This is a genomic window from Roseibacillus ishigakijimensis (assembly GCF_016595415.1).
Classification (GTDB): Bacteria; Verrucomicrobiota; Verrucomicrobiia; order Verrucomicrobiales; family Akkermansiaceae; genus Roseibacillus; species Roseibacillus ishigakijimensis.
The window spans coordinates 1-57671 of the sequence record NZ_JAENIO010000022.1; the positions used below are offsets into that span (position 1 = coordinate 1).

The following is a 57671-nucleotide window of genomic DNA, read 5'->3' on the forward strand; positions in this document are numbered from 1 at the left end:
GACCCCGGGGAAATGGCGATTGGCCAAGGGATCGTTTACTTGTTCCCGGGGGAAATCGATTTTTACCAGGGGGAATTTCTTTTGGGTCAGGGGGATTTTCATTTTTCCCCCTCGAACAAGAGCCTGGTCGAGGGGGACAAGGGGTTTTCCCCCACGGAATCGGGACGGGATCTGGTCGAACTGTCTTCCCAAGGCCTTGCCCTGGGCTGGTCTATGAAGCCCCTTTGGGGGATCGGGAAGGGAGCGAGGGCATGCCGTTGGAAAAAATCGTCAGGGAAGGCGTGGTGCACCGGCGTATCGTGGGTGGACGATGCTGCGGCTGCTTTCGTGATCATCGAAGGCAGCTGCGAGAATGATTATTGGTGTGGCGAGATCACAGTCTTGCTGGGACGAGGGCCGGGCAACAATCCCAGGGCGTTGCCCTGGGCTGGGCTGGTATGGGATGCCCCCTTGGGGCTGTGGGTGGGGCTTGGGACGCCGGAACTGCGGTGGGACGGGGCCGGTGGGTTCGGTGTTTTGTTGAACGACGTGGGCTCTGGGGCCGACGGGGCGTCGGCGCTCCTTTTTTTCGAGGTTTTTTGAGGGACGTGGGCAGTGGGCCAACAAGAGTGTCGGGGCTCCCTGACGAATCGTTGGGTGGACGAATTGTCCGGCGGTCAAATGACGTAGCGACGGACGGCCGCTGAAAGGTTCAGCTTCAAGGGAAAGCGGTCCTTCAGCGGACGCGCTTGAGGCTCTGACCATCGAAGTCGAGAACCCAGGGCCGACAATACTTCATCCGTGAACCGGTATTCCAGATCACCCGCTCCCCGACCCGAAATCGTCCCGCCCGGTGGAAATGCCCACAGACCAATTCTTGCGCTTCCGGAGCATGGGCACTCAGAAATTCGGCGCTCGCGCGGGGAAAGCTCGCCCACACTTTGACCACCTCCAAAAGCCGCCGGGGGGGCCAGAACGCCAGCTTGAGATAGCCAAAAAAGGAGGGAGCCATCCTGGCATCCGGGCGGAGCAGGCGACCGATGGTGCGGGCGTTTTGCCAGCGCTCCTGAAGGGTCCGGGCGGGATGGCGCGCGAGGAAGCGCTCCACTTCCTCTTCTTTCTTGAAAAGCTCCTTACTCCAGGGAGAGGCCGTTGGGTAGATCATGTCGCCATGGGTCACGAGGATGCGGCCATTGTCCAGCTTGAGCCACCCTTCCTCCGAGACTCCGGGATCGTGGTTGCCTGTCAAGGCGATAAAGGTGACCCCCCTTTCGCGGCAGAGCCGGATCAGTTCCAGCCAGAGGGTGTCCGCATTTCTTTGCCAACCCTGGACCAGCTCTTCGCGACCGTCACCGACCATGACGAGGGTGCCCGCTCCTTCCAAATAAGGTTCCATGGTCGCCCGGGAGGTGACCGCCGAGCCGGGATGGCCAAGATGCCAGTCCGAGACGAGACGCACGGGCAGGGGCAAGGCACACTCCCCGGAGGTCAATTCGGCTGCCGTGGTCATTCCCCTGCTCCCTGCATGCGCTGACGGAGGGCTTCGTAGAGACAGACGCCGGTGGCGACGCTGGCATTGAGGCAGGGCACGCTACCGAGCATGGGCAATTTGACCAAAAAGTCGCAGCCTTCCTCGGTGAGACGTCGCAGGCCATCGCCTTCGGCTCCGATGACGATACCCAGCTTGCCTTGCAGATCGGTCTCGAAGAGGGTCTTGTCGGCTTTATCACTGGTCCCGACGAGCCACATGCCCGCCTCTTGCAGGCTCTTCATGGACCGGGAAAGATTGGTGACCCTTACGAAGGGGACGGAGTCTGCCGCGCCGACCGAGATGCGTCGCACGGTGTCGGTGAGGCCGACGGCCTTGTCCTTGGGCACGACCACGGCCTGCACCCCGGCACCATCGGCAGAGCGCAGGATGGCGCCCAGATTGTGGGGATCCTGCACACAGTCGAGGATGAGAATAAAGTTCACTTCCCCCGCCGCGACCTTGGCCACGAGGTCTTCTTCGCCGAGAAGATTGCCTTTGGCCGGGCCGGAGGGGCGATTCCGCACGTGCCGGTTTTCCCGCGCTTCTCCCTTTCGTTTCCGCATGGCGGAAGAGGGTAAGGAGCCGCTCCGCGCTTGTCCATGCCAAGGCGAGTCCTGCAGAACATCACGCGCTAGGCGAGGGTCATTCCCACCGGGCAATGGTCGGAGCCGAGGACCTGGTGGTAGATGACCGGGTCTTTGGCTTGCGCGGCGAGTTCGCGACTGACGTTAAAGTAATCCAAGCGCCACCCCACATTGCGGCTGCGCGCGCCTCCGCGATAGGACCACCAGGTGTAGGCCCCTTCCACGCCGGGATGGGCCGCGCGGAAGGTATCGACAAAGCCGGCCGCCATCATGGCATCAAAGCCCGCCCTCTCTTCGTCGCTGAAGCCCGCACTCAGGCGATTGGCCTTGGGACGGGCCAGGTCAATTTCGGTATGGGCGACGTTGAGATCCCCGCAGAAGATGACTGGCTTGCGCGTTTCCAGCTCTTGGCAGAATGCGAGGAAGTCCGCATCCCAGCGCTGCCGGTAAGGGAGTCGCCGCAATTCGTTCTGGGAATTGGGCGTGTAGACCGTGACGAGGTAGAAATCGGGATACTCGGCGGTGATCACGCGGCCCTCGCTATCGTGCTCGGCAATGTCCATCCCGTGCCTGATGCTCAGGGGCTCCTTCTTGGAAAAGACGGCCACTCCGGAGTAGCCGGCCTTCTCCGCGCTATTCCAATGGGCTTGGTAGCCGGTGAATTCCAGGGGCAAGTCCACCTGCTCGGCGCGTGCCTTCGTTTCTTGCAGGCAAAAAATGTCGGGTTGTTCGGCGGCCACAAAATCGGCGAGACCCTTCTTGAGGGCCGCGCGAATGCCATTGACGTTCCACGAGATGAGCTTCATGCCGCCCAGCCTTGCCTCCCCGCGACGACGAAACAAGCCTGCAGGCTGTTCAATCGGGAGGAAGACGGAAGATGGGGAGAAAGTGCAGCGTAGCCTACGCCATGTCCCACGATTCGCTTTTTGCCAACCGCCGCCATTTCCTCACCACTTCACTGGCTTCCGGCCTGGGTCTGACCGCTCTCGCCCGGGGAGAGGAAGGAGAAAAGACTGCTCCGCAGACAGCTGCCCCCGGTCCGCTCAAGCGCGCTCCCTCTGTTTACAAATTCCGGATTGGCGAGGCTGAGGCCTGGTCCATTTCGGACGCCTACTTCATCATCGGAGGCGACCTCAATCTGATGTGGCCGCGCGAGGACCATGCCCGCATGGAAAAGGTGCTCGCCACGGAAGGGCGCCGCATGGAAGAAGCCTTGCCGCTCTATGCCAACATCCTCGTGGTGCGCAACGAGAAGGAGACGGTAATCTTCGATGCGGGATTCGGAGGGGAGGAACGGGATCGGATGGGCTGGCTGCTCAGTGGCCTAGCCTTGGCGGGCATCACGCCGGACTCCGTAACGGCAGCCTTTCTCAGCCACAGTCACAGCGACCATCTCAATGGTTTCGTGCGAGAGGGCAAGCCGACTTTCCCCAATGCCGAACTGCATCTCTTGCAATCGGAGATCGACTTTTGGCGTGCTCCCGAGCCGGACTTTTCCGAAACCAAGCGCAATCGCAACAACTTGCCCGGCATGATTCGCACGGTGCGGGCGCACTTTGATTCCTTGGAAGAAGTGATGACCGCCCACAAGCAGGAAAAGACCACCCTCCTCGATGGCTTGGTCACCATTGAGCCTGCGCCGGGGCATACCACCGGACATGCCTGCTTCCGCATTCGTTCAGGGGGCGAGGAATTACTCCACCTCATGGACTTGGCCCATCACGATTTGCTGATGTTTGCCGACCCGAATTGGACCATCGCCTTTGACCACCATCCCCAGCAATCGGTCGCGACGCGGAAGGTCTTTTGGAAAGAAGCGGCCCACAAGACCACGCGCTGCTACGGCTTTCACCTCCCCTTCCCCGGTCTGGGGACCATTGTGGAAAGCGGGCCGGGCTATCGCTGGGCGGCGGAGCCTTGGAAATGGTGATTGCTCTCCACGCCCGAAAAATAAGAAAAGGCGATCCCCGGGGATCGCCTTTGTTTTTAACAAATCGATTGTCGCGCAGAGCTTACTTGGCAGCGGCGAAGTTGGTCGCCACCACGTCCCAGTTGACCACATTCCAGAAAGCGGAGATATAGTCGGGACGACGATTCTGATAGTTCAAGTAGTAAGCGTGCTCCCAGACATCGAGGCCGAGAATGGGCGTGCAGCCACAGGTATCGGCGGCTTCGCCCATCAGGGGGGTGTCCTGGTTGGGAGTGGAAGTGATGGCCAGTGAGCCGTCAGCCTTCACCACCAGCCAAGCCCAGCCGGAGCCGAAGCGAGTGGCGGCAGCGTTGCCGAATTCTTCCTTCATCTTGTCCAAAGAGCCAAAAGCCGCGTCGATGGCTGCGGCCAGATCGCCGGAGGGAGCGGAAGCGCCGCCCGGAGCGATCACCTTCCAGAAGAGGCTGTGGTTGGCGTGTCCGCCGCCATTGTTGCGCACAGCACCGCGAATATCCGCGGGCACGGAAGACAGATCGGAGACGAGTTCTTCGATGCTCTTGGCCTCGAGCTCAGCCTTGCCTGCGATGGCATCGTTGACTTTGCTGACGTAGGCATTGTGGTGCTTGCTGTGGTGGATCTCCATGGTGCGCGCGTCGATGTGCGGCTCCAGGGCGTCGTATGCATATCCGAGTTCGGGGAGTTCGTAAGCCATGATTTTTGTTCTGTGATGGTTTGGTTTTGCCAGCGTCCCAACCTTGTGTCAAAACGCTCTCACGCGAAGAAAAGCACGGCAGCGACTTTGCGCAAGCGACAATCCTCATGATTCCTGTTCTCTCCACCTTTCCGCCTCTCGCTCAAGCTCTCGCCTCCCCCGCCGCCGGGAACATCCTTTATTGGCAAATCGGGTGTGCCGGAGCCGGCCTCCTCCTCGGCCTCCTCCTGATGTGGCTGATCATGCGAGCCAAGTTCACCGCTCTCCACGCCCGCCAAGAGGAGCAAGGCCAGAACGCCCAAAGCGCCATCAGGACCCTCGAAGCAAAAGCCGTGGGGCTGGAGCAAAAGCTGGCCGAACTTCGCCACACCGAGGTTCTTCTTCTCAAGCGACAAGGCGAACTGGAAGGAATGGTCACGACGCAGCAACAGCAGCAGGAAGAGCAGAAAAAGCTGATGGCTGCGGTGGAGAGCCGCCTCGCCGAATCCCTGCGCAATCAATCCAGCGAAGTCCTGCGGGAAACGCGGCGGGAGGTTGCCAGCGTAGCCCAGGAATCCGCTGACAAGCAGTGGCAGGAACTGCGTAAACTACTCACCCAACGCCAGGAATCGCTCAACGACCAGCTGCTACCTCTCAGCGAGGATCTGCAAGCGCTGCGCAAGCGTTTGGAGGAAATCTCCCGCCGCCAGAATACCGGAGAAAGCCGCCTGCAGGACGACATCGAACAACTGCAACAGGCCCGCAGCGAGTGGGAGGCCAGCTCGCGGGAGATCCTTGCGGAGGTGGAAAAGGCGGTGCGGGGCTGGCAACAGCCGACAACCGCCCCGGAAAAAGAGTCCTTGTCCGCTGGCGACATCGCCACCCCTCAGGACCCCTTTGCTCCCCTGCCCCCCTTGGTCGACGGGCCTTCGACCACCTCCCCGGAAGAGCACGACTGGGCCCAGCTCGATGACTCGGGCGAAGAGAGCGAGGAGCACCACTTTGAGGGCTTCACCCTTGATGAGCCCGCCCATCCGAACGAGGGCAAGGCAAACGCTGCGGCAGACGATCTCCGCGCCGCTCTCGAGGATCCCTTCAAGCAGGACTAATCGTCCCCAAACGAATAGCGGCCCTCCTGCACGAGGACATTGGGAGGCCGCCGGTGTTTCTCAAACCATTGGTAACCGGGCTGGAGTTCTTGCCAAAAGGGCAACCAGCGGTGCCCGCGAGCTCGCCCCATGCGCTCCTCACTCATGCGAAAGGGAAAGCAGTGGACCCGAAAAAAGGGTTGTCCCGCTGCGAGAGCGGCATCGCACAAAAGATAAATTTCCTCCACCTTCTCATCAGTCATGGCGAAACAGCCAATCGACAGGCGCCCGCCGTGGACCATGAGAAAAGAGCCCGTGCGGCCCTGGGCCCGATCGTAGGCATTGGGAAATCCGAGATTAAAAGAGAGATGATAACGGCTGCGCGGATTCATCGCCGAGCGGGGCACATAATAAAAACCCTCCGGGGCCTGTCGATCACCCTCGGCGAGCTTGGGCCCCAGTTGACCCGACATCCCGGCAATGGCATAGGTCCGGAAGAGTTCGAAGTGCTCCCCCTTCTCCACCCACAATTCCAACTCGCGCTCTTCCTTGAAGATCCGCAAAAAAACCGCCCCACCCCAGGGGAAATCTCTGCCTGCCAATTCCTTCCGCAGCCGAGGGACCGTCCTTTCCTTGGCCAGAGCCAAGCGGTCCTCATCTTCTCCTCCAAGCCGTTGCATCAGCCCACAAACGATAATAGCACTCGCCAGACCTGCCACCCAACCCAAGCCCTTCATCACCCGGGCACCTTATCACCCCCCGCCCCGCGTGCCAAGGCCACGAAGGCGCCCTCAAAGGCCGCCACCTTGCGCCCCCGGCAATGAAGCGTGGCGGAAATGGATTGCCGGGCCCGGCCCCGCCGCTGATAGAGTCGGCAAAAGCGAGCCCAGGCCCCTTCGTCAGTCAAGGTGGCTTCCGCAACAAATTCTTCCGCAAAGGGCTCCAAATACTCCATCGAGTTCCGCTGAATCACCAGCTCCCCACACAGTCCCGCAGTCCGCAAACGCACGTGCATGAGGCTCCAGGCCGCCAGAATGGCCACCGCCGACGCACTCCCGCCAAAAACCGTGCACTGATGATTCACATTGGGCGCAAAGGGAGCGCGCAAAAGCACCCGCGTGGGAGTTGCCAATTCCACCCGCACCCCAAGCGCTCGACTGAGCGGAATTTGCTGCCCCAGGTAGGCCGTCAATTCTTCCGGAGTCATTGCTGTCGAGTGGCTGGGGATTCAGGAGGAAAACGGCTCCATAACCACGCGAAAAAGATGCCGATGGCCGAACCATGCAAGGCATCGGTGGGCCAGTGGTAATTGCCATACACGCGGGACCAGGCGATGAGGAGGGAGAAGGCAATGGCGGGAATGAGAAGACGGCGGAAATAGAGCCCCAGAACCAGGGCACTCCCCCAGGCCGAAGCGGAATGTCCACTGGGATAGCCCCGCCACCCGCCTTTGAAGTTGGGCCCGCGGAAATCGAATGCGGAGGTCGCCTCCTCCTTCTTCACGACCGTGGAAGGACGGGGACGACCGGGCAATGTCTTCATCGTCTGCACTGAGAGCCCCGCCATGCCACCAGCGAGAAGAAAAGCCAGGCCCGCCCGGCGCCAGTGGGGCTTGCTCCTCCAGAGCCCGACCAGAATCAGGAACAAAGCCCCTAACAGGTTGAACCAATGAAACTGGGTGTAGTCGTGGAGCCACTTGCACAGCTCCAACCACTTTTCCTGATCGGGATCCACCACCCGGGGCAGGTTCAGGTCGGCCCCACTCCGTCCCTGCAGGGCCAAGAGCAGGGATTCATCGAACCAGCCCAAGGTCAGCCAGGTGAGCACCACCCAGAGCAAGAGCCCTCCCAGACCCCGCTTGGCCCCCGTCCGCCAGCTCCAGGCGAAATCCCGCCAAGCCGCTTTCCAGTCGAGTAGAAATTCAGACACCCGACAAGTGAAGGGCAGAGCTCTCCGCCCGACCAGCCTGGAACGCGCCATCCTCGGAAGGCGTCACCCGCGCCGACACACTCTTGCAAAGTTCCCCCCGAATCACCATCCGGATCAAGCTACCGCCCGCACGGGCTTAACGATGCTGGGGAGCGGGTTTGGCGAGAAAGTAGCCCAAGGCAAAGGTGAGCAGAGTGGTCAAGGGCCAAGCCCAGAAGTAACCAAAGCTGGCCTTGATTCCGAGGGCGGTTTCACTGCTTTCATAATAACTAGGCAAGGAAGCCAGCCAAGAAATATCCACCCCTGCCTTGTCCAGCAGGACCCAAAGGTCCAGGCGGATGAAGGCGACGAAGAGGAAGGAAAGGACCGAACCGATGACAAGACCCCGCAAACTTCCACGCCCCGCGAGCGCACAGAAGAACATCCCCAGCAAGGGCCCCATGGTGTAGGCAGTCATGCCGAAGGCCAGGGGCAGGACGGGAATTTTCATCACCGTTTGCGCGATATACATCAGCATGGTGAAGCCGGTGAGAATGACCCCCCAGACCACGACCAGCATACGGGACTGACGCACGAGGCGGCTATCGCCTTCCGCCGTCGTAGGGGGAGCATCACTGAGCTCGGGATTATGGATGAGGGAGAGAGTGGTCTGGCTCAACGCGGCCAGGATGGAGTCGAGGCTGGAAATGGCAGCGGCGAAGACTGCGGCCAGAATGAGGCCACTGAGACCGATGGGCAGCTCGGAGACGATCCAAATGGGGAAGACGACATCGCCGTTTTTAGGAACGCCATTTTCGCCAAAGGCGAGGGCCCCTGCGAGCAGCCCTTGGGGCGGATGGGTTTGGTAAAAGACATACAGGCCAGCCCCCACCAGCAGCATGAGGAGAGTCAGCAGTTGGCCCACCGAGCTCCAGATAATGGCCTTGCGGGCATCGCCGGCCGACTTGCAGCAGAACATGCGCTGGGCATTGAGTTGATCGACCCCGAAGGCGGTCAGGTTTTGGAAGGGCACCGCGAGAAGGGCGACCCAGAAGGTGAAGTCCAGCTCGGGGGCGAAGCCGAAACGCGCGTCCCAGAGCTTGGTCTTGCCGCCTTCGCTCGCCACTTGCCAGAATTCAGCGAAGCCTCCGTCGAGGTGGCTGATCATCCAGAAGAGCGAAGCCAGACCACCCACCGTGAAGAGGACAAATTGCATCACATCGGTCCAGATCACGGTGCGCATGCCGCCCATCAAAGTCCAGCCGATGGCAAAAAGCCCGATGACGGCGATGCACCACTCGAAGGGAAGACCGGTAACCACGCGCAGGGGCAGGGCCGCCACGAGCACGCGCACACTCTGACCCAGGATGGAACCCAGGGAAAAGAAAACGGTGGCGAGGGTCTTGAGCCGGGGATGGACCCGCTTGCCCATGTAGTCATAAGGGCTGTAGATCTCATCCTCGTAAAAGACTTTCACAAAATAAACTCCGACCAAAATTCGGCCAATAATGGAGCCGATGCCCCAGAGCAGGTAGGTGAAGTTGCCGTTGGCAGCCATGACCATGCCCGGCACCCCGATAAAGGTCACGCCGCTGATCTCAGTCGCGATGATGGAGCCACAGACCGCTTGCCAGGGAAGGCTTTTTCCCCCGGCGAAGAAATCTTTGATGGTGGCTTGTTTGCCCCTCATCAGGTGGCCGACCCAAGTCGTCAGAGCCAGATAACCGAACAAGACGAGCCAATCGACCCAGTGGAAAAGAGCGGCAACACCATTCATCGCAGGCACCTAAGCAACGGGACGGGGGGGCCGTCCATTCAATCATGCGAAAAAAGCGTCACCATGGCGGCAATGTCTTGGCTTTGGCCGGAAAAGTTTCCTAGGGTCGTGAAACCCACGCGCTAGACTTGAAGGAATCGCCCGCCACGCCAGAAATCATTGGAATTATCCCGGCCCGATGGGCCTCCAGCCGCTTCCCCGGCAAACCTCTCCACCCCCTCTGCGGCAAGCCTTTGCTGGCCCATGTCTGCGAGCGGGCCCGGGAGTGTAAGGAACTGAACCATGTGGTGGTCGCCACTGATGATGACCGCATCCGCGAAGCTGCCGAGGGCTTCGGCCTGGAAGTGGTGATGACCTCGCCGGAGCATCCCACCGGCACGGATCGCATCGCGGAGGCAGCGGCGCGGTATCCCTCCGCTTCCCATTTCATCAATATCCAGGGAGACGAACCCCTCATCGACCCCACCCTGGTGGACGAACTGGCAACAATTTTGAGAAAAGACGAAAGCGTGGATCTCATCACTGCGGCCTCGCCCTTGACCACGGCGGCCCAGCTGGAGGATGCCAACATCGTCAAAGTGGTGCTCAATGCCCGGAATGATGCGCTCTACTTCTCGCGCGCGGCCATCCCGTATCCCCGCCAGGAGGGAGCAGCGACCGCCCTGCGCCACATCGGACTCTATGGCTACCGGGCCGATTTTTTACAAAAATTTGTCTCTTGGCCGCCTGCTCCATTGGAAATTGCAGAATCTCTTGAACAATTGCGCGCCTTGCATCATGGAGCGTGCATCCGCGTCGTTTTGACCGAACACGAAGCGATCGGACTGGACACCCCGGAGCAGGTGTCCCACCTCGAAACTCTCCTCGCCCGCCTCCACAACCAACCAACCACCAGCCAGTCGTGAAATACATCTTCGTCACCGGAGGAGTCGTCTCCTCCCTCGGGAAAGGTCTCGCTGCCGCCTCCATCGGGGCCCTTCTCGAACATCGTGGCCACAAGGTCATGATCCAGAAATTCGATCCTTATCTCAATGTCGATCCGGGCACAATGTCGCCCTACCAACACGGGGAGGTCTATGTCCTTGATGACGGAGCGGAGACGGATCTCGACCTCGGCCACTACGAGCGCTTCACCTCCAGCAAGCTTTCCAAGCTGAACTCGCTTTCTTCAGGGCAAGTCTTTGAAACAGTGATTCGCAATGAACGCGAGGGCAAATACCTGGGCAAGACGGTGCAATACATTCCCCACGTCACCGACGAGATTCAAAAGCGGCTCTTCGACGTCACGCGGGAGAATCCGGAGGTGGAAATCCTCATGACTGAAATCGGCGGCACGGTGGGCGACATCGAGGGCACCCTCTTCTTGGAAGCGCTGCGGCAATTCGCCCTCGAGGTGGGACGCGAGAATGTCTGCTTCATTCACGTCACCCTGCTCCCTCTCATCCGGGCGGCGGGCGAAATCAAGACCAAGCCCACCCAGCAATCGGTGGCCAAGCTGCGCGAAATCGGCATCCAGCCCGACATCGTCATTTGCCGCACCGAACATGACCTCGATGAGGACAACCGGCGCAAGATTGCCATGTTCTGCAATGTGGAGAAGAAGAACGTGGTGGCCTTCCGGGATGTGGAGAACACCATTTACCAATGTCCCCTCGACTTGCGTCGCGACAAGATTGACCGTCTGGTGGTGGACCGGCTCGGGATGAGTGACTCCCCCACCCCCGTGCTCGACGATTGGGAGGACTTCGTGGACCGCATTGTCAATCCCGAGCACTCGGTGGACATTGCGGTAGTGGGCAAATACATTGAGCTGCAGGATGCCTACAAATCGATTTACGAATCCCTCACCCATGCCGGGGCCGCGCACCGCACGCGGGTAAACGTCATCCGCGTCGATGCCGAGGCGGTGGAAGAGCATGGGGTGGAAAAAGTGATTGGCCACGTGGACGGCATTCTCATTCCCGGAGGCTTTGGCGATCGCGGCGTGGAGGGCAAGATTCTCACCGCCCAGCACGCCCGCCTGAACAAGATTCCCTACTTTGGCATCTGCCTCGGCATGCAAATCGCCACCATCGAGTTCGCCCGCAATGTCTGCGGCATCGCGGGGGCGACCTCCACGGAGTTTGACAAAGAAGCCGCTGAACCCGTGATCTGCCTGCAGGAAGAGCAAAAAGGCATCCGCGACATGGGGGCCTCCATGCGGCTGGGGCTGCAGAAATCCCTCATCTACCCGGGCACCAAAGCGGCCGAAATCTATGGCGGTGCAGAGGAAATCGGCGAACGCCATCGCCACCGTTACGAATTCAATCCCACCTACTTGGATCGGATTCAGGAAGGCGGTCTGGTCATTTCTTCCGTCTCAGCCAATGAAGGGCTGGTGGAAATCGTGGAACTCCCCGACCATCCCTTCTATATAGCGGCGCAGTTCCACCCGGAATTCCTTTCCAAGCCCAACAAGCCCCACCCTCTCTTTGCCGCTTTTGTCGCGGCTTCCTTGGCGGCCAAAGCGGACTGAATCCCGCAGACGGCGGCCCTTTTTCACAAAAAAACAGCGGGCTCACCCTCTCTCCCAAGCTGGAGGGGGGAACCCGCCGAAAACGGAAACTTTACGCTCCCCGCATGAGGGAAATCTCAGCGAGGCTGATGAAGGAGGCAATCAGCTCGGCCCGTTCTCCGTTCTTCAATTGATCGACGGTGATGGCCCGCTCCAGGGTGAATTTACCGGAACGAGTGCGCCGCAGGGCACTGAGGTGGGCTCCGCAGCCCAGCTCTGCTCCGATATCGTGGGCATAGGTGCGCACATAGAACCCCTTGGAGCACTGCACGGTGAAGTCCACCTCAGGGCTCTCAATGCGGGAAATCTCGTAATCGGTGACGTAGACCGCCCGCGGATCCCGCTTCACCTCCTGACCCTTGCGAGCCAATTTATAGAGGGGGACTCCGTCCTTCTTGATGGCAGAGACCATGGGAGGGATCTGTTCGAAATCCCCCGTAAACTGCCCGAAGGTGGCTCGGATTTGCTCTTCGGTGACCTCGCCGAAAGGTTTTTCTTCCAGAATCTCGCCCTTGGCATCTTGGGTGGAGGTGGTCGCGCCCAGGGTGAGGGTGCCCACGTATTCCTTGTCCTCACTCATTAGCAAGTCCTGAATCTTGGTCGCCTTCCCCACCACCAGCATGAGCAATCCAGTCGCCATGGGGTCGAGGGTTCCACAGTGGCCGATTTTCTTGATTCCCAGAGAGCGCCGGGCAATGGCGACTACATCGTGAGAAGTCATATCGGGGGCTTTGTCCACCAGGAGGACACCGCTGGGAGTCTGTTCGTTTTGCTGCATCGGGTCTATGTTAGAGAGTTTTGGCGGCCGCCATCAGGGCCGCGACGAATTGCTGGCGGGCCTCCGGCAAGGGCCCGGGAAGGCGGGCCCCAGCGGCAAGAATATGGCCTCCCCCGCCGAACTGGCCACAGAGCTCGCTGACGTTGAGGGCAGGGCTTTTAGAACGGGAGGAGACGCGGATGGTGCCGTCCGAGATCTCTTCGAAGAAGACGCAAGCCACCACCTCGTCGATGCCCCGCATGACGTCGATGAGGCCCTCGCTATCGCCGGGCTGATAGCCGACCTCATTTTTCATCGCCAGGGAGAGGCTCCACCAGGCCAGCTTGCCATCCTCGCTGCGTTGCAAGGTTTCCAGCAAGAGGCGGAGCAATTCCACCCGCCGGTAGGGAAAGTTTTGATAAGTGAGACGGTTCAGCTCCGCCACCTCCAGGCCGGCCGCAAGGAGGTCCGCCGCCATCTCGTGGGTGCGGGCGGTGGTGTTCGCGTATTGAAAGGATCCGGTATCGGTGGAGGCCCCCACATAGAGAGCGGCCCGGGCAGCGGCAGGAATCGGCCACCCACCGGCTTGGGCCAGTTCCCACACCATCTGGGCGGTCGCAGGGGACTGATCGTCAATCCACACCAAGTCTCCGTAGCGCTCATTGGTTACGTGATGATCGATGGTCACCGCCCGACACCCGCTGGGACATAAAGCCAGCACATCCTCGCCCAGACGCTCGCGGTTGGCAGTATCGAGAGCGACAAAGACCTCGGCCGGAGCAGCCTCCGCAGACCCAGCGAGCTCGATTCTGGGGTGAGCAGGGTCTTCCAGGAAAGCCAGATTAGCCGGCACACCATCCTGGTGCAGATAACGCACTTCCTTGCCCAGGCTTTCCAGAGTCAAACCCAGTCCCAACATGGAGCCGATGGCATCCCCATCAGGCCGCAGATGACTGGTCAGCACAAAGCTCTGGTAGCTCTCGAAAAGAGCGACCAACTCGGGGGGCGTGATTGGCTGGGACATGAGAAGGCGCATCCTCATCACAGCTCTCCCCCGCAAGCAAGAGCGGAAAGGGATTTCTCATCGCTTCCCGGGTCTGACTCTGGCAATCTCGCCCACCCTTCCCCAAACAATAATGCCCTACCTTTCTCTCCAGACCAATGCCACGCCCAGCGCGGAAGAACAAGCTGCCTTCCTCGAGGAAGCTTCTGAAATCGTCTCCCGGGTTCTCGGCAAAAGCCGCATCTACATCATGGCCGGGGCCCAGACGGGCCTGGTGATGAGCTTTGCGGGTCACGACGAACCGTGCGGCTTCATGGAACTCAAAGCCCTCAATTTCTCGCCCGAGCACAGCACGGCCTTGGCCCAAGCGCTCTCCCAAGCGGCTTCCAGCCACCTCGCCATCAGCCCCTCCCGCCTTTTTCTGCGCTTTGTCGACACCGCGCGAGGTCACTGGGCAATGGGCGAAAAGATCTTCTAGCGCGAGGGTTCAAACATTTGTTTGAATATTTCCCCACTTTCGGGCCGTTCCATGGGGTGCCGATGACCGTTCATACCGCCCCCCTCCTCTTACTCCTGGCCTTTCTTGGCCTGGCCCCCCTCGCCGCGCAGCCAACTTGGATGAGAGAGGTGAACTTGACCAAGCCGGGTCCCCACTTGCCCACCCGGCCCATCGAATTGACCTACGATCTGAGCTGGAACGGCCGGGTCTCGGCCGGGCAAGCCACCATCCGCTTTGGCCATCCCGACCCACGCTATCCACGCAGCTACATTGCCCAATCCTACGGCAGCACCACTGGCTTTGCCCGCAAGCTCTTCCAATTCGACTTCAACTACACCTCCTTTCTCCGGCCCGCGTCCTTCCGCCCCCAAGTCTTTGTGGCCGAAGAGAAAACGAGCGACGAGCTCAAGCGCACGGAGACCCGCTTCGAGCGCGGCCGGGTAAAAGCCACCGAGCAAAAAACCGACCGGAAGACAGGAAAAGTGGACACTTCCAACTCCTCTTTCACCTACCCCAATGCACTCGGAGTCCATGCCGCCGTGATTTGGGCGCGCTCCTTGGACCTGAAGGCCGGACAAGAAGCGGTCTTCGTGGTGATGCCCTTCAAGACCCCTTATCTCTGTCGCCTCACCCATCTCGGACACGAGGTCGTGGCCACCCGGCGCACTATCAAATACGACCTCAAACTCCACAAAATCGATAAAAAAACCCTGCAGCTGAAGGATTACGACAAAGTGAAGAGCCTGGTGCTTTGGATCTCCGACGACGCCGAACGCCTACCCCTCGAGTTCCGCTCCGAGGTGTTCATTGGCGATGTCCGGGCCGTTCTCACCTCCCGCCGCTATCCCTAAGGAGGAGTCAGGGACCGTAGCGAACGCGGAAAAACCCCCGTTCACCCGAGACTTCGGGGAGAGTCAGCCCATTCTCGCCCGTCGCTCCCACCCCCAAAGCAACCGGAAGCCAGGTCGCCAAATCCGCACTGCGCTCGATCTGAAGCAAGCTGCCGGGAACCACCGCATCGAGCTGGAGGTGATTGTCCCCAGCGGAAAAAGCCAGCGCCAGCGGCCCGGAAGAAGCGAGAGCAGCGGATGTTCCCAACTGGAATTCTTGCAAATTGCTCAAGCCATCGCCATCGAAGTCACCACCAGGTTGAAAGCGCAATTCAGTGGGATTGGCACGCACGACCGCCCCCCCGAATTGGTCCTCCAGCCAAGCCTCGGGCAAGGGGTTGTCGCGGCCAATGGCATCCTCCAGGCCATTATCATCCTGCCGCAGAGCCACAATGAGGATGTCCCCCTCGGCCTCATGGGTGCCATCGCTGACCACATAACGTAGATTTCCAAAATTGCCGGGTGGGTCCGCTACCGAATCGGAATAATAAGCGGCAGGGGTGAAGGAAAGAAGGCCGGTAGCCGCCTCGAAAGTCCAATCGCCGCTACTCACCGCCAATCCCTCGGGAAAGCTGTAGCTCAGCGGGGCCCCCGAACTCGAAAAAGCCGCCAGAGTTAGGCGGTTGACGGAGGAAACGGGCTGATCTCCCGGCCGAGAAGCAGCCCGGAAATGACGGGTGGGAGCAAAGGGAGGCAGCTGTGCCGGATAGGCAAAAGCGATCCGATCGGCATCATAGCACGCCGTCCGCGCCCCCCGGCCATCATTGTGCACGCGGTAATACATGACCGCCTCGGTCAGAGCGGTCTCAGTCTCACTGGCAGACTCGGAAGAATGCCGCAGGCCCAGGGCATGACCGATCTCGTGGGTGAGAACCTCCGCCACTTGGGCGGCATTGGTCCAAAGACTCGAACTGTGGTTGATCACCACCCAGCGGTCCTCCAAGCGGCCGAACTCGACCCCCGCCACCGAGCCTCCGGCGGAATTACTCAGGAAGCCACCCGCCCGGCCCAAGGTAGTGTCGCTTGCGATGGGACTCTGCAAATCGTGCAATTGCAGGTGAATGATTCTCTCCCCGCCCTCTTGAGTGGAGGCGGCTCCTCCGAAATCGCCAGGCTCGGTGACCACAAAGCGCAAGCCGGAAATCGCCTCCCAGGCATCCAGCGCCTCACGCACCAGAGCGACCGCTTCCCGACGGGTGACCACTGCGGGAAAGGCCTCGCTATCCACAGCCACCACCAGCGGTTGGCCCGAGTCACACAAGCGCAGTCTCCCCGGCTGCCCCTCGAACTCGAAGTAGCCACTGGGAGTGAGGCGGGAAGGAGGCACCTCCCCGCAATCGCCGCTCTTGGCGGACTTCGCGAGGGGTGGCGGCTCATCCCCCTCGCCCAAAAAGCGCGCCTTCTGGTCGTCCCACTCCCCGGCATCCACCTTTTCCGCTGAAGCCTGGTAGAGCTCCCAGCCCACTTCGGCGCGCTGCAAATGGAGGAAATAGCGTTCACCCACTTCCAATGCGACGTAGCCGGTGTCCCAATGAAGGCCCTCTTCGCGGCGTCCCCCCGGAATGGTCACCACCACTTCCTCTGCCCCCCCTTCGCCGGCCAGTTCCTCCTCAATGCGGAGGGTGGCCCGGGTCTTCACTTCGCCCTCGTGAAGGACCTCAAGAGCGACCACCCGGGCCATCACCGTGCGGTCGGCCGCCTCAACGCGATGGATGGGACAGCAAGAGGAATAACAGCCCGCCTGTAAAGCCCCTGCAGAGACCATCCCGAGAAGCACCCCGGCAGCAAGCCCGCGTCGAAACAAACCTTTTGACATGGAGCCAGTTTAGCAGCCTTGATAAAAAATCCAGTGTGAAAATGGCGGGAGATCTGACGCGATTTGCGCAAGAAGCGAGAGGATTTATCGTAAGCAATGGCCGTGCGACGCCTTCAACTTCTAGCCCCCCTGCTCACTCTCCCCCTTTCCCTGGCAGCCCAGCCGCTTCCCGACGAAGTGGAGGACCTTCTGGACTTCTATTGCTACGACTGCCACGGCTACGGGAAAAAGGAAGGGGGCATCAAGCTCGACGACCTCACCCTGGGGGCCGACAAGCACCGCGATCTCTGGGAAAGCATGTGGCGCAACGTCCGCACCGGAATGATGCCCCCGGCGGATGGCGAGCAATTTCTGCCCGAAGAGCGCAAGGAATTGTTGGACTGGTTGGAGCGCAATCCCCTCGGCATCGATCGGGAAAATCCCGACCCCGGCCGGGTGACCGTGCGCCGCCACAACCGGGTAGAATACCAAGCCACCGTCAAGGATCTCCTGGCTCTCGACTTTTCCACCGCCGAGCACTTTCCCCCCGATGACACTGGCTATGGCTTCGACACCATTGGCGACGTGCTCTCCATTTCTCCTCTGCTCGCGGAGCGCTACTTCGAGGCCGCCCAATTATTGATGGACGAAGCCGTGCCGGACAATGCCGCCAAGCTCCCCACCACCGAGATTCACGCCCCGGGCTTCGTGGCTCCCGATGACAAGGCACAGACCGGGCGCTTCATCGAGTTCACCATCCCCCAGACCGTCACCGCCAAGCGCTGGACCGCCGAGGAAGGCGAACACGAGATTGTGCTCGCCTTCGACGTCGCGGGTAGCGCGGAAGCCACCGACAACACCGCCACCCTCGTCCTCGCCGTGAACGGCAAAGAACTGGCCCGCAAAGAACTGGGCTGGGATTTCCAAAAAACTCTGACTTTGCGGGCCAAGACTCATCTCCCCGCCGCCGAGCATGAATACAGCCTGCAGATTCTCGCCGGGGAGCCCCCCAAAGAAGGCCAGGACGAACTGGGCGTGGAAGTGCAACAACTCCGCATCATCGGCCCCCTGGGAGCCGAGAACCGGCAATATCCCGAGAGCTACCGCCGTGTCATCGCTCGTGACCACCAACCCCGGACCCGCGATGAATGGCCCCAAAAAATCCGGGCCGTCCTGGGGGACTTTGCCGCGAAAGCCTGGCGACGACCGGTCGAAAACGAGACCCTCGACCGCTTGACCGAGATCTCTTGGCAAGAAGCCGAACGCCGGAATTCCTTCGAGGCCGGCATCCGCTTGGGCGGCACCGCCATTCTCGCCTCCCCCCGCTTCGTCTTGCGCACTGAACTCGCGGAGGACGAGGTTCCCGCCGACGGCTATCCCCTCATCGACGAATGGTCCTTGGCCTCGCGTCTCTCCTATTTCCTCTGGTCCAGCCTTCCCGATGAGGAGCTGCGCGAGCACGCGGCAGCCGGGACCCTCCGGGCCAATCTCGCGACCCAAGTCGAACGCATGTTGCAAGACCGCAAGGCCAACCGCTTTGTGCGCCATTTCGTCGGCCAATGGCTGCAAGCCCGCGATGTGGAGAGCCTTGGCATGAGGCCGGAGCGCATCCTGCGCATCAGCTTCAACGAAGGACAACGCACCTTCAATCCCACCCTCCGGCGTAACATGCGCGAGGAAACCGAAGCGCTCTTCCGCCACGTCCTGCAGGAGAAACGCCCGGCCGTCGAACTCATCGATGCGAACTACACTTTCCTAAACAAGCGCTTGGCCGATTTTTACGGAATTCGGGGCGTGGATCACGAAGATCTCAAGAAAGTCGACGTGCCCGACAACCGGGGCGGACTCCTGACGCAAGGAACCTTTCTCGTGGTCACCTCCAATCCCACCCGCACCTCCCCGGTGAAGCGTGGCCTCTTCGTCCTCGATAACCTCCTCGGCACTCCCCCTCCCCCCGCGCCCCCCGAAGTGCCCGAACTCGAGGAGCCGCGCCGGGGACACAAAAATCCCACCATGCGCGAGCAGATGGAAATACATCGGGCCAATCCCGACTGCCGCTCCTGCCACCAACGCATGGACCCCATCGGACTGGCCTTCGAAAACTTTACCGCCGTCGGCACCTATCGAGAGCAGGATGGCGGACAAGACATCGTCACCGACGGCGAGCTGGTCACCGGAGAGAAATTCGCAGGCGTCAAGGAGCTGAAACGAATTCTCGCCACCGACAAACGGGGCGACTTCCATCGCTGCCTGGCGGAGAAGCTCCTCACCTACGCCCTCGGCCGTGGCGTGGAATACTACGATGCCCCGGCCGTGGACGAGATTGTCACCCGTATGGAAGAAAAAGGCGGCACCCTTCACGAGGCCGTCCTCGCCGTCATCGACTCGGTGCCTTTTCAGAAAAGGCGGGCGGATTAAGACCTTTTACCACAGCCCCAGCTTGCCCGTACTCACCGCATACCAGCCCATGAGGAAGTTGGCCACGGCGTGCATGACCACACAAGCTCCCAGGCTTTTGGTCCAAATGGCGACGAGATACATGATCGAGCCGAAGGCGATGGCCCCCGCGTAATCGATGGGAGCATGTGCCAGCATAAAGGCCAGCGTGGTGACCGCGTAAGTCAGGCAACTGGGCTTGCCGAATGGAATCCGCCAATAGTCGCCATCCCGATCGAGCAACCAGCGCATGAGAAAGCCGCGCCAGAAAATCTCTTCCACCAACGAGACGATAATGACCGCGCGGAAGAAGCGAAGGGCAAGCGAAGTCCAATCGGCCGCGACATCAAAGGCGAGCGGATTGGGCCCGAACATGCGGGCGTCAAAACCTTCCCGGCGCTCCTGGACCCCGAGTTTTTGCAACCAGCCCGGCACATCGTCATCCGATGTGAAGGCCAGCCATTCGTAGAGCTGGGTGGGCAGGAGCCAGCAGCCGATGCCCACCGCCCCCATCACCACGCCAATGAGGGTGCCCTTGCGCGACCAATTGAAGTCATAGTGCTTCCACCAGAACGCGAGCAAAGCGAGACAGAGCACGCTTTGCAGGGGGTAGATCCACTGGTCGGGCTCGCGGCGCCACCACGGCAAACTGGAATGATTCCGGAAAAATTCCCCGAATCCCTCCACCACAAAACCCATTCCTCCCATGAAGATGAGGAAGGCCATCAGGGGCACGACATGCGCGAGCCCTTTGTCTTCTTTTGCCTTTGCCAAATCCACGGGAAGAAAGGGAGCGGGATTCTCTTACAGCCTTTTTACGAAGGCCTCCATCTTGTCCATCGCCTGCTCCAGTTGGTCAAAAGCAGTGGCGTAACAACAGCGGAGGAAGCCCTCCCCGCCCTCGCCAAAGGCCGTGCCGGGCACCGCCGCCACGCCCTCTTCCTCGAGCAACTTCATGGCAAACTCCTTACTGGTCAGCCCGAAGCGACTGATGTCGGGGAAGACGTAGAAAGCTCCGCCGGGGGAGTGACAATCGATACCCATTTCATTGAGCCGACGCACCAGGAAGTCGCGCCGCCGCTTGTAATCGAGACGCATTTTTTCCACCACCTCCATCGTAGCCGGATTCTCCAGCGCCTCCAGGGCGGCGGCCTGACTGGTAATCGGCGCGCAGAGCATGGAGTATTGGTGAATCTTCATCATAGCCTCGGTCAGCGGCGCCGGAGCACAGGCATAGCCCAAGCGGAACCCGGTCATGGCAAAGGCTTTGGAGAAACCATGGAGCAGAATCGTGCGCTCCTGCATCCCGGGAAGGCTGGCAATGGAAACGTGCTTCTCGTCATCATAGCGCAGCTCCGAGTAAATCTCGTCACTGAGCACAATGAGGTCGTGCTTGATGGCGACGGCGGCAATGCCTTCTAACTGCTCGCGCGAGCACACCGCCCCAGTCGGGTTGGTGGGGAAGTTGAGCATCAGCACCCGGGAACGGTCCGTAATGGCCGCTTCCACCGCCTCGGGAGTGAGGGCGAAGCCATCCTCCTTGCGCGTGGTCACCTCCACCGCCTTGCCATGGGCCATCACCACGCTGGGCGAGTAGGAAACATAGCAAGGAGCGTGATAGATCACTTCATCACCGGGATTGAGCAGAGCGCGTAGAGCCAAATCAATGGCTTCGCTCACCCCCACCGTGATGAGAATTTCATTGCTCGCCTCATAATCGACGCCAAAGAAGCCCGAGCAATACTTGGCAATCGCCTTGCGCAAGCTCAACAAGCCCAGATTGGAGGTGTAGCTGGTCTGGCCTTTCTCAAGGGAATAGATAGCTGCTTCCCGAATATTCCACGGAGTGGGAAAATCCGGCTCCCCGACGCCCAGAGAAATGACATCGTCGCGACCGATCACCAGTTCAAAGAAATCACGGATGCCGGAGCGAGGCACCTTGCCGACTTGGTCAGAAATTTTTTCAGCGTAATTCATGGGGTGACAGGCAAGCGTTCTCCTTGGGTCTCGTTTCCAAACAGGAATCCGTTCTCTTTATAAGTCTTCAGGCGAAAGTGGGTGGCAGTGGAGAGAACCCCCTCCATCGAACTCAGTTTCTCGCTCACGAACCGCGCCACCGACATCAAATCGGCACCGCTGACCAGGACCATCAGATCGTAGCCTCCGCTGGCCAAGTAGCAGCTTTCCACCTGCTCGAACTTGGCGATACGGGAGGCCAAGCGATCAAAGCCTCCGCCACGTTCGGGAGTGAGCTTGACCTCGATGAAGGCGGAAACACCAGTATCGGCAGCCCGGTCAGTATCGATCACCGCCTGGTAGCCGAGAATGAGGCCATCCGCCTCCCAGGCCGCGACCTTCGCGCTCACCTCGGATTCGGACATTGAAAACCTCTCCGCGAGAGACGCCAGGGATTGACGTCCCTCGCGCCTCAATACTTCCAGCATGGGGTCAAGTGACATGACCCCGCAGATAAACCGCCCACTCCACCCTGTCGAGCCCCAAGCGTGGCCGCCTCCCGGGAGGCCCCGCGCCCTCCTGCAAAAGCCATTTTCCATCCTTGGCAAAATAGGGAAATTGCCGCGATAATGGCGTGATGCAAAACCCCGAAGAACTCCGCAGCGAAATCGCCCAACTGCGCGCCGACCTTAATCGTTTGGAAAAATTCGACGACGCTACCCGGGAAGAGCTTTCCCTGCTGGAAAAACGCATCGAAGACCTGCTCGATGCGGAAAACGAAGAAGAAACCGTGCCCGAAAAAGTCATCCACCACCTGGAGGATGCCGCCACCCGCTTTGCCGTCGAGCACCCCAAGGCCGAGGGCCTGCTACGCCGCATTTCCTACGCGCTCGGACGCATGGGTATCTGATTTTTGCCCCCCTCAGCTCGGAATGATTTCGGTCGCCTCTTCCGCCAGGCGCCGGAGCTCGGGATAATTCTCCAGCAAGGGGTCCTGCTTCAAGAGATCCTCTGCCAGCCGCCGGGCCTCCCGCACGAGGTCCGGATCGGCCAGAAACTCGGCAAACTGCAGCTCGCCCAGGCCGCTCTGCATCGTGCCCAGCACCTCGCCCGGACCACGCAGCGCGAGGTCCGCTTCCGCGATGCGAAAGCCGTCATCAGTCTCCGCCATGACGGCGAGCTTCTCCTGCCCGCTTTTGCCATCGGTGGCGAGAATGCAATAGCTCTTGTGCTCCCCCCGCCCGATACGACCGCGCAACTGATGCAGCTGGGCAAGGCCGAAGCGCTCCGCATTCCAGATGATCATGACATTGGCATTGGGCACATCCACCCCAACTTCGATCACCGTGGTGGCGACGAGCACCTGGCTCTCGTTGGCACGGAAGCGGGCCATGACCGCGTCCTTCTCCTCAGGGGCGAGCTTGCCATGCAATAGCTCCACTTCCCAGTCCTTGAGCCGTTTCTGCCACTTGGGAAATTCCGCCACCGCCGCCTGAGCCTTCACGGAGTCGCTGTCCTCCACTAGAGGGTAAACGAGATAGACCTGCCGCCCCTTTGCCAGCTCGCCCTTCAGAAAAGCGGTCACCTCACTGACCTTGGGCTTCTCCCTCACCCCGGTGACGATCCTGCCCCGTCCCGCCGGGCGTTCGTCCAACACCGAGACATCGAGGTCCCCGTAAATGGTCAGGGTCAAGGTGCGCGGAATGGGCGTCGCGGTCATGACGAGGACATCGGGGGCCCTTCCCTGCTGAATAAGGCGGCCGCGTTGCAACACCCCGAACTTGTGCTGCTCATCGATGACGACCAGGGAAAGGCGCTCGAAGTGAGCCCGTTCAAAGAGAAGGGCATGGGTCCCGATGAGGATATCCGCCTCCGCCGACTCCTCATCCCGCGCCCCGGTCAGCAGGCCCACCTTGACCCCCAGCGGTTGCAGCCACTTGGAGAAAGTGAGCCAATGCTGCTCGGCGAGAATCTGGGTGGGAGCCATCAGCGCCGCCTGGTGCCCCGAGTCCACCGCCATCACCATGGCGCAGAGGGCGACGAAGGTTTTCCCGCTTCCCACATCACCCTGCAGGAGCCGGTTCATGGCCCGTTCACTGCGCATATCGGCGATAATCTCTTTCACACTGCGCTTCTGGGCGGCGGTCAAATCGAAGGGCAGACTTTGGTAGAATTCCGTCAACAAAGCGGTCCTCTTCCCCTGCGCCCGACCCACCAACTCCTCGTGGCGCAAGCGCCGCCAACGCACGGTGAGCTGCAGGGCAAAAAATTCCTCAAGAGCAAAGCGCCGCCGCGCGGCCTCCGTCTGGGCCAGGTCGTCGGGAAAGTGAATCTCGCGAAAAGCCTCCAGCCGGGGATAACTCCGGTCCACGTCGTAGCTCGCCGCGAGGCTAGCGGGCTCGATTTCTTCCAAAACCCGCGCCATCAACTCGCGCGCCTTGCGCTGGGGCAAGCCGCTCACCCCGCGATAGATGGGCACGATGCGGTCGAGATGAAGCGAATCCTGCCCACTGACGATCTCGAACTCGGGATGCTCCATCACAAGCCGCCCCTGATAATCCTTCACCCGGCCATAAACGATGACCTCATGGCCCACCGCCACCATCTTGCTGACGAAGGGCATATTGAACCAACGGCAGGAAATAGAGCCGCCCCCAAAAACATTTTCTCCCCCGGGCTCCTCCAGAATGACCTCATAGTAGCCCTTGCCCCCGCCGAAGCGCTTTTGCATGGAATCGACCACCAGGCCCCGGAGGCAAAGCGCATCGCCGCCCGCCTGGGCCGGAAAGGCATCGAATTGACGGCGATCCTCGTAGCGTTTGGGATAGAGGCGCAGCAGCTCACCCGCCGTGTGCACCCCCACCCGGCGCAAGCCTTCCCGCTCCTTCTCCGAAAGAAAATCCAATTCGTCCTTTGCCCGCACAAGGCCGCCAGCATGAAAAATGTTCAGGCTAACATCAACGCAGAAGTGAGTCTGCTATCCAGAGAGCAGAGGCCCAAACGAGAAAGTACCGCACTTCTGCAGGGCCAAGCATATGCGCCAGCTAAGAACCCCGGAAATGTCGGGCAGTTCGCTTCCTAAAGCCATCGCTGCCATCAAGCAAACCCACCCCAATGGCGACGCCCTGTTTTTTAAACAATCCCTTATCAGTTGGCCTCAGTGGTTGTTCTGCCTCTGCCAGTTTATCCCATGTGCTTCCCATAGAAGGATAGCACCTTTTCAGGGTAGCGTCCGAACCAGTTGTCTCCATCTTTGAAGCGGCGGATAGGCGGCTTGCCTGACAAGGAAGGAGGACGCAGGCAGCCAAATCCGCCACCAGGACTTGTCCGACCAGAGGAGAGACTCCCCCACACCTAGCTGCGGTTCCCTCCGGTGAAACCTGATTGCGAAAAGAACCATTTCTTTCGCAATAGCTAGTTCACCAGCGACTTATTGAGATTCCCTTTTGCCCGAGGAGCGAAGAAAAATTCCTCCCGGGGAAAAGAGGTCGCTCGTCTACAACCTTTTTTTTTTGCCGCGGCTGCTTCGCCTATTAGCTTGCCGGTCGGCGCCGAGCAAAATCACAACCCTCCCGAGCTGGATCTGTTTGGCAGAGCGCATCTCGGTGGAGCTTTAGGGTTCTGCGTGGAGAAAGCGCAACTCTTCTTCTCGCAAGAGACGCCAGGATCCGGGTTCGAGATTGGCAGGGAGCTCGAGGGGGCCAATTGCCTCCCGATGCAGGGCAATCACTTTGACTCCAAAGCGGGCGAACATCCGCTTCACCTGATGGTGCTTGCCCTCGTAGATTGTCAGGCGGCAGCACTCGCGGGAAATCTTCTCGACCCGGGCGGGCTGGGTCATGATCTGCTCTTTGGCAAACCACATTCCTTGCTCGAGGACGGCCATCATCTCTGGGGTGATGGCGCTTTCGCAAGTCACCCGGTAGCGTTTGCCGAGTTTGCGCTCCGGCCGGGTGAGGGCCTCGGTCACGGTGCTGTCGTTGGAAAGAATGAGGAGGCCAGTGGTGAAGCGATCGAGGCGCCCGCCAAGATGAAGTTCGCGGGCCCAGGGCTCTTTGATCAAATCGACCACGGTCTTGTGCTGTTCATCTCGGGTGGCGCTGACCACTCCCTCGGGTTTGTGCAACAGGACGTGACGCGGCACCCGGTGCTGCACCACCCGGCCAGCCCAAGTGATGCGGTCGAATCCGTTCACTTGCCAAGACCCCTCGTGCACCGGAGAGCCATTAACCTCCACTTCACCCCGGGCCAGGCGCAGGCGCACTTCCCGGCTACCCCAGCGGGCCCATTTGGCGATGACGCGGTCCAATCTCACAAGTGATTCGTCTCCTTTCTCCCAATTTGGCGCTTTAAAAAAATTTTTTCCGAAAAAAACGCAACTTCCCATTTGCAGAGGGGTTGTTCCCCCTTAGATTCCTTCTGAGCTCGCCTAGGGCTGGGCTCCGTGTGGAATCACACCATCCAACCAAAGAACTATGAAAGCAATCCTTACTACCCTCCTCGCTTCCTTCGCATTGACTGGCTTCGCCCTCGCTGGCGACTGCGACAAGTGCAAAAAAGGCGACAAGAAAGAAGAAGCCGTCCTCGCAGGCAAGTGCGACAAGGACAAATGCGACAAAGACAAGGAAGAAGCCATCATCGCCGGTGACTGCGACAAGTGCAAGAAAGGCGACAAGAAGGAAGAAGCCGTCATCGCGGGCGACTGCGACAAGTGCAAGAAGGGCGACAAGAAAGAAGAAGCTCTCCTCGCTGGTGACAAGTGCAAGAAAGGTGGCTGCGACAAGGACAAGGAAGAAGCCCTCCTCGCTGGCGACAAGTGCAAAAAAGGTGGCTGCGACAAGGACAAGGAAGAAGCGGTCCTGATGGCCTAAGCTTTTTTCTCCTACTGATTTTTTAAGAGCCCGTCCCGCTTGGCGCGACGGGCTTTTTTCATGGATTCGTTTCCAGGAGCTTTCGCTGCGTTTCACTCTACCCGAGGACCGCCGTCGAGGCTCCTCCCTCCTTCCTGCCCATTGCTTTCCCCGGAGTCATTGAGGTAGGATTGATCAGCGGCCGGGAGGGTGGCCCGCCACTGCTCGGCGGCCTCGCTATCGTCCCTTTTCCACCCTTCATAGACTTGGGTCAGTCCATTCTGACGTTGGTTATCGTCGAGGACCTGGCTATACCATGCGGCGGCCCGGTCATACTTGGATTGATAGATGAGGTTTTGTCCGGCGTCTTGAAAGACTTCGTCGGTCTTGAACTCGTCCCCCTGGGCTGTGAGCCATTCCGCAGCGGCGGCCTCATCCTGCCGCACCCACTGGCCGAAGGCGTCGGAGATTTCCTGGCCCGCATTCTCACTGCCGGCCAATTCCCCGGCCCGCCAATCCAAGGCGGCCTCCGGGTCGGTATTCGCCCAAGCATTGGTGATGTTCCGGCTCAGGTCCGCTTGCTCCTCGGCCGGAATGTCTCCGCTTTTCAAGAACTCCACCGCTGCCTGGGGGTCTTGCCAAGCGAGGTGGCTGACCATGGTCTCGCGAGCGGTAAGGAGAAGATCGTCGTCGTTCTTCTTGGCCAGATAGTCGAGCAATTCCGCGCGCTGGGCGGGGTCGCCGCTGGCAGACTGGGCGAGCTGGGTGATGACCGCGCGTTGGGTATCGGACTCCATTTCATCGAGCTTGGCCATGGTGCCGGGGAAGTCTTTTTTGGCCATGGCGGCGAAATACATGGCTTCAACCTGCGCCTGCCCCATGCCCATCATCCCGCCTCCGGCAAGTTCCTCGCCATTTTCCTTGAACCAGCTGTAGGCTTGTTCGGGATCGGCCCGCATCCAGCCCATCATGGCACCCATGGCTCCCACCATCTTCAGCATCCCACCTCTTTCATCGGCGAGAACGTGCTCCATTGCGGAGGCCCCGTCCCTGGCGGCCCATCGATTGAGCAGCATCATGCGCACGGCTATGCCCTCCTGCCCCACCGTCATGTCGTCGAGGTCGGCCAACAGGGCCTGCAACTCGTAGGGCCCGAGGTATTGGACCATATCCCAGATGCCAAAGAGAGTCTCGAAATCCATCTGCGACATGGGAGAATTGCGCAGCTCTTCCAACAGGGTCTCCAGGCCCAGGCGAGGATTCTTGGCCAGCTCGTAGCCCCGCAAGTTGGGCTCGCCCAGGGCCTCGTAGCCGGAACGGGTCTGAGTGACCGCAGCGGTGCTCTGGGTTGCCTGGGAGGAAGCCTGCGCCCCCTCCTCCCCGCCGGACCCGCTCTCTTTTCCAAGAAAAAATCCGCCTACACCGGTTAGCACCGATAGGCCTGCTGCAAGGTAAACATTCTTCTGCATACCTCCGAAATATGACTGGTCCGGGACCCGGGGCCAATTCCAAAAAAGGCCGGGGATTCTTTTGCAGGCCATGACGGCATGAACCCGGCGGGGAGTTGTCAGGCAGGCGGAACGGTGGCAGCTTGCCCGCACGATGACTTCGGCGCAAAAGGAACGCTACCTCCGCCACACCCTCCTCCCCCAGGTAGGAGAAAAGGGGCAGGAGAAATTACTCAATTCCTCGGTCTTACTAATCGGCTGTGGGGGGCTGGGCGCTCCCGCCGCCCTCTACCTGGCCGCCGCAGGGGTAGGCCGCCTCGGGCTGATCGATCCGGATCGGGTGGAAGCCTCCAATCTCCAACGGCAGGTTCTCTTCGCTTCCTCCGAGGTCGGACGTCTCAAGATCGAGGCTACGGAGGAGCGCTTGCGCGCGCTCAACCCCGACCTCGTGGTGGAACGCCATGCCGAACGATTCACCGTGGACAATGCTCTTTCCCTTGCGGGCAACTACGATCTCATCGTGGATGGGTCGGACAATTTCCCAACCCGATACCTCAGCAACGATGCCGCCTTCTTTCGGCAAAAACCGCTGGTCTACGGTTCAATCTTCCAGTTCGACGGCCAGGCCACGGTCTTTCATCCCTCGCAGGGGGGGCCCTGTTACCGCTGCCTGCTGCCGGATGCCCCGGCGGCGGATGCCGTGCCCAACTGTGCGGAGGCCGGGGTCCTGGGAGCCCTCCCGGGCGTGATTGGCTCTTTGCAAGCGATGGAAGCGCTCAAGCTCCTCCTCGGCATCGGGGATCCTCCCCTGGGCAAACTCACTTGCTACGACGCCCTCCGTAGCCAGTTCCGCACCATCAAACTGCGGCGGAATCCGGACTGCATCCTGTGCGGAGACCAGCCCAGCCTTGCAACTTTACGCCATGAAGGCCATAGCTGCCCCGTGAACGCACCCTACCGCGAAATCAGCCCCGAAGAATTCCGCGCGCTTCAAGGCGACGATTGGGATGGCATCCTCCTCGATGTCCGCACCCCGGAGGAATACGCCCAGCGCCGGATCGAGGGCGCCCTCTTCATCCCCATGCAGGAGATCCCCATGCGCTACCAAGAGCTCCCCCGGGACAAGCCCCTCGTCATCCACTGCAAGGCCGGCATGCGTTCGGCGCGGGTCTGTCTTTTCCTCGCCGAAAAGGGCTACTCCGATCTGCAGAACCTCACCGGCGGCATCGACGCTTGGTAAGGGGCCTACCACCAGGTGACGGGCAGGCCCAACTCATGCCCCAGAGCTTGGAAAAAGAAATAATCGCCCCAACTGGTGCGGGCATGGCGCGCCCGCCCGGGACCGGCACTGACCTGGCCTTTTTGCAACAGAGCCCGCGAGGCGGGCGAAGGATCGAGGAACTCCGCCGAACAGAGGGCGGTGAGCAGGCGGTCCTTGCTTTCGCTCAAGGCCGCCGGGGCATACTCTCCCTTTTCCAGCTCCTGGATGGCACAAATCGCAATCGCGGCTGCCGAGGAATCCCGCACCGCGGCGTCCTGCCCCCGGGCGCGAAAGTCCCAAACCGGCACCACCCGCTCGTCGAGATGGCTCGCAAAACACTCGCTGATCCGCAGGGAGGCGTCCCGATAGGCGGTCACTCCGGTGTAACGGTAGCCCATCGCAAAGCCATACATCGCCCAAGCCGAACCCCGCGCCCAGTGGGAGTCAACCGCGAGCCCCCCATAGTTGTCCCCCCGCAAGGGTCGACCTGTCTCCAAATCGAAACGATAAGCATGGTAGGTCGAGCCATCCGGGCGCAGGAAACAACGTAGGGCGGTCTCACTATGCTCCATGGCAAGCTCACGATAGCGTTCCTGCCCACTCTCTTCCGCAGCCCAATAGAGCAGCGGCAAGTTCATGAGACTATCGATGATGGCGAGCCCCGCGTAGTCCCCCTGCAGGTCATCGACCTCTCCCCAAGCGCGCAGATAGCGACCCTTTTCCACAAACCGGGCAGCGAGAACACGGGCCCCCTGCAGCGCCAGCTCGCGATACCACTCCTCACCCGTCATCTGGAAAAGGGCAACCGCGTAGAGAGAATAGAGAAACCCCAAATCGTGCATGGTCTGCTTGCCATGAATCCCGACCTTGTCGCGATAAAATGGCTGCAAGCGCGAAAGCTGTTCCAAAAACCAGCGGTCCCGGGTGTAGAGATAGCTCAGCACTCCCATCCCGGAAAAAAAAGAAGTCGTCCAATTATCGATATGAAAAAAGGGCTCCCGACGACGGGGATAGTCCCCTTCCACATCAAATCCCCAGCTGCTGGGGGAAGCACAAAGGTCCGGGAGATTGCGCCGGGTCTTGACCACTCCCCCGGCAAAAACCGAGCCGATGGCCGGGCCGCTGACCAAGGTCGCCCCCCTAGTGGCCAAATCCGTCAATTCACTACCAAGATTTCTCATTCCGCGCACTCTTCAGCACGATTGTCTCCAAATCCGACCCTTGCATGCCATTTGACGCTCACTCTGTTAACCCTTCCGGGCAGGCGAGCACCCCTCGATCCCGCGAATGGCAAGCTTCCTGCTCGCTTTCGCGACCTCAGCTTGGAACGGCAAATGGCAAAAGCGGCCTCTCTGGATCCTCCCACTCTCGTGGGTTGATCTGTGGACTCAGTTCGCCTAAAGACCTCCAGCACCTTTCCCGCTGTCACTTCATAACATGCAAAAAAACTGGAAAATTCTCATTTTTGCTCTTCCTTCCTCCTTCGCGGAAAGGCACGAAGGCCTAGCAATCGCCTACGGATTTCCCGCCACTTTTCGCTAGAGAGAACAAATATTCATCCAATCATCTCGTTTTACAGGCTCAAAAGCTATCCATTCATGACCCTTCGCCACCTCCTTTCCCGCACCTTCCTCCTGGGCTCACTCCTTCCCAATCTACTGCACGCCAACCCCGAAGACTGGCTATCCACAGAATTCGCGGACGCCTCTCTCACGCCCTCGCCCGCCTGCCTTTGCGCCTCTGCCGCAGGCGAGGTCTTTGTAGGAGTAGACCTCAATGGCTCGCTGGGGAAAGGACCCGACAAGGGCCGCATCGTGCGTCTGCTCGATATGGATAACGATGGCACCGCCGACTCCCACACCATCTTTGCCCGGGTCGACAATCCCCGGGGGCTCGTCGCCATGGGCAACCGTCTCTGGGTCCTGCATTCCGTCATTCCCGAAGGTGCCAAAGAGGTCGCCAGCGTGCAACTGAGCGTCTTCGAGGACCTCGATGGAGACGGCATTGCTGATGGGCCTCCCCAGCCGCTCGTTAAAAATATTTCCACTCTGGAGCCAAATCGCGAACGCGGCGCCGACCACACCACGAACGGAATCCAGCTCGGTATCGATGGCTGGATCTATATCGCGGTTGGCGATTTCGGCTTCGTCGAGGCCGAGGGCCGGGATGGGCGCAAGCTCACCCTCCTGGGAGGCGGGATCTTGCGGGTGCGACCCGATGGCACCGAGATGGAGATGTATACCCGCGGTCTCCGCAACATCTACGATGTGGCCATCGACCCTTTCATGAACATCTTCACGAGGGGGAATACCAATGACGGCGGAGGCTGGAACATCCGTTTCATCCATCATGTGCAGTCGGGCGACTACGGCTACCCCACGCTCTTCAAACATTTCACCCCCGAAATCCTGCCCGCCTTGGCCGACCTCGGGGGCGGCTCGGGGGCCGGCGCCCTCTTTTTGCAAGAACCCTCTTGGCCTGCCCGCTTCAACAACCTCCCCTTGATGGCCGACTGGGGGCGCTCGCAACTCTACATTCACCGGGTCGAGCCCGACGGCCCCTCTTTCACGCAAAAACAAGAGCCTTTCCTCAAGTGCTCGCAAATCTCCGATGTCGATGTCGATGCCTCGGGCCGGCTCTATCTGGCCTCTTGGAATGGAGCCGGATACAAGGGAAACCCAGACATCGGCCTCCTCACCCGGGTCGTTCCTTCCGGTTGGCAATACGTTCCCTTTCCCAATCTCAAGAAAGCCGCCGCCAGTGAACTGCTGAAGCTCTTGGCCTCTCCCAGCGCCAAGACCCGCCTCTCCGCCTCCCAAGAAATTCTGCTGCGCCGGGACCCCGCCCTGTCCGGGAGTCTCTTCGCCCTCGCAAGCAATGAAGCCGCCTTGCTCGAAGCTCGCGTCGCCGCCCTCTTCACCCTCGCCCAGCTCGGCCACCAGGAGCGCACTGCCCAGCTGACCGCCCTGGCTGCCGATGCCAGCGTGCGGGAATGGGCCCTCCGTGCCTTGGCCGATCGCCACGCCACGGCCAAAGACGCCCCCCGCGACCTCTTCACCGCCGCTCTGCAAGACCCGAATCCCCGCGTGCAAGTGGCGGCCGCCATTGGCCTGGGGCGTATGGGCGACCCCTCGGTGGCAAACGCCCTCCTCGCCGTCACCACTCCCGGCGGAGACACCATCACCCCCTTCTCCGAGGCCCGCCTCCAGGAGCTCACCTCCGCTCCCAATCCCGAGACCGAAGGACCGCACGCGAAGCCGAATCCAGCAATCATTCTCCCCCACGTGGCCGTCCATTCCCTACGCCAGCTGGAGGCCACCCAAGCCTGCCTCGAGGCCCTCTCCACCCCCGCCCGCAACGGAGCCCTCTGGGCCCTGCAGCAAATGCATAGCGAGGAAACAGTCACCGGTCTCCTCAACTACTACCAATCCACCGACGAGGCCGCGGACGAAGTCAGAATCATCGCCGCCCTGGCCCGCCTCAGCCAAAATGAAGCCCCCTACGACGGCTCCTGGTGGTGGAAAACCCAACCCGACACCCGCGGCCCCTACTACGTCCCGAGCCCCTGGTCCGGCACCGAGAAGATCGCGCGCTTTGTCCAGGGCATCTACGAGAACGCGCCCCCCCAGGGAAAAGACCTCATTCGCCACTTGGCCGACCGCAACCGCTCGCGCTGGGAAGGCATCGGCGGGATGGAACCTTCCTCAGAAAAAGCCTCCGAAAAGGGAGAAATCGGGCGCACCTCCATCGAAGACATCGTCCTCGCCCTCGACAAACTCAAAGGCCGCCCCAATCGCGGAAAAACCATCCTCAAGGGCATGGCCTGCGCCGGGTGCCACAACCTCACCGCCGAGGAAACTATCAAAGGCCCCGACCTCAGCCGCCTGGGAAGCCAGACTCCCGCCGAAATCGCGGAATCCATCATCAAGCCCTCTGCCATCATTGCCTCCAGTTGGGTCAATATCACCCGCCAGGACGGAACCGTCCTCGCTGGCACCATTGTGGAGAAAAACGACAAGGAAATCGTCCTGCACGACATTGCCGGCACCCCCACCCGGATTCCCCTCAGCGATATCCAATCCACCACCCCCGGCCCCCCGCTGATGGGCCCCCACCTTGCGGATGAATTGAGCCTGCAGCAATTCGCAGACGTGATAGCCTATCTGCGCTCTCTGGACACTTCCGCGAACCATTAACCCCCTTTGACGGCACCTCCCGATCCCGGCAGCGCTCAATCCCCGGGCGCCTGCCCGCGCGAGAGGCCTAAGTTGCCACCTGCACCACTTGGCCCAGAACCTCGCCAAGAGCGGAGTCCGTCTGTCTGCGGTAGGCGATCAACCAAAAGGCGAAAATCACCAAACGTTCATCCCTCCAGCTTCCGGTGATCTCCTGCCGACGCGTCAGAGGATGCCTGCGCTGGATACAAGCCTTTGTTTCAGGCCCTTCCAAGACTGCGCACTCCCCGCCTGCATGGCGGGTTAACGTGAAAATTTGGCCCTCTCCCTTGATTTCCACCACTCCCCTGAGAGCGAGCTTTTTGACAGCGACAGAGACAACCTTGTCTCCATCCCTCAACTCCCACCGTTTCTTGAATCTCCCCGCCAGATCAATGGAGTAATCACCATGGCGGCCCGTGATCGCACCCGACGGGGGTGCCGTGGAGAAACTCACTCTTGTCACCTGTCCCTCAGCAAGTAGGCGGTAGTTTTGAGAGCACCAACCATCGGGGATACCTTTTATCTTCATCACAGCCTATTGCAAGTCGCTCAGCACCAGCTCGACGACCTGGCTTCAACTGAGCTTCACTCCTTGGCAACTTGAGCCAAATCCCGGCAGACCGTTGCGTCAAGGTGATTCAGGCGATTCAAGGCGGTAACAGTGACACCCCCACCGGTTGATTCCGGGTGCAGGGCCCAGTCCGACACAAGTTATCTGAAAAGTTGTCAGGACATGAGTGAAACCTCGTCTGAAAGCTTGCAGACTTCCCAGATTGAGAAAAAAGGATGAGGATGGAGGCGGCGGGCGGATTCGAACCGCCGAATACAGGTTTTGCAAACCCGCGCCTTAGACCACTTGGCCACGCCGCCGTTGTTTTCTTAGGAAAACATTGCCCGCCGCTTTCGCGCGGGGCGGGATAATTAGGCTCATCCGGAACGGGTGTCAATGCTCCTCTTGCACGAATTCCGACATTCTCTTTCTTTTCTTGTCACCTCCCGAGAAAACCATTCTCTCTTCCCCTTTCTCTGCGTTAGTTTGCCGGTGGCATGGAATCTTATCCCCGAGACCTCGACAAACGTTCTGAAGCCCCCGCAATCCGGGCTTCCATCCATGTGGGTGCCTCCGCGATTTCCATGCTGATTCTCGACTGCAGCGAGGCCGATCATCCCGTTCCGATGGAGTTCCTGGAACAGCCGCTCTCCTTGGCCCGTGATATCTTCTCGCGAGGCCAGGTCTCGCGCGAGACCACGGAGCGGGCGGTGGAAATCTTGAGCGGCTATCTCGACTCGCTTCGTGAGCTGGGGGGAGGCCTCGAGGAGGTCTCCCGGGTCGTGGCCACTAATATCCTCTCGGAGGCCAGCAACCGGGAGCTCATCTCTACCCGGCTGGCGGTGGCCACGGGTTTACCAATTGAGATTCTCGACGATGGAGAAATGACGCGGTTGGTCTATCTGAAGACCTTGCGCCGCTTGCATGAGATCGAGGCCATGAAGAAGCGAGTCACGCTGGTGGTTCATGTCGGCCCGGGCAATACCCGCGCGCTCCTCTTTGCCAAAGGGCACATTGACGAATACGAGTCCTATCGCTTGGGCACTCATCGCACGGCGGAATTCATCGAAGCCTCCTTTGCGGAGGGGGAAGCGCAGCTGCGGTTGATCCGGGACAATGCCTCGGGCCCGATTTCGCGCATCGTCTTCGATCTGCGGGAGCACCAGATTCAGGACTTGGTCTTGATTGGTTATGAGATTCAGCTCCTTGCGCCATTTTTGCTAAAAAGCACGGGCTCGACGCGTTGCTCGGTGCGGGCTCTGCGGGATCTTTGTCAGGAAGCGGCCCGCACGCCCGAGGACCAGCGGGCGATGGCCTACCAATTGGACTATCATGCCGCCGATGCTCTTTTGCCCGCTTTGCAAATCAATCTGGCCATTGCAGAGGCCTTCGGGGTGAAGACCGTGCACATTCCCTCCTCCGATTACGAGCGCGGGCTGCTGCACGATCTCCCCTTTTCGGCAGGATTGACGCGGGAATTCGAGGCCGAGGTCATTCGCTCCGCGCGCAATCTGGCCGAGAAGTATGAGACCCATAGTGGTCATGGCGAACAGGTGGCCTTTCTCTGCGGACGGCTTTTCGAGGAAACCCAGTCCCTGCACCGGCTTTCGGAGCAAGATGGACTCCTCCTGCAGGTGGCGGCCATTGTGCACGAAGTGGGCGGCTTCGTCAGCCCCCACGCGCACCACAAGCACTCAGAGTATCTCATTCTCAACTCCGAGATCTTCGGACTCTCGGAGAATGAACGCACCTTGGTGGCTCTGGTCTCCCGCTATCACCGCATGTCTCCCCCCAAGCCCAATCACGAACGCTACTCCGCCCTCCCCTACCCGGAGCGCATCCGGGTCAGCAAGCTGGCCTCCCTCCTCCGGGTAGCCGACGCGCTGGAACGCACCCACTCCAGTCGGGTGCGGGACCTTGCGGTCAAAATCGAGAAAAGCCGCCTCCTGCTCGAGCTCAAGGGGGTGCCCGACGCCTCGGCGGAGCGCCTCGCGCTGGAGAGCAAAGGCGATCTTTTCCGCGACATTTTCGGGCTCGAAGTCACCATTGCCGAGTCCTAGTTTGTTCCCACAGTTTCCATTTTTTCCCCGATACCATGCCCGACCAATTCATCAATCGTGAGCTCTCCTGGCTCGAGTTCAACCAACGCGTGCTCGACCAGGCCTGCCGTCCCGACCTGCCCATCCTCGAGCGGGTCAAGTTCCTCGCCATTACGGCTTCCAATCTCGACGAATTCTTCCAGGTCCGGGTCGGGGGGCTGACCATGGCCAAACGGGCGGGCTCGACCTCACGAGATCTCACCGGGCTCACCGCCACCCAGCAGTTGGCAAAAATCCGCAGCCGCTGCCAAGAGATGTCCAAGGAGCAATACCGCATTTTCAATGACGAAATCGCACCCATGCTGGCCGAGAAAGGCCTGGTCCATCTCAATCCCAAGGACCTGACGCCAGAGGAGCGGGTGGGCGTGGATGACTACTTCAAGTCCTTCATTTTCCCCATGCTGACTCCCCTTGCGCTGGAGTCCTCCCAGCACGCCATCGCCTTGCCCTCGCTGCAGATTGTCATCGCGGCCCGGCTCACCTCCGAGGAGGAAACCCGCTATGCCTTCGTGCCCATTCCGGTCAATATTCCCCGCTTCATCTCCGTCCCGCGCGAGGAAGGGGAAGGCTTTGTCATGCTAGAGGATTTGATTCGCTTCCATCTGGGCGATCTCTTTCCCCGCGAGACCATCACCGGCACCGCTCTCTTCCGGCTGACGCGAAATACCGACATCGCGGTCGATGAAGAAGATGCCTCCGACCTGATTGACGAAATGGAGGAAGTCCTCTCGGCCCGCCGCTTCTCAGCCACGGTGCGGTTGCAATTGCGCACGGGGGCTCCGCGAGACATCACCAAGCTGATCCAGGAACTCACCGGCACGGCCTCCCCCCAACTCTACCGGGTGCCCGGCCCCCTCGCACTCACCGAATTCATGCAGCTGGCCTTCCGTCCCGGCTTCGATCATCTGCGTGCCAAGAAATGGACGCCCCAACCCTCCCCCGCAGTCGGCCCCAGCACCTGCATCTTCGACGCCATCGCCAGCAACGACATCCTGCTTTCCCATCCCTTCGAGTCCTTCGAGCCCGTGGTGAGACTGGTGCAGGAGGCCGCCAAGGACCCCAATGTCCTTTCAATCAAACAAGTCCTCTATCGCACCGCCGAGGATTCCGCCATCATCAACGCGCTCATCCGGGCTGCGGAAAATGGCAAACAAGTCACTGTCCTCATTGAGCTCAAAGCCCGCTTCGACGAGGCCCGCAACTTGCACCGCGCGGAAGAACTGCAGCGGGCGGGAGTGCAAGTGGTCTACGGCGTGAAAGGGCTGAAGACCCACGCCAAAATCACCCTCGTGGCTCGCAATGAGGGCGGACGTTTGCGCCGTTACGTCCATCTTGGCACCGGCAACTACAACGAATCCACCGCCCGCCTCTATACCGACATCTCCTATCTGACTTGTCGTCCCGAGTATGCCGCCGACGCCTCCCTCTTTTTCAATGCCGTCACCGGGCGCTCCAAGTTGGTGCGCTTGCAGAAGCTGGCCAGCGCCCCCACCATGCTAAAGCAACGGGTGTTGGAGCTCATCGAAGGAGAAATCGCCCGGGCCAAGCAAGGGCACAAGGCCCTCATCATGGGCAAAATGAATTCCCTTCAGCACCCCGAGGTCATCTCCGCCCTCTATCGAGCCTCCCGCGCCGGGGTGGAAATCAAGCTGAACGTGCGCGGCATCTGCTGCCTCAAACCCGGGAACCGCAAGGACGCCAAGAACATCACCGTAGTCTCCATCATCGACCGCTTTCTGGAGCACGCCCGCGTCTTTTACTTCCATCGCGGCGGCGACCCGGAGGTTGCCATCTCCTCCGCCGACTGGATGGTGCGCAATCTCGACTCCCGGGTCGAACTCATGATCCCCATCGAAGATCGGTCCTGCAAGCGCCAGCTCATTCGCATTCTGGAGGCCGCCTTCAAGGACAACACCAATGCCTCCCTGATCTTGCCCGATGGCACCAGCAAGCCCGTGACCCCGGCCAAGGGAGAGCGCCCTTTCCGCCTACAGGAACACCTCTATCGAAATGCGGTCAAAGCGGCCCGCAATCATGCCCGGCAAAAAGCCACCACCTTCGAGCCCCATCTCCCCAACGATTAAGCCGGAGAGTGGCGGGTGTCGGGGGATTGGCGGTTTTTTCCCGAAAAAAAGGCCGCAGGGTCTGTCCCTCCGGCCTCTCTTGGCATGGCCCGCCCCTCCCAGTCCGGGGAGGCGGCAGCTTCTTTTCCAGCGAGGAAAAGTCAAATCTCGTGGGTGGGCAAATTGGCCACCTCCTCTTTGACCGCTTCGGCAAGCGGAGTGCTCAGATAACGCTCGGTGGAAGAGCAACCCACGGTGACGATGCGGCCGCCGGGGAATTGTTTGGCGATTTGCATCGCGGCCCAGACATTGGCTCCGGTGGAGATACCAGCGGGCAAGCCTTCCTCCTGGGCAAGCCGCTGGGCCGTCGCAAAGGCATCCTCATTGGTCACTTGCACCACCTCGTCGATGATTTCGGTATTGAGGTTGCCGGGAATGAAGCCCGCGCCGATTCCTTGGATCTTGTGGGGGCCCGGCTGACCGCCGGAAATGACGGGGCTGGCCGTGGGCTCGACAGCCACGATGCGGCTGTTGCCCCGCTCCTTGAGGACTCCACCGACTCCCGAAAGCGTGCCTCCGGTGCCGACCCCTGCGACGAAGGCGTCAATTTGTCCTTCGGCATCCTTCCAAATTTCCTCCGCCGTGGTTTCGCGGTGAACCTGCGGGTTGGCGGGGTTGTCGAACTGGCTGGGCCCGAAGGAGCCCGCGCCGTGCTCTTCCAAAAGCTGCTTGGCCTTGGCAATGGCCCCGCCCATCCCCTTCGGTCCGGGCGTGAGGACGATCTCCGCCCCCAGGAGGCGCAGCAGCACCCGCCGCTCCATGGACATGGTCTCGGGCATGGTGAGGATGCAGCGATAGCCCTTGGCGCGAGCAACAAATGCAAGGGCAATTCCCGTATTTCCCGAAGTGGGCTCGATGATGGTGCCGCCGGGCTGCAACTTGCCCTCGCGCTCCGCCGCCTCGATCATGGCTTTGCCGATGCGGTCCTTCACACTGAAAAGCGGATTGAAGAATTCGGCTTTGACGAAGATATCAGCCCCCGCTTCCTGGGAAATTTTAGGCACTTTGATGAGGGGCGTATTGCCCACGGTGTCGACCATATTGTTTGCAATCATGTCAGCTTAGTATTGAGAAATTTTGGGACCTTGCCCAAGGGAAATTCCCTTAAATTTGGAAATCGGTCACGCCGGAATTGAGATGAAGACCGCACTCGTATTTCTCACCACCAAAGCGGGTCTCCTCGGCAGACTCGGCCTCCGAGATTTTCTTGGTGGAATGCCAATCCCCCATGGTGACATACTCGTCGGCGAGAGGATGGCGGGGAAGCTCGTTCTTCACGAGAAAACGCTCCACTTCATCGTCCTGCCAATCCAGGATGGGATAGGCCTTCATGGTCTTGGACTGCTGTTCGGCAAAGGGCCGGTCCACGCGAGTGCGGGAGTGACTGCGCCGCAGACCGCTCAACCAGACCTCGGCCCCCGTTTCCGCGATGGCGCGATTCATGGGCTCGACCTTGTTGAGCAAGGCATACTTCTCATTCCCTTCCGCCCCCTGCTCCCAGAGCTTGCCGTAAGCAGCCTCCTGCCAGGCCGGACTCCATTGCGAGCGATAGACTTTGATATCGAGGTCCAGCCGATCACTCAACTCCATGGCATAGCGATAAGTCTCTGGAAAATGATACCCGGTATCGATGAAAACGACCGGCACTCCGGGGGCGTGGTCTTTGACCAGCTTCAGCATCACCGCAGCCTGCAGCCCGAAACTGGTGCTGGCCACCACCCGACCGGGATAGCGTTCGGCCAGAAGTTCGATGCGTTTGCCAGCTGAGAGGAGAGCCAACTCTTCAGACAGAGAGGGCGCGTCGGGGGTCTCCGCGCCATTGATTTGTGGGGATTCTTTCACGTCTTATTCCGAGGCGTAGGCCTCTTCTTTGATATTATCATGGAAGTCGCCCCCCCATTCGGTGGCAGCGACATAACCGGCACGGATAACGAAGTCGCCGAATTTCTCGCCCTCGTTCCGCTCTTTGGCATACTGTTCCAGAATGGGATCGAGCACTTTACGGATATCATTCTGGTCCAGATCCTGGCGATAAAGTTTGTTCAACCGCATGCCATTGTGCCCCCCTCCGAGATAGAGATTGTAGCGGCCCGGACCGCGACCGACGAAGGCGATCTCGGCCAGGAAAGGGCGACCGCAGCCATTGGGGCAACCGGTCATGCGGATAGTGATGGCGTCGTGACGCAGGCCCACCTCCTCCAGCTTCTCTTCCAGCGACTCGATGACATCGGGGAGGTAGCGCTCGGCCTCGGCCAGGGCAAGGGCACAGGTGGGCAGAGCCACACAGGCGATGGAGGACAGACGAAGAGCACTCTTTTCGTGGCTGTCCGCGATGCCGTATTGGGCCATGAGAGCCTCGATCTTGGGCTTGTTCTCGGGCGAGATGTCGGCAATGACCAGATTCTGGTTGGCAGTGAGACGGAAGTCACCTTCGTGAATGCGGGCGATCTCACGCAAGCCGGTGCGCATGGGGTAGGCCGCCGTATCGAGCACGCGCCCGCCCTGCACGAACATGGTGTAGTGGAAGCGGCCCCGGTCATCCTCCATCCAACCAAAGCGATCGCCATTGTCCTCGAAGACAAAGTCGCGCGTGGGGGCGAGGTCCCATCCCAGATATTTGTTCAGCTCGGCGAGAATCCAATCCACCCCCCGGTCTTCGATGGTGTATTTGAAGCGGGCATGCTTGCGATTGGTGCGATCACCATAGTCGCGCTGCACAAGGACGACTTTTTCCGCCACTTCCACCACCTGATCAGGGCGGCAGAAGCCGATGACATTGGCGGCCCGGGGAAAGGTCTTCACATCCCCGTGGGTCATGCCCAGTCCTCCTCCCACCGCGACGTTGTAGCCGACGATTTGCCCGTCTTCCACGATGGCGATGAAGGAGAGGTCATTGGCGCAGATATCGACGTCATTGGACGGCGGGATAGCCACCGCGATCTTGAACTTGCGGGGAAGATAGGTCTTGCCATAAATGGGCTCCACCTCCTCTTCACTCGTTTCAATCTTTTCCCCATCGAGCCAAATCTCATGATAAGCCCGCGTGCGGGGAGTGAGGTGATCGGAAATATCCTGGGAAATCTTCAGCGCATCGGCATGCACCGAGGAAAGATAAGGATTGGGATAGCACATCACGTTGCGGTTGACATCGCCGCAAGCCGCAATGGTATCCATCGCCGTGTCATTGATCTCCTTGATCGTGCGCTTGAGATTGGACTTGATCACCCCATGCAACTGATAGGCCTGCCGGGTAGTCAGCTTGATGGTGCCATTGGCGAACTGATCCGCCATCCGGTCCACCTCAATCCATTGGTGGGGAGTGGTCACCCCCCCGGGAACGCGAATGCGGATCATGAAGGAATAGGCCTTCTCCAACTTGTGGGCCCGGCGACCGGCCCGCAGGTCGCGGTCGTCCTGCTGATAGGTGCCGTGGAATTTCAGCAGCTGCTGATCATCCTCCGACAGGGAGCCGGTGGAGAGATCGCGGAGTCCCTCGGCGAGGGTCCCGCGCAGATAGTTGGAACGGGTCTTGATGCCTTCGTTGGCTGAGAGTTTGTCACTCATGATATCGATAGGTTCGGGTAAAATTTCGGATTCTTAGTAAACGTCACGCTGGTAACGCTTCTCTTTCTTTAGTTGAGCCACATATTCGGTGGCTTCTTCGCGGGAGAGACCGCCTTCTTGCGAAATGATATCGAGAAGGGCCTCGTGGACGTCGAGAGCCATCCGGCTGGCATCGCCGCAAACATAGAAGTGGGCTCCCTTCTGCAACCACTCATAGAGCTCGCGGGCATTTTCCCGCATCTTGTCCTGCACGTAGACTTTTTCCGGTTGATCCCGGGAGAAGGCCACGTCCAACTTGCTGAGGGCTCCACTTTGCAAGTGGTCCTGCCATTCGAGCTGATAGAGAAAGTCGTAAGTATAGCGTTGGTCGCCAAAGAAGAGCCAGGAGCCGCCATTGCGGCCGGCTTCGGCCCGGTGTTCGACGAAGGAGCGGAAGGGGGCCACGCCAGTGCCGGGTCCCACCATGATGATGGGAGTTTCATCAGACTCAGGCAGGCGGAAGTTCTTGTTGGGCTGGACAAAAAGGGACACTTCCCCGCCCTTCTCGACCAAATCAGCGAGGTAGGTGGAGGCCACGCCCTTGCGCGGCTGGCCATCGAACTCGTATCGCACGGAGGCAATGGTCAAGTGGACCTCGTCGGGATGCGCCAGCGGGCTCGAGGCGATGGAATAGAGACGCGGGGGAAGCTTGCGCAACAAGCTGGCGAGCTCGTCCACCTTCAAACCGGAGGGAGCAAAATCGCGAATGGCATCAGCGATCCAGCGGCCCCAGAGATAGCTCTTGAGCTCTTCCTTGGCTTCATCCTCCAGGAGGGCGGCCAACTTTTCCGAAGGGGCGACGGCGAGCAGCTTTTTCAGCACCGATTTCGACAGCGTCGTGATTTCCAAATCTTCGCGAAGAGCATCGGCGAGCACTTTCTTCTCCCCTCCTTTGAGCACAATCTCCTCGTTCCCGCTCAACTGGGCGGCGGAGAGAATACCTTCCACCATATCGGGAGCGTTTTTGGCAAGAACCGCGAGAGCATCGCCGGGCTGGTAATGCAGGCCCGAGCCCTCAAGGGAGAGTTCGTAGTGCCAGGTCTCCTTGGCCGATCCCTCGCCGTTGAGGAGAGCTTTGTCGAGCAGCTCCGAAGGGAAGGGATTCTTTTTGCCATACTCCACCGCAGGTGCGGCCACCGGGCCTCCCGCAGGCACAAAGGCCGCCGGAGCCGCTGCCGGAGCCAGTGCCTCAAAGGCCGCCGTGACCCACTGGTTGTAGGGCTCATCATAATCGACATCACAATCCACGCGGGGAGCCACTCGCTGGGCCCCCAGTTTTTCAAGGCGGGCATCCACTTGCTTGCCAGTCTCGCAGAAACGCTCGTAAGAAGTGTCCCCCAGAGCACAAACCGAGAACTTCACCTGCGACAGGTCGCTCTCCCCTTCCATGAGGGCTTTGTAAAATTCCTCAGCGGCTTCCGGAGGATCGCCCTCGCCCCAGGTGCTCACAATCACGAGCAAATTCGTCTCCTTCGCCAAATCAGCGGGCTGGCAATCGGCCATGTTCTTCATCACTGCCTTGAAACCCTTTTTCTTGGCAGCTTTCACCGTCTGATCGGCGAGGGATTCGGAATTACCTGACTCCGTGCCATAAAGGACGGTGAGAGGAGTTTTGCCCGCCGCAGCAGCGGGAGCGGCGACTCCCGAGCTGGCCGAGAGAAATCCACCCAGCCACATCCGCTGGCCGGGGTCGAAGCCCGCCAAAAGACCGCTCAGGGCCTGGCGCTGGTCGGGAGAGAAAGGAGCATGCTCAGGAATCATACTTGAGTAAATTGATAAAGTTAATCGTGTTTCCGGACGGGACGCTACCCGCGCGGGCGCCGGATAGCAAATCCTTTTTCGGAAAGAAAGGAGATTGCCGTTGGGGGAAGGCATTCTTCCGGGTTGCCAAACAGGCGGGCTTGGCGGAGCGTGGAGGCTTGCGCACGGAGTTGACATTTCTAGGAACCGGCACCTCGGTGGGAGTGCCCATGATCGGTTGTCCCTGCCCGGTCTGCACCTCTTCTGATCCCCGCAATCGGCGGACGCGCTCCTCCCTCTACCTGTCCACCCCTGAGGTCAATGTTCTGGTAGATACCGGGCCGGACTTGCGGGAACAGGCGCTACGAGAGCGCCTGACGACGGTCGATCATGTCCTCTACACCCACGATCACGTTGATCACATCGTGGGGTTCGACGAGATTCGCGCGTTTTGCTGGCGCCGCGAGGATCCCATGCCGCTGCATGGCTCCCCCCACACTCTGGCCACGTTGGAGCGCATGTTCCCTTGGGCCTTTGGCAACACCGCGCGCAACTATGTGCGCCCGGATCCCCGCCCCTTTCATGACTTCGAGGCCATTCATCTGGGCAAGCTGACCGCGCAACCTTTTCCGGTAGTGCATGGAGCTTCGCCCACCCATGGCTTTCTCTTCACTCTCCCCGATGGCGAACGGGTGGCCTATGCCCCCGATGTGAAAACCTTTCCGCCCGAGTCGCTGGGAATTCTCCACAATGTGGACCTCCTCATCATCGATGCACTCCGTCCCGACCCCCACCCGACCCACCAATCCCTGGACGAGGCCCTCGCGCTGGCCGACAGCCTCGCCCCCGCCCGCACCGCGCTGACCCATCTGACACACGATCTGGACTTTGCCACCACGAGCACTAAGCTCCCGGCAAATACCTTTCTCGCCACCGACGGTCTCACCCTGACTTTTCCCTCATGAAACGGCTATTATCATTTTCTTGCTTATTCCTTCTCCTGACCGCCTTCCCCTTCCTGGAGGCCGCGCCCGCCCCCATCGACCCCGCCACGGTGGCAATCATCTTCAATTCCAACGAAAAGAAATCGCAAGCGCTTGCCGTCAAATACGCCCAAGAACGGAACATTCCCTTTTCCAACCTGGTCCCTCTGGACGTGCCCGACCAGTCCACCCTCAGTCGCACGGAGTTCGAACAAAAAGTGCGCGACCCACTCACCGGGCACTTCGAACGGGAAATCTGGTGGAGCCGGGCCCGGGACGGCAAAGGAGTCAAAATCCCGGTAAAAAACAAAATCCGCGTCCTTCTTCTTGTGAAAGGGGTGCCCTATCGCATCAAGCGGGAGGAGCGATCTCCCGGGGCCGATGGCAAAGTGACGCCACCAGCCCAAGGGCAGCAGGACGAGGCCTCGGTGGACTCGGAGCTGGTTTACCTCGGCCTCTCCAAGCACGAAATCAGTGGACCACTCAACAACCCCTATTTCAAGCAAGACAAGGGAATCGCCGACCCCACCCTCACTCCCCTGTTTTTCACCTGTCGGCTCGATGGCCCCAGCTATGAAATTTGCGAGCGCATCATCACCGATTCCCTCGCCGCCGAGGAGACGGGCCTCTGGGGCATGTGCTATCTTGACGAGGCGCACAAGGGAAAGAACTACGAGATTGGCGATCAGTGGCTCCGGGCCATCGCGCGCCGCAATCGCAAGGAGGGCATCCCCACCGTCGTGGACCGCTTCCGCGACACCATGGTGACCAACTACCCCATGGCGGGAGCCGCGCTTTATTTCGGTTGGTATGCCCATCACCGCAACGGGCCCTTTCTCAATCAAAACTTCCGTTTCAAGAAAGGAGCGATTGCCGTCCACTTGCACTCCTTCTCAGCCGCCCAATTGGAGAATGTGAACAAGAATTGGGTGGCGCCCCTCTTGTCCGCAGGAGCCGCCGCCACCGTGGGCAACGTCTGGGAGCCCTACCTGACCGGCACCCACCACTTCGATATTCTTCACGAACGCTTGCTCCAGGGCTACTCGCTGGTCGAGGCCGCGCACATGGCCATTCCGGTGCATTCCTGGCAATCCCTGGTCATCGGCGACCCGCTCTACCGACCCTTCCTCGTCTACAACCAGCCTCCGGCGGCCGCTGAAGATAACAAAGACTACCGGGCCTTTCGCCTGGGGGTGCAAAAGTGGAGCCTTGAGCCTGAAACTTTGACCGTCAAGCTGCGTTCGGCAGCCGCGCGCATGGGCTCGGGGCCCCTCTACGAAGCACTCGGGCTGCGCCTACTGGAAGAGAACAAAATCGTGGAAGCAAAGGCCTTCTTCCAAGCCGCAGGCAAGGTTTACCCCGGCAGTGCTGACAAATTGCGCCAAACCCTCCACGAGATCAACATCCACCGGGTTTTTGGCGAAAAAGAGGCCGCTTTGGGCCTAATTGAGGAGGCCTCCGAGCGCTTCGGAGAAATCCCCGAAGGAAAGGCCCTCATCGGCTTGCGCAACATCCTCCACCCCCCGGCACCGCCTGCCGCCCAGCCCAAAAGCGGGGAAAAAAACTGACCACCTCGCACCCGCCGCAAGGGACGAAAATCCTTCGGGAAGGCGAAATTTCCCTCCCCGCGAGATTTTTCCCTGACAAGAGCGGGCACATTCTTCAAAGAGGGCTCGTGTCTGACTGGAACTTGGCGCAAGCGCGCGACCTCTACGGCCTCCATCGCTGGGGCAATGGCTACTTCGACTTGAACGACCAAGGTGAGGTCGTGGTCCATCTGCGGGATCAGGCGACCGGGAAGGAAGTGCCTGTTTCCCTCCCCGAGATCATCAAAGGCATGGGCGAGCGCGGCTGGGCCATGCCCATCAATCTGCGCTTCCGCGACCTTCTCGACCGCCGCATCGAACACCTCAATGAAGCCTTCCAGAAGGCGATGAGCCAGGCCGGCTACCAGGGAAAATACCGCGGCGTCTACCCCATCAAAGTCAACCAGCAACAGCAGGTGGTGGAGGAGATCTCCCAATTCGGAAAGAAATACAACTACGGTCTGGAGTGTGGCTCCAAACCCGAATTGCTGGCCGCCCTTGCCCACCAGCACAACCCCAAGGCCCTCATCATTTGCAATGGCTACAAGGACACCGAGTTCATCGACCTTGCCCTCCGTGCCACCCAAATGGGCCTGCGCGTGATTCTTGTGCTGGAGATGCCCTCCGAATTACCCGCTATCATCGAGCGCTCGCAAGCACTGGGCATCCGGCCCGAGCTCGGCATCCGCTTCCGCCTCTCCACCAAGTCGGAGGGGCATTGGGCGGACTCCGGCGGCGATCACTCCGTCTTTGGCCTGAATACCGGGCAGGTGATCGACGCCATCGACGCCTTGAAGGCCGCTGACTTTCTCGACACTCTCCGGCTCTTCCACTTCCACCAGGGCTCCCAGCTCCCCAACATCCGATCCATTCGCGAAGCGGCCTCCGAAGCCACCCGGGTTTACGTTTCCCTCGTGCAAGAGGGCGCGCCCATGGGCCTCCTCGATATGGGCGGTGGCCTGGCCATCGATTACGACGGCTCCAGCAGCTCCAGCTCTTCTTCAGCCAATTACTCGCTAGACGAGTATGCCGCCGACCTCATCGAGACCGTGCAAGAGACCTGTGCGCAGGCCGGAGTGCCCCATCCCGACATCGTCACCGAGTCGGGCCGCGCGATTGTCGCCTACTACTCGGTCCTCACCTTCAATGTCCTCGACGTCACCACCTTCCACGTCCCCGAGGCCCCGCCCCAGCCCGGCCCGGAAAGCCATCCCATGCTGCAGAATATCGCCGAAGTGGTCGATCGTGTGGAGGCCCGCAATCTCAACGAGTGCTTCAATGACGCCCTCTTTTACCGGGACAAGATTCGAGCCCTCTTCACCCTCGGCACCATCAACCTGCGCGACCGCGCCTTGGGCGAAAAGACGTATTGGCACATCATGACCCGCATCGGCGAGGAGGTGCAACAGCTCCAGCACGTCCCCGACGACCTGACCCAGATCGACGAAAATCTCACCGACTTCTACTACGCCAACCTCTCCGTATTCCAGTCTCTGCCCGACGCTTGGGCCATTGGCCAACTCTTCCCCATCATGCCCCTGCACCGCCATTTGGAAGAGCCCTCCCGCCCGGCCATCATCGCGGACATCACCTGCGATTGCGATGGCAAGATCGACAAATTCATCGACCGCGACTCCACCCGCAACCAACTCCCGCTCCACCCCTTCGATCCCGCCAAGGACGAGCCCTACTACCTCGGAGCCTTCCTCACCGGGGCCTATCAAGAGACCTTGGGCGACCTCCACAACCTCCTCGGCGACCCCAATGTGGTCTCCGTAGCGGTGGAAAATGGCGAGGTCTCCCTCACCCACGAGGTGGAAGGCGACACCGTGGCCGACGTCCTCAGCTACGTGGAATACAACCCCAAGGACCTCGAAACCCGCTTCCGCCGCTTTGCCGAGGACGCGGTCAAAAAGGGAAAAATCACCGCCGCCCAGCGCAAGGAAACCATGCAGGCCTTTCGCGAGAGCTTGCACGGATATACTTATTATGAAGACTGAACATTTCCTGTAATTTTACAAAAAATATCCTCTCATTTTTTATCGACACGGAACGATATTTTCATCAAACACGGACCGTGTCTCTAAAAAATGAATACCCCCATTAATTATTCCACCTTATTATTCTTAGCCGCCACTTTGCCGACTCCGGCAGCAGTCAGCTACACAGCCCGGCACGTCAATAACACTACCAATCAATCCATCAGATACCTTGATGCTACGGCGGGCACTCTGGTTGTAGGAGGCCAGAACCACTTCGGAGTCGCCCCAACCGTAGCCAACCCGGCTCCGCCAGCAAGCGTGTTCCAGAATGACACGGCTACGGGAACCACCGCTGCATACCCACTTCAGCAATATTTCGAAAGTGGCAGTTTCAGCATGATTTATGAATTCGACGAGTTTGTTAGGAGCGGAACGTTCCGACTGGACTTGGCCTGGCAACACAGCAACTGGGAAATCGAACTTCTCAATTCCCAAGGTGCAAGTTTTGCCACCGAAGCGGTCACTTTAGGCAACAATAGCGATCGGGACGCCCAAGAGCGAGGAGTCGAATTTGAGGTATTGGGTCTGAATTCTGCGATCCTTTCGATGAATAGGCTAACCAGTAAAGCGGGAGACGGATTCTACGGAACCTTCACCGTGACTTCGGAAGGAATGTATTCAGGAATCCGGATTAGCCAGGTTCACAGTTCCGACCGCGATACCAACGCAACATTGACGGGAATACAAAACAACTTCGATAGCAACGCCCGACTTTACGTCTCAAATTTGCAAGCAACCGGAATCGCCGTTCCCGAGCCCTCTTTCATCAGTTTGATCGCTTTTCCTACATTTTTTTGGATAAGCAAACGAAGCCGAAACAATCGAAGAAAGTCATAAATCGTCTTGCTTCCAACCTACCTGCGGATCAGCTTTAGAAAGGATGTTTGGTTTTCTCCAAGCCCCCCGGGCAGACTGTTGCGGACGCGCCCCGGGGTTGTGGCGTGGTCACTTCTGCGGCCTCGCCACCCGCATGAGCCACGACTTTGGCCCGTGGTCCCGCTTTCTCATCAATCGCGATGCCACCTTTCTCGCCCTGGCCGCTACCATGAAGGAAGACCACCCGCCCCGCTGGGGCACCTGCTGCAATCCCCTCGCCCAGCCCCGCCTCCTCTACGACCACGCTCCCGGAGTCGCCTATGCCGCCGATGTCACTCTCTGTGCTCTAGGGGTCAAGCTGCAGGACGATGCCGGGGACGAGAGTGGCCTCCGGCGTCTGGCGGCGCGCATCGGAAAAATCTCCTTAGCCCCTGCTCTCGACAAGGCCATCGCCCGCCTCAACAGCCAAGGCTTTCCCACTGCCGAGGTCTCAACCACCATTCTGTCGCAAACCTCCATCGAGCAGGACAATCCCGATGCCCGGCAAGCGGCAGCGGCCACCGCGCAAGCTTACGGAGAGATTTTTGCCTTTACCCAGAAAGAAAGCCCCGAAGAGACCCGGATGAGAAGCATCGGGCAATCGCTCGGCCGCCTCATCTACTGGGACGATGCCTGGCGGGATTGGCCGGAAGACCGCAAAAGATCCCGCTACAATCCCCTGCAACGCACCCCTCCGCCCGAACTGCGCAGCTTGATGGAGAGCGAGCACGATAGCCTGGCCCGGGAGGTCAGCCTCCTCCCACCCCATCCCCAGCAATCCGTCTTGGCCCAGGTGGTGGCCCAGACCAGAAAGCACCTCCCCCGCGCCACCGAGGACCCGGCGAAAACCGAGAAAAAACGACGCCGGGCCGAAAGACGCAGTCGCGACGAGCGCCGCTGCGACTGGTGCTACTTTTGCGATGGCGATTGCTGCTCTTGCTCCAGCGGTGGTTTTGCCTGCGGCTTCTGCGACTGAGGGGCCGTCTGGCAGGCAAAAAAAGTAAGCGCGCTCCATACTTGAGACAATTGCCAGCCCGACTATCGTTTGCCCCAGTAACAGCCCGACTGCCTTTTGACTGACCCCGACGAAATAGAAGAAATCATGGCCCGCGTGCACCGTTTGGAGTTGCGGGCCAAGCGACTGGTGAAGGAGACTTTCGCGGGCGACTACCACTCTTCCTTCAAGGGACAAGGGCTCGATTTCGACGAATTCCGCGAATACCAGCACGGCGACGAAATCCGCTTCATCGACTGGAACGTCACCGCCCGGCTGGGCACGCCCTTCATCCGCAAATTCCGGGAAGAACGCGAGCTCTCCGCCATCATCGCGGTCGATTTGTCCGCATCCATGAACTACGGCTCGGTGCGACTCTCCAAGCGCGAGATGGCTGCGGAAATCGCCGCCCTCATCGCCTTTTCCGCCCGCGACAATGGCGACAAAGTGGGCCTCCTCCTCTTTGCCGACGAACCGCTTCTCTACCTCCCCCCGGCGAAAGGAACCAAGCACATCCTCCGTTGCATCCGGGAAATCCTCGCCACCCCCTCCCCGGCGGGTGCCGTGAATTTTCCCGCCGCGACCAAAGTGATGATGAAAGCCATTCGCCAGAAATCCCTTCTCTTCTTGCTCTCAGATTTCATTGGCGCGGATTTCACCAAATCTCTCGCCACCCTCTCCCAACGGCACGATTTGGTGGCGCTGCGCCTCTTCGACCCCATCGAGCAAGATCTTCCGGCCGTGGGCAAGGTCACTTTAATCGACCCCGAGACCGGCTACGAGCGGGTGGTCAATACCTCCAATAGCAACGTGCGCATGGGCTTCTCCAAGCTCAGCCGGCGCTACCGCGAGGGCATTGAAAAAACCTTCAAACGCTACGACATCGACCACGCCGCCCTCGCCAGCAACGAAGACCCCTTCAAGGTCCTCCATGGCCTCTTCCAACGCCGAGCCAAAAGGAAACAGTCATGATGCGAAGCTCCCACTCCCTCTTCTGGTCCGGGGGCGGTCTGCTGCTCCTGAGTCACGGCCTCTCCTCCGCGCAATCCACGCCCCCCCCGGCGGAGCCTGCCGCCGAACAGGCGACCTCGCTGATCCCAGAACTGCCCGCTACCCCGGAAGAAGAGATCACCCAATCCCCTCATCTTCTCGGCATCCCCAGCTGGCTCATTGTCACGACTCTACTGCTGATTTTTCTCCTGTCCGCCCTAGCGGTGAAGGCCATTTTGCGCAGTCAGCGTAAGGACGAACCCCGCCGCCCGGGAGTTGACGCCCTCGCCGAGGCGAAGGAAAAATTGGCCCGCCTGCGGGAGGAGAGCGAAACGGCACCCCTTTCGGAAGTGGCCACCCGTCTCTCCCTTCTCCTCCGGGAATATCTCGCTGCCTCCAAATCCGAGCGCGCTCTGTTCCAAACCCGGGAGGAATTCCTCACCGATGAAGAACGCCTGCGCCGCCTGCGCGAGCCCGATCGCAGCCAAACCGCCGACCTCCTGGCAGAGCTGGGGGAGCAGCAATACGCCCCACCCACCCCGGCGGGAGCGGTAGCCCACGACCTCATTGTGCGCACCGACACCCTGCTCACCCATCTCGCCCAACCCGAGCCCGTCATTGACTTGGACCATGATTGAATTTTTCCGGCAGCTCACCTTCGCCCAGCCCCTTTGGCTCCTTGGCATCCTGGCGGTGCCGGCCCTCTGGTTTTTGCAAAAGCGCGAGGGGGCCAGCTCCTCTCTCGCCTTTTCCTCCCTCGCCATTCTGGGCTCACTGGGCCAGAAACCCCGCATGCGCCCGGGCGGGGTAGCCTTCATTCTCCTCACCCTCACCCTGGTGGCCGGTCTGGTGGCCTTGGCCCGACCGCAACATCGCGAGACCTTCATCGCCCGCAAGGCCTCCGGCATCGACATCCTCCTCACCCTCGATTTGTCGGAATCGATGAACATTCCCGATTTCCTTCCCCCCGGAGCGCGCCGCCCCATCCCGCGCATCGACGCGGCCAAGCAAGTGCTCAAGCCCTTTATCAGCAATCGCCCCAACGACCGCATGGGGCTGGTCGTCTTCTCCGGGCAGCCCTTCCCCCGTTGCCCCCTCACCCTGGACCACAATTGGTTGCAGACTGCGGTGCAAGACGTCCAAATCAATGACATCGCGGAACAGGGCACAGCCATCGGTTCGGCCATCGCCGCCGCTGCCACCCGCCTGGATGCCCGCGATTCCAAGTCCCGCATCATCGTCCTAATCACTGACGGAGCTTCCAACTCGGGCAAACTCTCCCCCAAGCAAGCGGCCGAGCTGGCTGCCGAGCTGGGCATCAAGATCTACACCATCGCCATCGGGACGGAGGACGGTCGCGTGGGGCGCAACATCATGGCCATTCCCCGACAAGAGTTCGACGTGGAAACCTTGCAAGAAATCGCCCGCGTGACGGGTGGGGAATTCTTCCGGGCCCGCGACTTTCGCTCCCTGGAGGCCACCTTCGATAGCATCGACCAGCTGGAAAAATCGGAAGCCCGTATTTCCAGCACCGTGCAAGCCACCGACTTTTATCCCTGGGTGCTGGGATTCGCCACCCTGTGCGCCTTTGCCTCCCTGTTGGCCCAAGCTCTCTCCCTTCCACCCCAACCCTGAGTTGTCATGAAGTTTGCCGAACCCGCTTTTTTCTTTCTCCTCCTGCTCGTTCCCTTGCTGGCTCTGGGAGCTTGGCTCGCGGAACGACAACGGCGGGAAGCGTGGCAAAAACTAGTCGCCCCCCGCTTGCGGAAAAAGCTGGTGGCTCCCGCCTCGCCCTATGGCCGTTGGCTTTCGCTGGCCTGCGGTCTCCTCGGCTTTCTTTTCCTCATCCTGGCCCTCGCCCAGCCCAATGCGGGGGAACGCGAAGTGACCTCCCAAGTGCGGGGACGAAACATCATCATCGCCCTCGATGTCTCCCGGTCCATGCTGGTGCGCGACGTTGCCCCCGACCGGCTGCAGGCGACCAAGACCGCGGTCTACGAATTTCTCGACCGCTTTCCGGAGGAACGCATCGGGCTCCTGGCCTTTGCCGGCACCGCCGCCTTGCAAGCCCCGCTGACCGTGGACCACAACGCGCTGCGCGAAACCCTCGACCAACTGGACGAAAACAACGTGCCCTCGGGGGGCTCCAACCTCGCCGATGCCATTAACCTCGCCACTCAGACCTTCAAGGAGACTGGTCAGCGCACCCATGGTCTCATCGTCTTTTCCGACGGGGAATTACACGAAGGAGAGCTCGCCGATGCCGCCTTCGACGCCCGCGAGGCCGGAGTCTTTGTGGTCACCATCGGGATGGGCACGCGGGAAGGCGACTTCGTCCCCGATGGGGAGGAGAGCGATGGCCGCTTCCGCGACCGGGAAGGACGCCCCGTCCTCTCGCGCCTCACCCCCGAGCCCTTGCAAGAATTGGCCGCCGACACGGGAGGCCTTTACTTGGAGGGCATCCAGAATAACTTCACCGAAAGCATCGATACCGTTATCAGTCGTTTGGACGCCTTCGAAGACGAGGGCCGCGTGCAGCGCAAGCCCGTCCCACGCTTTCAATGGTTCCTCATCACCGCCATGCTCTTTTTCACCGCCAGCATCCTCCTCCGCTACCTGTGGCCGCCAGCACGGCCCGCCATGGTCAGCGCCCGCCCGGTGCTCACCGCCCTCACCGCTTTCCTGCTGGTGGGCCTCACTCCCCGGGCCGAGGCTTGGAGCAATCCGCTCGAAGGCTTCCTGGGCACCCAGGCCCTCCGCAAGGGCGAAAGCAAAACCGCGCGCGAGCATTTCCGCAAAGCGGCAGAAGAAAGCGCGGGAGAAGAGCGGGCCCGGGCCTACTTCGGACAAGGCCTGAGCGATTACCAGAGCAAGGCCTTCACAAAGGCCGCCGAAGCGTTTGGCGAGGCCCTGCTGAGCGAAAACCAGACCCTGCAACGCGATGCCCACAGCCACTTGGGCAACACCCTCTACCAACGGGCTTACGAACAGCTGCAGACGGACCCCAGCCAGCTGGAAACCCCCATTTCCCTGCTGGAAGACGCCTTGGCTCATTACGACTCCGCTCTCACCCTCGACAACGAACATGAATTTGCCCGCACCCGGCGGGACATCGCGGCCCAAGCCCTCGAAATCCTGCAAAAGCAGCAAGAACAACAGCAACAAGAGCAGCAGGACCAGGAAGAACAGGAAGAGGACGGCGAAGGCGAGAACGGCGAAGAAGAGCCGGAGGAGGGCGACAACGAGGGCGAAGAGGGCGAGAATGGGGACAATGACGAAGAGGGCCAAGATGGGGAGGGAGGCGAAGGCGAGGACCCGCAAGAAGGCGAAAATGGCTCGGAGGGAGACGACGAAAAGGGTGAGGGCGCGAATGATCGTCCGGAAGGCCAGCAAGACCGGCCCGGAACTCCGGGAGAAGCCCCCGAAATGCGCCCGGCCCCTCGCGAAGGCGAGAGCGGAGAGGAATTTGCCCGCCGCATTCTGGAAGAAAACGCGGACATCCAGCAGGAAGCCCTCCGCAAACACGGCCGCCAGTTCACCCCCAACAAAGACTGGTAAGCCTCTTTTCCACCCCTTTTTCCCTGTGAGCTTTTTTTCAAACTGAAACATGATGCGACTCCTTTTCCTCTTTCTTCTCACCCTCCCACTCACGGTCGCGGCCCAGAAGCGCGGCGAGAAGGTGACTTCCTCCTTCCCTCTCACCCAGGTCCTGGTCGGCGAAGAAGCCCTGCTCAACGTGCAAATCGAAGGCGAACGGCCCAATGGCTCCTTAAGCTCCACCCAGGCCAGTGAATTGAGCTTCCGCACCCTTGAGCCCGATTACATCAACGAGCAATTTCTCAGCCTGAATATCGGCGTCTCGGCCGCCGAACCAGGGGTCAAAGAGGTGCCCGCCTTCCGCATCCCGCTGGCATCGGGCGAACAAGTTTCGGAAACCTTTGCCATGGAGGTCTTCCCCGCTGACAAAATCCAGTGGAACACCCTCGCCATCAATAACCAGAACTACCGCATCGGCAGCCTCATCCTCTACCCCACCGGCTCTCTTTATGCCGGACAAGCGGTGCCCCTGACCGCCAAGCTCCTGTTGCCGGAGAATCTGCCCGTCCGCAGCATCGGCTACGCCGAAATCGAGAAGGACAACATCGGGGCCTGGCGCATGGAAGCCCCCTTCCCTCCCCGCTACGATCAGCGCGTGCGTCCCCGTAGCCCCAATGCCCTCCAACCCCGCACGGTCAAGGTCGACGGCCAAAGCTACCAGGTGGTCAACTACGTCACCATCGCCGCTCCCCTGAGCGACGGCACCGTCACCGTTGGCCCCGGAACGGTGCAAGGGCTGCAAGTGCAAATCTCCACCACTACCCAAAGGGGCGGCTTCTACAGCAGCATGAGCCGGAGCTACAATCTCGAGTTGGAGCTGCCTGCCATCAGCTTCGAGGCCCTCCCCCTCCCTGCCGGGGCCCCCGAGGGATTTGCCGGGGCGGTGGGAGCTTTCACCCTGGAGACCACCCTCGACCAGGAAGGCGAACTGAAGCCGGGCGATCCGGTGATGGTCAATCTCGCGGTCTCGGGAGAAGGGAATCTCGACACCTTGGCCGCGCCAGAGCTGGAGGCCCCGGAGAAAAATTGGAAAACCTACCCCCCCTCGCGCAAAACGGACGACACCCGCCGGAGCAATCGCGGCACGGTGAACTTCAGCCAAATCCTGCGCCCCCTGGTGCCCATCGAAGAAGTTCCCTCCTTCACCCTGAGCTTCTTCAACCCCGCTACCACCAGCTACGAGACCCTGCGTAGCGAACCCATCCCGCTCACCCTCTCCCCTCTCGCTTCCGGCGCGGGCTCCTCCGCTCCCCCGCCGGCAGGACTGGTGCCCGTGCCTGAGATGACCGACATCCTCGGCCTCATTGACCCTCAGCCCTATCGCGCCCGCAGCGGCCCTTCCCTCCTCCCCTGGTGGCAGGTGCTGCCCGCCCTCGTGGTGGTCATCCTCCTGCTCCTCATCGTCCGCCGCCACCTACCCCGCCTCCGGCAGGAGGACCCGGAGAAAGCCCGTCTGCAAGCGGAACTGGAAGAGCTGCGCGGCAAAAGTGACGCGCGCGAGTTTCTCCGTGCAGCGGCCAATCTGGCCGAGCGCGAGGGAGAAAAAGGCGATGACTTCGTGGCCGAGCTGATCGCGGAGCGCGATGCCCGGTGCTTCCAACCCGGGGAAAAAGAACCGGAGCTCCCCGCCAGCCGCCGGGAGGATATCCTTGCCCAATTGAAGAAGCGCTTGAGCCAAGTCATTCTCCTCCCCGCCCTCCTCCTTCTGGGGACCCCTCATCAGGCCGAGGCCTTTCACGAGGAGGCCCTGCGCGCATGGAACGAAGGCGATTACGAAGCGGCCCTCGCTGCCTACGAGCTTGCGCGCAAGGACCAGGAGACCCCCGACCTCCTCTTCAATATCGGCAACTGCCACTACCGCCTCGGCAAACCGGGAAAGGCCGGACTCTTCTACCATCGGGCCTTGGAGCTGGATCCCAAGCATCCGGAAGCCCGCCAAAATCTCGCCTTCCTCGAGCGAAAAATGGGGGCCATCTCCACCCTCCCCGACGCGGCCCCCGGCTGGCCTTCCCGCAGCTTGCTGCGAACCTTGCTCGCCGCCTCCGCCTGGGCTTTTGCCATCTTCCTCCTCCTGCGCTTTGCCCGGCCGGACGCGAAAAGCAAACGCCTCTCCACCCTCGGGCAGCTGGGCACCGGCTTGGCCCTGCTCACTCTGGCCCTCGTCCTCTTCTTCCATCCTCGCAAAGAAAGCACAGCCCCCCCGGTCAATGCGGTGGTCGTAAGCTCGGAAGCCAGCCCGGTGCGTAGCGAGCCTTCCGCCGGGGGGAGCATCATCCTCAAGGCCGGCCCCTCGACTGCCTGTCGGGTGCTGGCCGAACGCGGCCCCTGGTCCTATATCGAACTGCCCGATCACACCCGCGGCTGGATCATCAGCGACGGCCTCGAATCCATCTGATTCCAGCCCGGCGGCGCCTAGAATTTCTGGGGAATAATGATCTCCTCCGGAACGGGCTGGCGCTCGTAGTCCTCATGGTGGATGCGCGGAGGCAGATCCACAATCTCCCGCTCCACATGCTCGTAGGGCACCTGTTCGAGCAGATGGGTGATGCAGTTGAGCCGCGCCTTCTTCTTATCATCAGCCGGCACCACCCACCAGGGTGCCTCCGGGATGTGAGTGTGCCGCAGCATCACCTCTTTGGCCTTGGTGTAGTCTTCCCAACGCTTGCGGGACTCCAAATCCATCGGACTCAGCTTCCATTGCTTCAGCGGATCATGGTTCCGGCACTCAAAGCGAAACTCCTGCTCTTCATCACTGATGGAAAACCAATACTTCACGATTTGTATCCCCGAGCGAATGAGCATTTTCTCGAACTCCGGCACCGAGCGAAAAAACTCCTGATACTCTTCCTCGGAGCAAAAACCCATCACCCGCTCCACCCCGGCGCGATTATACCAACTGCGGTCGAAGAGAACGATTTCCCCCGCCGCCGGAAGATGCTCCACATAGCGTTGGAAATACCATTGCGTGCGCTCGCGACTGTTCGGAGCCGGCAGCGCGGCGACCCGGCAGATGCGGGGATTGAGCCGCTGGGTGATGCGCTTAATCACACTGCCCTTGCCCGCGGAATCCCGCCCTTCAAAGAGAACCACCAACTTGTGCCCCGTTTCCACCACCCAGTCCTGCAGCTTCACCAACTCCACCTGGAGACGGTAAAGTTCCCGAAAATACTCCCGCCGAAAACCCCGATCCAGCTCGTGATTCCGGCTATCCTCCTCCGCCTCCTCCAATCCCATTTCCAACTCTTCATCGAACTGATCCACGTAATCTTCGCGGATGCGCTCGAAGTGTTCTGCCATTTTTTCGGGGCTCATGCCGGCAGTTCTTAGGATGGTCCTTGGCAAAAAGGAGGGAGGA

Annotated in this window: 46 protein-coding genes and 1 tRNA gene; 23 read left to right on the plus strand and 24 right to left on the minus strand. The window is 60.4% G+C overall.

Going from position 1 to position 57671, the window contains the following annotated elements; all coding sequences use genetic code 11:
- Positions 1-715 precede the first annotated feature (715 nt).
- The 3 genes from JIN78_RS09730 to JIN78_RS09740 all read right to left on the minus strand — a co-directional run bounded on the left by JIN78_RS09730 (position 716) and on the right by JIN78_RS09740 (position 2900).
- Positions 716-1489: a metallophosphoesterase gene (locus tag JIN78_RS09730; RefSeq protein WP_200391772.1), complete on the minus strand. Its 774-nt coding sequence runs from the start codon at positions 1487-1489 to the stop codon at positions 716-718.
- Positions 1486-2073, minus strand: coding sequence for a 23S rRNA (guanosine(2251)-2'-O)-methyltransferase RlmB (rlmB, locus tag JIN78_RS09735; RefSeq protein ID WP_200391773.1), 588 nt, complete (start codon positions 2071-2073; stop codon positions 1486-1488). The genes JIN78_RS09730 and rlmB overlap by 4 nt, the downstream gene beginning before the upstream one ends.
- A 68-nt stretch (positions 2074-2141) precedes the next feature.
- Positions 2142-2900: an exodeoxyribonuclease III gene (locus JIN78_RS09740; protein ID WP_200391774.1), complete on the minus strand. Its 759-nt coding sequence runs from the start codon at positions 2898-2900 to the stop codon at positions 2142-2144.
- A gap of 101 nt (positions 2901-3001) precedes the next feature.
- Here JIN78_RS09740 and JIN78_RS09745 point away from each other — a divergent pair, with 101 nt between their 5' ends.
- Positions 3002-4024, plus strand: a complete 1023-nt coding sequence (locus JIN78_RS09745) for an MBL fold metallo-hydrolase (RefSeq protein ID WP_200391775.1) — start codon at positions 3002-3004, stop codon at positions 4022-4024.
- An 82-nt stretch (positions 4025-4106) separates the two neighbouring features.
- Here the strand turns inward: JIN78_RS09745 and JIN78_RS09750 are convergent, their stop codons facing one another.
- Positions 4107-4736 carry a superoxide dismutase gene (locus JIN78_RS09750; RefSeq protein WP_200391776.1) on the minus strand — a complete coding sequence of 210 codons (630 nt, stop codon included), beginning with the start codon at positions 4734-4736 and terminating at the stop codon, positions 4107-4109.
- A gap of 107 nt (positions 4737-4843) precedes the next feature.
- Between JIN78_RS09750 and JIN78_RS09755 the strand changes: the two genes are divergently transcribed.
- Positions 4844-5824, plus strand: coding sequence for a coiled-coil domain-containing protein (locus JIN78_RS09755; protein ID WP_200391777.1), 981 nt, complete (start codon positions 4844-4846; stop codon positions 5822-5824).
- On the opposite strand, the gene JIN78_RS09760 is transcribed toward JIN78_RS09755, so the two are convergent.
- The 4 genes from JIN78_RS09760 to JIN78_RS09775 form a co-directional block, all read right to left on the minus strand.
- Complete coding sequence (locus JIN78_RS09760; protein ID WP_200391778.1) at positions 5821-6483, minus strand: L,D-transpeptidase family protein; 663 nt, start codon at positions 6481-6483, stop codon at positions 5821-5823. The genes JIN78_RS09755 and JIN78_RS09760 overlap by 4 nt on opposite strands.
- A 56-nt stretch (positions 6484-6539) precedes the next feature.
- A complete protein-coding gene (locus JIN78_RS09765; protein ID WP_200391779.1) occupies positions 6540-7010 on the minus strand; it encodes a YiiD C-terminal domain-containing protein in 471 nt (156 codons plus the stop codon).
- A complete protein-coding gene (locus tag JIN78_RS09770; RefSeq protein ID WP_200391780.1) occupies positions 7007-7732 on the minus strand; it encodes a phosphatase PAP2 family protein in 726 nt (241 codons plus the stop codon). Before JIN78_RS09770 ends, JIN78_RS09765 begins: the two co-directional genes overlap by 4 nt.
- A gap of 136 nt (positions 7733-7868) precedes the next feature.
- The gene (locus tag JIN78_RS09775; protein ID WP_200391781.1) at positions 7869-9488 is read right to left on the minus strand and encodes a sodium:solute symporter family transporter; all 1620 of its coding nucleotides are present in this window, start codon (positions 9486-9488) and stop codon (positions 7869-7871) included.
- A 128-nt stretch (positions 9489-9616) separates the two neighbouring features.
- On the opposite strand from JIN78_RS09775, the gene kdsB reads away from it, so the two are divergent.
- Both kdsB and pyrG read left to right on the plus strand, forming a co-directional pair.
- On the plus strand, positions 9617-10393 hold the full coding sequence (kdsB, locus tag JIN78_RS09780) for a 3-deoxy-manno-octulosonate cytidylyltransferase (RefSeq protein WP_234037908.1): 777 nt from the start codon (positions 9617-9619) through the stop codon (positions 10391-10393).
- On the plus strand, positions 10390-12003 hold the full coding sequence (gene pyrG, locus JIN78_RS09785; protein WP_200391782.1) for a CTP synthase: 1614 nt from the start codon (positions 10390-10392) through the stop codon (positions 12001-12003). The genes kdsB and pyrG overlap by 4 nt, the downstream gene beginning before the upstream one ends.
- Before the next feature lie 91 nt (positions 12004-12094).
- Here pyrG and truB read toward each other — a convergent pair whose 3' ends face one another.
- On the minus strand, positions 12095-12820 hold the full coding sequence (gene truB / locus JIN78_RS09790) for a tRNA pseudouridine(55) synthase TruB (RefSeq protein WP_200391783.1): 726 nt from the start codon (positions 12818-12820) through the stop codon (positions 12095-12097).
- Positions 12821-12830: 10 nt separating this feature from the next.
- Positions 12831-13823, minus strand: coding sequence for a DHH family phosphoesterase (locus JIN78_RS09795; protein WP_200391784.1), 993 nt, complete (start codon positions 13821-13823; stop codon positions 12831-12833).
- A 112-nt stretch (positions 13824-13935) separates the two neighbouring features.
- Here JIN78_RS09795 and JIN78_RS09800 point away from each other — a divergent pair, with 112 nt between their 5' ends.
- Positions 13936-14280, plus strand: coding sequence for a phenylpyruvate tautomerase MIF-related protein (locus tag JIN78_RS09800; protein WP_200391785.1), 345 nt, complete (start codon positions 13936-13938; stop codon positions 14278-14280).
- A gap of 62 nt (positions 14281-14342) precedes the next feature.
- Entirely contained in the window at positions 14343-15152 is an 810-nt protein-coding gene (locus JIN78_RS09805; protein ID WP_200391786.1) for a DUF3108 domain-containing protein, read from the plus strand.
- 7 nt (positions 15153-15159) lie between these two features.
- On the opposite strand, the gene JIN78_RS09810 is transcribed toward JIN78_RS09805, so the two are convergent.
- The gene (locus JIN78_RS09810; protein ID WP_200391787.1) at positions 15160-17007 is read right to left on the minus strand and encodes a M57 family metalloprotease; all 1848 of its coding nucleotides are present in this window, start codon (positions 17005-17007) and stop codon (positions 15160-15162) included.
- Between the two features lie 102 nt (positions 17008-17109).
- Between JIN78_RS09810 and JIN78_RS09815 the strand changes: the two genes are divergently transcribed.
- Positions 17110-19404 (plus strand): DUF1592 domain-containing protein, encoded by a 2295-nt coding sequence (locus tag JIN78_RS09815; RefSeq protein WP_200391788.1) that lies wholly within the window; start codon positions 17110-17112, stop codon positions 19402-19404.
- 6 nt (positions 19405-19410) lie between these two features.
- Here JIN78_RS09815 and JIN78_RS09820 read toward each other — a convergent pair whose 3' ends face one another.
- The 3 genes from JIN78_RS09820 to JIN78_RS09830 are packed head-to-tail and all read right to left on the minus strand — an operon-like array spanning position 19411 to position 21803.
- Entirely contained in the window at positions 19411-20202 is a 792-nt protein-coding gene (locus JIN78_RS09820) for a CAAX prenyl protease-related protein (protein ID WP_200391789.1), read from the minus strand.
- A 24-nt stretch (positions 20203-20226) separates the two neighbouring features.
- Positions 20227-21399: a pyridoxal phosphate-dependent aminotransferase gene (locus tag JIN78_RS09825; RefSeq protein WP_200391790.1), complete on the minus strand. Its 1173-nt coding sequence runs from the start codon at positions 21397-21399 to the stop codon at positions 20227-20229.
- A complete protein-coding gene (locus tag JIN78_RS09830; protein WP_234037910.1) occupies positions 21396-21803 on the minus strand; it encodes an Lrp/AsnC family transcriptional regulator in 408 nt (135 codons plus the stop codon). Before JIN78_RS09830 ends, JIN78_RS09825 begins: the two co-directional genes overlap by 4 nt.
- Positions 21804-22015: 212 nt before the next feature.
- On the opposite strand from JIN78_RS09830, the gene JIN78_RS09835 reads away from it, so the two are divergent.
- Positions 22016-22288 carry a DUF4404 family protein gene (locus JIN78_RS09835; protein ID WP_200391792.1) on the plus strand — a complete coding sequence of 91 codons (273 nt, stop codon included), beginning with the start codon at positions 22016-22018 and terminating at the stop codon, positions 22286-22288.
- 12 nt (positions 22289-22300) lie between these two features.
- Here JIN78_RS09835 and recG read toward each other — a convergent pair whose 3' ends face one another.
- A complete protein-coding gene (recG, locus tag JIN78_RS09840) occupies positions 22301-24283 on the minus strand; it encodes an ATP-dependent DNA helicase RecG (protein WP_200391793.1) in 1983 nt (660 codons plus the stop codon).
- 708 nt (positions 24284-24991) lie between these two features.
- On the minus strand, positions 24992-25693 hold the full coding sequence (locus JIN78_RS09845; protein ID WP_200391794.1) for a pseudouridine synthase: 702 nt from the start codon (positions 25691-25693) through the stop codon (positions 24992-24994).
- A 160-nt stretch (positions 25694-25853) separates the two neighbouring features.
- Between JIN78_RS09845 and JIN78_RS09850 the strand changes: the two genes are divergently transcribed.
- Positions 25854-26249: a hypothetical protein gene (locus tag JIN78_RS09850; RefSeq protein WP_200391795.1), complete on the plus strand. Its 396-nt coding sequence runs from the start codon at positions 25854-25856 to the stop codon at positions 26247-26249.
- Positions 26250-26341: 92 nt separating this feature from the next.
- Here the strand turns inward: JIN78_RS09850 and JIN78_RS09855 are convergent, their stop codons facing one another.
- Positions 26342-27661, minus strand: coding sequence for a hypothetical protein (locus JIN78_RS09855; protein ID WP_200391796.1), 1320 nt, complete (start codon positions 27659-27661; stop codon positions 26342-26344).
- 169 nt (positions 27662-27830) lie between these two features.
- Here JIN78_RS09855 and moeB point away from each other — a divergent pair, with 169 nt between their 5' ends.
- Positions 27831-28916 carry a molybdopterin-synthase adenylyltransferase MoeB gene (gene moeB, locus JIN78_RS09860; protein WP_200391797.1) on the plus strand — a complete coding sequence of 362 codons (1086 nt, stop codon included), beginning with the start codon at positions 27831-27833 and terminating at the stop codon, positions 28914-28916.
- A 5-nt stretch (positions 28917-28921) separates the two neighbouring features.
- Here the strand turns inward: moeB and JIN78_RS09865 are convergent, their stop codons facing one another.
- Positions 28922-30118, minus strand: a complete 1197-nt coding sequence (locus JIN78_RS09865) for a glycoside hydrolase family 88 protein (RefSeq protein ID WP_200391798.1) — start codon at positions 30116-30118, stop codon at positions 28922-28924.
- 417 nt (positions 30119-30535) lie between these two features.
- On the opposite strand from JIN78_RS09865, the gene JIN78_RS09870 reads away from it, so the two are divergent.
- Entirely contained in the window at positions 30536-33133 is a 2598-nt protein-coding gene (locus JIN78_RS09870; RefSeq protein WP_200391799.1) for a DUF7133 domain-containing protein, read from the plus strand.
- A gap of 814 nt (positions 33134-33947) precedes the next feature.
- Here the strand turns inward: JIN78_RS09870 and JIN78_RS09875 are convergent.
- Positions 33948-34024 (minus strand) — tRNA-Cys (locus JIN78_RS09875).
- Between the two features lie 177 nt (positions 34025-34201).
- Between JIN78_RS09875 and JIN78_RS09880 the strand changes: the two genes are divergently transcribed.
- Together JIN78_RS09880 and ppk1 are read left to right on the plus strand one after the other, a co-directional pair.
- Complete coding sequence (locus JIN78_RS09880; RefSeq protein WP_200391800.1) at positions 34202-35764, plus strand: Ppx/GppA phosphatase family protein; 1563 nt, start codon at positions 34202-34204, stop codon at positions 35762-35764.
- Between the two features lie 35 nt (positions 35765-35799).
- A complete protein-coding gene (gene ppk1 / locus JIN78_RS09885; RefSeq protein ID WP_200391801.1) occupies positions 35800-37887 on the plus strand; it encodes a polyphosphate kinase 1 in 2088 nt (695 codons plus the stop codon).
- A 140-nt stretch (positions 37888-38027) separates the two neighbouring features.
- On the opposite strand, the gene cysK is transcribed toward ppk1, so the two are convergent.
- From cysK to JIN78_RS09905, 4 genes are read right to left on the minus strand one after another with little or no spacing between them, the layout of a single operon-like run.
- Entirely contained in the window at positions 38028-38981 is a 954-nt protein-coding gene (gene cysK / locus JIN78_RS09890; protein ID WP_200391802.1) for a cysteine synthase A, read from the minus strand.
- 49 nt (positions 38982-39030) lie between these two features.
- Positions 39031-39768, minus strand: coding sequence for a phosphoadenylyl-sulfate reductase (locus tag JIN78_RS09895; protein WP_307832991.1), 738 nt, complete (start codon positions 39766-39768; stop codon positions 39031-39033).
- A 3-nt stretch (positions 39769-39771) separates the two neighbouring features.
- Positions 39772-41490 (minus strand): NADPH-dependent assimilatory sulfite reductase hemoprotein subunit, encoded by a 1719-nt coding sequence (locus tag JIN78_RS09900; RefSeq protein ID WP_200391803.1) that lies wholly within the window; start codon positions 41488-41490, stop codon positions 39772-39774.
- Between the two features lie 33 nt (positions 41491-41523).
- Positions 41524-43290, minus strand: coding sequence for a diflavin oxidoreductase (locus JIN78_RS09905; protein ID WP_200391804.1), 1767 nt, complete (start codon positions 43288-43290; stop codon positions 41524-41526).
- 170 nt (positions 43291-43460) lie between these two features.
- Between JIN78_RS09905 and JIN78_RS09910 the strand changes: the two genes are divergently transcribed.
- The 10 genes from JIN78_RS09910 to JIN78_RS09955 all read left to right on the plus strand — a co-directional run bounded on the left by JIN78_RS09910 (position 43461) and on the right by JIN78_RS09955 (position 56711).
- Positions 43461-44234 (plus strand): MBL fold metallo-hydrolase, encoded by a 774-nt coding sequence (locus tag JIN78_RS09910; protein WP_234037911.1) that lies wholly within the window; start codon positions 43461-43463, stop codon positions 44232-44234.
- Complete coding sequence (locus JIN78_RS09915; protein WP_200391805.1) at positions 44231-45820, plus strand: TIGR03790 family protein; 1590 nt, start codon at positions 44231-44233, stop codon at positions 45818-45820. Before JIN78_RS09910 ends, JIN78_RS09915 begins: the two co-directional genes overlap by 4 nt.
- Before the next feature lie 107 nt (positions 45821-45927).
- On the plus strand, positions 45928-47838 hold the full coding sequence (gene speA / locus JIN78_RS09920; RefSeq protein ID WP_200391806.1) for a biosynthetic arginine decarboxylase: 1911 nt from the start codon (positions 45928-45930) through the stop codon (positions 47836-47838).
- A 90-nt stretch (positions 47839-47928) separates the two neighbouring features.
- The gene (locus JIN78_RS09925) at positions 47929-48717 is read left to right on the plus strand and encodes a hypothetical protein (RefSeq protein WP_200391807.1); all 789 of its coding nucleotides are present in this window, start codon (positions 47929-47931) and stop codon (positions 48715-48717) included.
- Between the two features lie 43 nt (positions 48718-48760).
- Positions 48761-49711, plus strand: a complete 951-nt coding sequence (locus JIN78_RS09930; RefSeq protein ID WP_200391808.1) for a DUF5685 family protein — start codon at positions 48761-48763, stop codon at positions 49709-49711.
- Between the two features lie 96 nt (positions 49712-49807).
- Entirely contained in the window at positions 49808-50701 is an 894-nt protein-coding gene (locus JIN78_RS09935; protein WP_234037912.1) for a DUF58 domain-containing protein, read from the plus strand.
- Positions 50698-51357 carry a hypothetical protein gene (locus tag JIN78_RS09940; protein WP_200391809.1) on the plus strand — a complete coding sequence of 220 codons (660 nt, stop codon included), beginning with the start codon at positions 50698-50700 and terminating at the stop codon, positions 51355-51357. Before JIN78_RS09935 ends, JIN78_RS09940 begins: the two co-directional genes overlap by 4 nt.
- Positions 51350-52354: a VWA domain-containing protein gene (locus JIN78_RS09945; protein ID WP_200391810.1), complete on the plus strand. Its 1005-nt coding sequence runs from the start codon at positions 51350-51352 to the stop codon at positions 52352-52354. The genes JIN78_RS09940 and JIN78_RS09945 overlap by 8 nt, the downstream gene beginning before the upstream one ends.
- A gap of 6 nt (positions 52355-52360) precedes the next feature.
- On the plus strand, positions 52361-54277 hold the full coding sequence (locus JIN78_RS09950; RefSeq protein ID WP_200391811.1) for a VWA domain-containing protein: 1917 nt from the start codon (positions 52361-52363) through the stop codon (positions 54275-54277).
- Positions 54278-54329: 52 nt separating this feature from the next.
- The gene (locus tag JIN78_RS09955; RefSeq protein WP_200391812.1) at positions 54330-56711 is read left to right on the plus strand and encodes a tetratricopeptide repeat protein; all 2382 of its coding nucleotides are present in this window, start codon (positions 54330-54332) and stop codon (positions 56709-56711) included.
- Between the two features lie 17 nt (positions 56712-56728).
- Here the strand turns inward: JIN78_RS09955 and ppk2 are convergent, their stop codons facing one another.
- The gene (gene ppk2, locus JIN78_RS09960) at positions 56729-57628 is read right to left on the minus strand and encodes a polyphosphate kinase 2 (RefSeq protein ID WP_200391813.1); all 900 of its coding nucleotides are present in this window, start codon (positions 57626-57628) and stop codon (positions 56729-56731) included.
- Positions 57629-57671: the final 43 nt, after the last annotated feature.

Excerpts from the sequence above, each read along its gene's own strand:
- JIN78_RS09730 (WP_200391772.1), bottom strand. The coding sequence starts at position 1,489 with ATGACCACGGCAGCCGAATTGACCTCCGGGGAGTGTGCCTTGCCCCTG.
- rlmB (WP_200391773.1), bottom strand. The coding sequence starts at position 2,073 with ATGCGGAAACGAAAGGGAGAAGCGCGGGAAAACCGGCACGTGCGGAAT.
- JIN78_RS09740 (WP_200391774.1), bottom strand. The coding sequence starts at position 2,900 with ATGAAGCTCATCTCGTGGAACGTCAATGGCATTCGCGCGGCCCTCAAG.
- JIN78_RS09745 (WP_200391775.1), top strand. The coding sequence starts at position 3,002 with ATGTCCCACGATTCGCTTTTTGCCAACCGCCGCCATTTCCTCACCACT.
- JIN78_RS09750 (WP_200391776.1), bottom strand. The coding sequence starts at position 4,736 with ATGGCTTACGAACTCCCCGAACTCGGATATGCATACGACGCCCTGGAG.
- JIN78_RS09755 (WP_200391777.1), top strand. The coding sequence starts at position 4,844 with ATGATTCCTGTTCTCTCCACCTTTCCGCCTCTCGCTCAAGCTCTCGCC.
- JIN78_RS09760 (WP_200391778.1), bottom strand. The coding sequence starts at position 6,483 with ATGCAACGGCTTGGAGGAGAAGATGAGGACCGCTTGGCTCTGGCCAAG.
- JIN78_RS09765 (WP_200391779.1), bottom strand. The coding sequence starts at position 7,010 with ATGACTCCGGAAGAATTGACGGCCTACCTGGGGCAGCAAATTCCGCTC.
- JIN78_RS09775 (WP_200391781.1), bottom strand. The coding sequence starts at position 9,488 with ATGAATGGTGTTGCCGCTCTTTTCCACTGGGTCGATTGGCTCGTCTTG.
- truB (WP_200391783.1), bottom strand. The coding sequence starts at position 12,820 with ATGCAGCAAAACGAACAGACTCCCAGCGGTGTCCTCCTGGTGGACAAA.
- JIN78_RS09795 (WP_200391784.1), bottom strand. The coding sequence starts at position 13,823 with ATGTCCCAGCCAATCACGCCCCCCGAGTTGGTCGCTCTTTTCGAGAGC.
- JIN78_RS09800 (WP_200391785.1), top strand. The coding sequence starts at position 13,936 with ATGCCCTACCTTTCTCTCCAGACCAATGCCACGCCCAGCGCGGAAGAA.
- JIN78_RS09805 (WP_200391786.1), top strand. The coding sequence starts at position 14,343 with ATGACCGTTCATACCGCCCCCCTCCTCTTACTCCTGGCCTTTCTTGGC.
- JIN78_RS09810 (WP_200391787.1), bottom strand. The coding sequence starts at position 17,007 with ATGTCAAAAGGTTTGTTTCGACGCGGGCTTGCTGCCGGGGTGCTTCTC.
- JIN78_RS09825 (WP_200391790.1), bottom strand. The coding sequence starts at position 21,399 with ATGAATTACGCTGAAAAAATTTCTGACCAAGTCGGCAAGGTGCCTCGC.
- JIN78_RS09830 (WP_234037910.1), bottom strand. The coding sequence starts at position 21,803 with ATGTCCGAATCCGAGGTGAGCGCGAAGGTCGCGGCCTGGGAGGCGGAT.
- JIN78_RS09835 (WP_200391792.1), top strand. The coding sequence starts at position 22,016 with ATGCAAAACCCCGAAGAACTCCGCAGCGAAATCGCCCAACTGCGCGCC.
- JIN78_RS09850 (WP_200391795.1), top strand. The coding sequence starts at position 25,854 with ATGAAAGCAATCCTTACTACCCTCCTCGCTTCCTTCGCATTGACTGGC.
- moeB (WP_200391797.1), top strand. The coding sequence starts at position 27,831 with ATGACTTCGGCGCAAAAGGAACGCTACCTCCGCCACACCCTCCTCCCC.
- JIN78_RS09865 (WP_200391798.1), bottom strand. The coding sequence starts at position 30,118 with ATGAGAAATCTTGGTAGTGAATTGACGGATTTGGCCACTAGGGGGGCG.
- JIN78_RS09870 (WP_200391799.1), top strand. The coding sequence starts at position 30,536 with ATGACCCTTCGCCACCTCCTTTCCCGCACCTTCCTCCTGGGCTCACTC.
- JIN78_RS09880 (WP_200391800.1), top strand. The coding sequence starts at position 34,202 with ATGGAATCTTATCCCCGAGACCTCGACAAACGTTCTGAAGCCCCCGCA.
- ppk1 (WP_200391801.1), top strand. The coding sequence starts at position 35,800 with ATGCCCGACCAATTCATCAATCGTGAGCTCTCCTGGCTCGAGTTCAAC.
- cysK (WP_200391802.1), bottom strand. The coding sequence starts at position 38,981 with ATGATTGCAAACAATATGGTCGACACCGTGGGCAATACGCCCCTCATC.
- JIN78_RS09900 (WP_200391803.1), bottom strand. The coding sequence starts at position 41,490 with ATGAGTGACAAACTCTCAGCCAACGAAGGCATCAAGACCCGTTCCAAC.
- JIN78_RS09905 (WP_200391804.1), bottom strand. The coding sequence starts at position 43,290 with ATGATTCCTGAGCATGCTCCTTTCTCTCCCGACCAGCGCCAGGCCCTG.
- JIN78_RS09915 (WP_200391805.1), top strand. The coding sequence starts at position 44,231 with ATGAAACGGCTATTATCATTTTCTTGCTTATTCCTTCTCCTGACCGCC.
- JIN78_RS09925 (WP_200391807.1), top strand. The coding sequence starts at position 47,929 with ATGAATACCCCCATTAATTATTCCACCTTATTATTCTTAGCCGCCACT.
- JIN78_RS09930 (WP_200391808.1), top strand. The coding sequence starts at position 48,761 with ATGTTTGGTTTTCTCCAAGCCCCCCGGGCAGACTGTTGCGGACGCGCC.
- JIN78_RS09940 (WP_200391809.1), top strand. The coding sequence starts at position 50,698 with ATGATGCGAAGCTCCCACTCCCTCTTCTGGTCCGGGGGCGGTCTGCTG.
- JIN78_RS09945 (WP_200391810.1), top strand. The coding sequence starts at position 51,350 with ATGATTGAATTTTTCCGGCAGCTCACCTTCGCCCAGCCCCTTTGGCTC.
- JIN78_RS09950 (WP_200391811.1), top strand. The coding sequence starts at position 52,361 with ATGAAGTTTGCCGAACCCGCTTTTTTCTTTCTCCTCCTGCTCGTTCCC.
- JIN78_RS09955 (WP_200391812.1), top strand. The coding sequence starts at position 54,330 with ATGCGACTCCTTTTCCTCTTTCTTCTCACCCTCCCACTCACGGTCGCG.
- ppk2 (WP_200391813.1), bottom strand. The coding sequence starts at position 57,628 with ATGAGCCCCGAAAAAATGGCAGAACACTTCGAGCGCATCCGCGAAGAT.